The sequence below is a fragment of the Brevibacillus sp. BC25 genome, assembly GCF_000282075.1.
In the GTDB taxonomy this organism is placed as follows: domain Bacteria; phylum Bacillota; class Bacilli; order Brevibacillales; family Brevibacillaceae; genus Brevibacillus.
Genome location: NZ_AKIX01000078.1, coordinates 1 through 55,671, shown reverse-complemented (window position 1 = coordinate 55,671; position 55,671 = coordinate 1). Strand labels below are relative to the sequence as shown.

At 47.4% G+C, this 55,671-nt stretch carries 64 protein-coding genes, 1 pseudogene and 1 riboswitch (1 of these 66 only partly in view); of the genes and pseudogenes, 47 read left to right on the top strand and 18 right to left on the bottom strand.

What is annotated here, in order from left to right:
* A protein-coding gene (locus PMI05_RS20485; RefSeq protein ID WP_007725798.1) for a manganese catalase family protein crosses the window boundary here: on the top strand, positions 1-30 show its final stretch. The gene continues 540 nt to the left of window position 1, outside the view; 30 of the gene's 570 nt are visible here — the last part of the coding sequence; its start codon lies beyond the left edge, outside the window; it ends in the stop codon at positions 28-30.
* A gap of 53 nt (positions 31-83) precedes the next feature.
* On the opposite strand, the gene PMI05_RS20480 is transcribed toward PMI05_RS20485, so the two are convergent.
* The 3 genes from PMI05_RS20480 to PMI05_RS20470 all read right to left on the bottom strand — a co-directional run bounded on the left by PMI05_RS20480 (position 84) and on the right by PMI05_RS20470 (position 4,155).
* Positions 84-1,208, bottom strand: a complete 1,125-nt coding sequence (locus PMI05_RS20480) for a copper amine oxidase N-terminal domain-containing protein (protein ID WP_007725796.1) — start codon at positions 1,206-1,208, stop codon at positions 84-86.
* Between the two features lie 63 nt (positions 1,209-1,271).
* Positions 1,272-2,423 (bottom strand): copper amine oxidase N-terminal domain-containing protein, encoded by a 1,152-nt coding sequence (locus PMI05_RS20475; protein WP_007725794.1) that lies wholly within the window; start codon positions 2,421-2,423, stop codon positions 1,272-1,274.
* Between the two features lie 64 nt (positions 2,424-2,487).
* Positions 2,488-4,155, bottom strand: a complete 1,668-nt coding sequence (locus tag PMI05_RS20470) for a ribonuclease J (RefSeq protein WP_007725792.1) — start codon at positions 4,153-4,155, stop codon at positions 2,488-2,490.
* Positions 4,156-4,319: 164 nt separating this feature from the next.
* Here PMI05_RS20470 and PMI05_RS20465 point away from each other — a divergent pair, with 164 nt between their 5' ends.
* Complete coding sequence (locus PMI05_RS20465; RefSeq protein ID WP_007725790.1) at positions 4,320-4,739, top strand: hypothetical protein; 420 nt, start codon at positions 4,320-4,322, stop codon at positions 4,737-4,739.
* 88 nt (positions 4,740-4,827) lie between these two features.
* On the opposite strand, the gene PMI05_RS20460 is transcribed toward PMI05_RS20465, so the two are convergent.
* Entirely contained in the window at positions 4,828-5,268 is a 441-nt protein-coding gene (locus PMI05_RS20460) for a protease complex subunit PrcB family protein (protein WP_007725788.1), read from the bottom strand.
* A 61-nt stretch (positions 5,269-5,329) separates the two neighbouring features.
* Here PMI05_RS20460 and PMI05_RS20455 point away from each other — a divergent pair, with 61 nt between their 5' ends.
* The gene (locus PMI05_RS20455) at positions 5,330-7,225 is read left to right on the top strand and encodes a hypothetical protein (protein WP_007725786.1); all 1,896 of its coding nucleotides are present in this window, start codon (positions 5,330-5,332) and stop codon (positions 7,223-7,225) included.
* Between the two features lie 72 nt (positions 7,226-7,297).
* A complete protein-coding gene (locus PMI05_RS20450) occupies positions 7,298-7,753 on the top strand; it encodes a YlbF family regulator (RefSeq protein ID WP_007725784.1) in 456 nt (151 codons plus the stop codon).
* A 1-nt stretch (position 7,754) separates the two neighbouring features.
* On the opposite strand, the gene PMI05_RS20445 is transcribed toward PMI05_RS20450, so the two are convergent.
* Entirely contained in the window at positions 7,755-8,084 is a 330-nt protein-coding gene (locus PMI05_RS20445) for a hypothetical protein (protein WP_007725783.1), read from the bottom strand.
* 75 nt (positions 8,085-8,159) lie between these two features.
* Between PMI05_RS20445 and PMI05_RS20440 the strand changes: the two genes are divergently transcribed.
* Together PMI05_RS20440 and PMI05_RS20435 are read left to right on the top strand one after the other, a co-directional pair.
* Positions 8,160-8,504, top strand: coding sequence for a YlbG family protein (locus PMI05_RS20440; RefSeq protein WP_007725782.1), 345 nt, complete (start codon positions 8,160-8,162; stop codon positions 8,502-8,504).
* Between the two features lie 144 nt (positions 8,505-8,648).
* On the top strand, positions 8,649-9,413 hold the full coding sequence (locus PMI05_RS20435; protein ID WP_007725781.1) for a LamB/YcsF family protein: 765 nt from the start codon (positions 8,649-8,651) through the stop codon (positions 9,411-9,413).
* A gap of 29 nt (positions 9,414-9,442) precedes the next feature.
* On the opposite strand, the gene PMI05_RS20430 is transcribed toward PMI05_RS20435, so the two are convergent.
* From PMI05_RS20430 to modA, 3 genes are read right to left on the bottom strand one after another with little or no spacing between them, the layout of a single operon-like run.
* Positions 9,443-10,108: an ABC transporter ATP-binding protein gene (locus tag PMI05_RS20430; protein WP_007725780.1), complete on the bottom strand. Its 666-nt coding sequence runs from the start codon at positions 10,106-10,108 to the stop codon at positions 9,443-9,445.
* A gap of 16 nt (positions 10,109-10,124) precedes the next feature.
* Positions 10,125-10,811: a molybdate ABC transporter permease subunit gene (gene modB / locus PMI05_RS20425; protein ID WP_007725779.1), complete on the bottom strand. Its 687-nt coding sequence runs from the start codon at positions 10,809-10,811 to the stop codon at positions 10,125-10,127.
* A gap of 30 nt (positions 10,812-10,841) precedes the next feature.
* Positions 10,842-11,639, bottom strand: a complete 798-nt coding sequence (modA, locus tag PMI05_RS20420) for a molybdate ABC transporter substrate-binding protein (protein ID WP_007725777.1) — start codon at positions 11,637-11,639, stop codon at positions 10,842-10,844.
* 143 nt (positions 11,640-11,782) lie between these two features.
* Between modA and PMI05_RS20415 the strand changes: the two genes are divergently transcribed.
* The 5 genes from PMI05_RS20415 (at position 11,783) to PMI05_RS20400 (ending at position 15,839) form a co-directional block, all read left to right on the top strand.
* Positions 11,783-12,742, top strand: a complete 960-nt coding sequence (locus tag PMI05_RS20415; protein ID WP_007725776.1) for a helix-turn-helix transcriptional regulator — start codon at positions 11,783-11,785, stop codon at positions 12,740-12,742.
* A gap of 196 nt (positions 12,743-12,938) precedes the next feature.
* On the top strand, positions 12,939-14,777 hold the full coding sequence (locus PMI05_RS20410) for a stalk domain-containing protein (RefSeq protein ID WP_039961082.1): 1,839 nt from the start codon (positions 12,939-12,941) through the stop codon (positions 14,775-14,777).
* A 27-nt stretch (positions 14,778-14,804) separates the two neighbouring features.
* Complete coding sequence (locus PMI05_RS20405; protein ID WP_007725774.1) at positions 14,805-15,326, top strand: shikimate kinase; 522 nt, start codon at positions 14,805-14,807, stop codon at positions 15,324-15,326.
* Between the two features lie 57 nt (positions 15,327-15,383).
* Positions 15,384-15,545 (top strand): YqzE family protein, encoded by a 162-nt coding sequence (locus PMI05_RS30175; RefSeq protein WP_007725773.1) that lies wholly within the window; start codon positions 15,384-15,386, stop codon positions 15,543-15,545.
* Positions 15,546-15,584: 39 nt separating this feature from the next.
* Positions 15,585-15,839: a YkuS family protein gene (locus PMI05_RS20400; RefSeq protein WP_007725771.1), complete on the top strand. Its 255-nt coding sequence runs from the start codon at positions 15,585-15,587 to the stop codon at positions 15,837-15,839.
* Between the two features lie 33 nt (positions 15,840-15,872).
* Here PMI05_RS20400 and PMI05_RS20395 read toward each other — a convergent pair whose 3' ends face one another.
* From PMI05_RS20395 to PMI05_RS20385, 3 genes are all read right to left on the bottom strand, one after another.
* On the bottom strand, positions 15,873-16,730 hold the full coding sequence (locus PMI05_RS20395; RefSeq protein WP_007725770.1) for a hypothetical protein: 858 nt from the start codon (positions 16,728-16,730) through the stop codon (positions 15,873-15,875).
* Between the two features lie 110 nt (positions 16,731-16,840).
* The gene (locus tag PMI05_RS20390) at positions 16,841-17,965 is read right to left on the bottom strand and encodes a YqhG family protein (RefSeq protein WP_007725768.1); all 1,125 of its coding nucleotides are present in this window, start codon (positions 17,963-17,965) and stop codon (positions 16,841-16,843) included.
* Between the two features lie 36 nt (positions 17,966-18,001).
* Positions 18,002-19,702, bottom strand: coding sequence for a DEAD/DEAH box helicase (locus PMI05_RS20385; protein ID WP_007725765.1), 1,701 nt, complete (start codon positions 19,700-19,702; stop codon positions 18,002-18,004).
* A 221-nt stretch (positions 19,703-19,923) separates the two neighbouring features.
* A riboswitch (glycine riboswitch) is annotated at positions 19,924-20,019 on the top strand.
* Between the two features lie 267 nt (positions 20,020-20,286).
* On the opposite strand from PMI05_RS20385, the gene gcvT reads away from it, so the two are divergent.
* The 4 genes from gcvT to PMI05_RS20360 all read left to right on the top strand — a co-directional run bounded on the left by gcvT (position 20,287) and on the right by PMI05_RS20360 (position 25,209).
* Positions 20,287-21,390: a glycine cleavage system aminomethyltransferase GcvT gene (gene gcvT, locus PMI05_RS20375; protein WP_007725763.1), complete on the top strand. Its 1,104-nt coding sequence runs from the start codon at positions 20,287-20,289 to the stop codon at positions 21,388-21,390.
* Between the two features lie 41 nt (positions 21,391-21,431).
* Positions 21,432-22,784, top strand: coding sequence for an aminomethyl-transferring glycine dehydrogenase subunit GcvPA (gcvPA, locus tag PMI05_RS20370; protein WP_007725762.1), 1,353 nt, complete (start codon positions 21,432-21,434; stop codon positions 22,782-22,784).
* Positions 22,777-24,246, top strand: coding sequence for an aminomethyl-transferring glycine dehydrogenase subunit GcvPB (gene gcvPB, locus PMI05_RS20365; protein ID WP_007725761.1), 1,470 nt, complete (start codon positions 22,777-22,779; stop codon positions 24,244-24,246). Before gcvPA ends, gcvPB begins: the two co-directional genes overlap by 8 nt.
* A gap of 132 nt (positions 24,247-24,378) precedes the next feature.
* The gene (locus PMI05_RS20360) at positions 24,379-25,209 is read left to right on the top strand and encodes a biotin/lipoate A/B protein ligase family protein (protein ID WP_007725760.1); all 831 of its coding nucleotides are present in this window, start codon (positions 24,379-24,381) and stop codon (positions 25,207-25,209) included.
* A gap of 55 nt (positions 25,210-25,264) precedes the next feature.
* On the opposite strand, the gene dat is transcribed toward PMI05_RS20360, so the two are convergent.
* On the bottom strand, positions 25,265-26,116 hold the full coding sequence (gene dat, locus PMI05_RS20355) for a D-amino-acid transaminase (protein WP_007725759.1): 852 nt from the start codon (positions 26,114-26,116) through the stop codon (positions 25,265-25,267).
* Positions 26,117-26,431: 315 nt separating this feature from the next.
* On the opposite strand from dat, the gene PMI05_RS20350 reads away from it, so the two are divergent.
* Positions 26,432-27,769: a M28 family peptidase gene (locus PMI05_RS20350; protein ID WP_007725757.1), complete on the top strand. Its 1,338-nt coding sequence runs from the start codon at positions 26,432-26,434 to the stop codon at positions 27,767-27,769.
* Positions 27,770-27,981: 212 nt separating this feature from the next.
* Here the strand turns inward: PMI05_RS20350 and PMI05_RS20345 are convergent, their stop codons facing one another.
* A complete protein-coding gene (locus tag PMI05_RS20345; RefSeq protein WP_007725756.1) occupies positions 27,982-28,989 on the bottom strand; it encodes a hypothetical protein in 1,008 nt (335 codons plus the stop codon).
* A 156-nt stretch (positions 28,990-29,145) separates the two neighbouring features.
* On the opposite strand from PMI05_RS20345, the gene PMI05_RS20340 reads away from it, so the two are divergent.
* From PMI05_RS20340 to PMI05_RS20330, 3 genes are all read left to right on the top strand, one after another.
* Positions 29,146-29,709: an NADPH-dependent FMN reductase gene (locus tag PMI05_RS20340; protein WP_039961079.1), complete on the top strand. Its 564-nt coding sequence runs from the start codon at positions 29,146-29,148 to the stop codon at positions 29,707-29,709.
* Between the two features lie 99 nt (positions 29,710-29,808).
* On the top strand, positions 29,809-30,240 hold the full coding sequence (mntR, locus tag PMI05_RS20335) for a transcriptional regulator MntR (protein ID WP_007725751.1): 432 nt from the start codon (positions 29,809-29,811) through the stop codon (positions 30,238-30,240).
* A gap of 120 nt (positions 30,241-30,360) precedes the next feature.
* The gene (locus PMI05_RS20330) at positions 30,361-31,290 is read left to right on the top strand and encodes a patatin-like phospholipase family protein (protein WP_007725749.1); all 930 of its coding nucleotides are present in this window, start codon (positions 30,361-30,363) and stop codon (positions 31,288-31,290) included.
* A gap of 43 nt (positions 31,291-31,333) precedes the next feature.
* Here PMI05_RS20330 and PMI05_RS20325 read toward each other — a convergent pair whose 3' ends face one another.
* Together PMI05_RS20325 and PMI05_RS20320 are read right to left on the bottom strand one after the other, a co-directional pair.
* The gene (locus tag PMI05_RS20325) at positions 31,334-31,693 is read right to left on the bottom strand and encodes a hypothetical protein (protein ID WP_007725743.1); all 360 of its coding nucleotides are present in this window, start codon (positions 31,691-31,693) and stop codon (positions 31,334-31,336) included.
* Between the two features lie 36 nt (positions 31,694-31,729).
* Entirely contained in the window at positions 31,730-32,677 is a 948-nt protein-coding gene (locus PMI05_RS20320) for a DUF1385 domain-containing protein (protein WP_017247982.1), read from the bottom strand.
* A gap of 124 nt (positions 32,678-32,801) precedes the next feature.
* Between PMI05_RS20320 and PMI05_RS20315 the strand changes: the two genes are divergently transcribed.
* The 7 genes from PMI05_RS20315 (at position 32,802) to PMI05_RS20285 (ending at position 39,257) form a co-directional block, all read left to right on the top strand.
* On the top strand, positions 32,802-33,314 hold the full coding sequence (locus PMI05_RS20315; protein ID WP_007725741.1) for a YqhR family membrane protein: 513 nt from the start codon (positions 32,802-32,804) through the stop codon (positions 33,312-33,314).
* A 140-nt stretch (positions 33,315-33,454) separates the two neighbouring features.
* A complete protein-coding gene (aroQ, locus tag PMI05_RS20310) occupies positions 33,455-33,895 on the top strand; it encodes a type II 3-dehydroquinate dehydratase (protein WP_007725740.1) in 441 nt (146 codons plus the stop codon).
* Between the two features lie 28 nt (positions 33,896-33,923).
* Positions 33,924-34,994, top strand: coding sequence for a Xaa-Pro peptidase family protein (locus PMI05_RS20305; protein WP_007725739.1), 1,071 nt, complete (start codon positions 33,924-33,926; stop codon positions 34,992-34,994).
* A gap of 41 nt (positions 34,995-35,035) precedes the next feature.
* On the top strand, positions 35,036-35,593 hold the full coding sequence (gene efp, locus PMI05_RS20300; RefSeq protein WP_007725738.1) for an elongation factor P: 558 nt from the start codon (positions 35,036-35,038) through the stop codon (positions 35,591-35,593).
* A gap of 142 nt (positions 35,594-35,735) precedes the next feature.
* On the top strand, positions 35,736-36,590 hold the full coding sequence (gene ant(6), locus PMI05_RS20295) for an aminoglycoside 6-adenylyltransferase (protein WP_157230926.1): 855 nt from the start codon (positions 35,736-35,738) through the stop codon (positions 36,588-36,590).
* A 422-nt stretch (positions 36,591-37,012) separates the two neighbouring features.
* On the top strand, positions 37,013-37,582 hold the full coding sequence (locus PMI05_RS20290) for an RNA polymerase sigma factor (protein ID WP_007725736.1): 570 nt from the start codon (positions 37,013-37,015) through the stop codon (positions 37,580-37,582).
* A complete protein-coding gene (locus PMI05_RS20285; RefSeq protein WP_007725735.1) occupies positions 37,563-39,257 on the top strand; it encodes a DUF4179 domain-containing protein in 1,695 nt (564 codons plus the stop codon). The genes PMI05_RS20290 and PMI05_RS20285 overlap by 20 nt, the downstream gene beginning before the upstream one ends.
* Positions 39,258-39,309: 52 nt before the next feature.
* On the opposite strand, the gene PMI05_RS20280 is transcribed toward PMI05_RS20285, so the two are convergent.
* From PMI05_RS20280 to PMI05_RS20270, 3 genes are read right to left on the bottom strand one after another with little or no spacing between them, the layout of a single operon-like run.
* Complete coding sequence (locus PMI05_RS20280) at positions 39,310-39,771, bottom strand: DUF441 domain-containing protein (RefSeq protein ID WP_012686015.1); 462 nt, start codon at positions 39,769-39,771, stop codon at positions 39,310-39,312.
* 36 nt (positions 39,772-39,807) lie between these two features.
* Complete coding sequence (locus PMI05_RS20275; protein WP_007725732.1) at positions 39,808-40,524, bottom strand: 2-phosphosulfolactate phosphatase; 717 nt, start codon at positions 40,522-40,524, stop codon at positions 39,808-39,810.
* A complete protein-coding gene (locus PMI05_RS20270; protein ID WP_007725731.1) occupies positions 40,515-41,336 on the bottom strand; it encodes a phosphosulfolactate synthase in 822 nt (273 codons plus the stop codon). The genes PMI05_RS20275 and PMI05_RS20270 overlap by 10 nt, the downstream gene beginning before the upstream one ends.
* A gap of 149 nt (positions 41,337-41,485) precedes the next feature.
* On the opposite strand from PMI05_RS20270, the gene PMI05_RS20265 reads away from it, so the two are divergent.
* The 21 genes and pseudogenes from PMI05_RS20265 to PMI05_RS20165 form a co-directional block, all read left to right on the top strand.
* Positions 41,486-41,749 (top strand): YqhV family protein, encoded by a 264-nt coding sequence (locus PMI05_RS20265; RefSeq protein WP_007725730.1) that lies wholly within the window; start codon positions 41,486-41,488, stop codon positions 41,747-41,749.
* 79 nt (positions 41,750-41,828) lie between these two features.
* Complete coding sequence (locus PMI05_RS20260; RefSeq protein WP_007725729.1) at positions 41,829-42,308, top strand: CD1247 N-terminal domain-containing protein; 480 nt, start codon at positions 41,829-41,831, stop codon at positions 42,306-42,308.
* 138 nt (positions 42,309-42,446) lie between these two features.
* Positions 42,447-43,409, top strand: coding sequence for a stage III sporulation protein AA (gene spoIIIAA / locus PMI05_RS20255; protein ID WP_007725728.1), 963 nt, complete (start codon positions 42,447-42,449; stop codon positions 43,407-43,409).
* Positions 43,397-43,915 carry a stage III sporulation protein SpoIIIAB gene (spoIIIAB, locus tag PMI05_RS20250; RefSeq protein WP_007725727.1) on the top strand — a complete coding sequence of 173 codons (519 nt, stop codon included), beginning with the start codon at positions 43,397-43,399 and terminating at the stop codon, positions 43,913-43,915. Before spoIIIAA ends, spoIIIAB begins: the two co-directional genes overlap by 13 nt.
* Before the next feature lie 16 nt (positions 43,916-43,931).
* Positions 43,932-44,135, top strand: coding sequence for a stage III sporulation protein AC (gene spoIIIAC / locus PMI05_RS20245; RefSeq protein ID WP_007725726.1), 204 nt, complete (start codon positions 43,932-43,934; stop codon positions 44,133-44,135).
* A 13-nt stretch (positions 44,136-44,148) separates the two neighbouring features.
* Positions 44,149-44,538, top strand: a complete 390-nt coding sequence (spoIIIAD, locus tag PMI05_RS20240; RefSeq protein WP_007725724.1) for a stage III sporulation protein AD — start codon at positions 44,149-44,151, stop codon at positions 44,536-44,538.
* 16 nt (positions 44,539-44,554) lie between these two features.
* Entirely contained in the window at positions 44,555-45,751 is a 1,197-nt protein-coding gene (spoIIIAE, locus tag PMI05_RS20235; protein ID WP_007725722.1) for a stage III sporulation protein AE, read from the top strand.
* Between the two features lie 8 nt (positions 45,752-45,759).
* Positions 45,760-46,437 carry a stage III sporulation protein AF gene (spoIIIAF, locus tag PMI05_RS20230; RefSeq protein WP_007725720.1) on the top strand — a complete coding sequence of 226 codons (678 nt, stop codon included), beginning with the start codon at positions 45,760-45,762 and terminating at the stop codon, positions 46,435-46,437.
* 31 nt (positions 46,438-46,468) lie between these two features.
* Entirely contained in the window at positions 46,469-47,164 is a 696-nt protein-coding gene (spoIIIAG, locus tag PMI05_RS20225) for a stage III sporulation protein AG (protein ID WP_007725719.1), read from the top strand.
* A 13-nt stretch (positions 47,165-47,177) separates the two neighbouring features.
* Complete coding sequence (locus PMI05_RS20220; protein ID WP_007725717.1) at positions 47,178-47,852, top strand: SpoIIIAH-like family protein; 675 nt, start codon at positions 47,178-47,180, stop codon at positions 47,850-47,852.
* Positions 47,853-48,060: 208 nt separating this feature from the next.
* A complete protein-coding gene (accB, locus tag PMI05_RS20215) occupies positions 48,061-48,561 on the top strand; it encodes an acetyl-CoA carboxylase biotin carboxyl carrier protein (protein ID WP_039961086.1) in 501 nt (166 codons plus the stop codon).
* Positions 48,562-48,577: 16 nt separating this feature from the next.
* Complete coding sequence (gene accC / locus PMI05_RS20210) at positions 48,578-49,933, top strand: acetyl-CoA carboxylase biotin carboxylase subunit (protein WP_007725713.1); 1,356 nt, start codon at positions 48,578-48,580, stop codon at positions 49,931-49,933.
* A 69-nt stretch (positions 49,934-50,002) separates the two neighbouring features.
* Positions 50,003-50,419 carry an Asp23/Gls24 family envelope stress response protein gene (locus tag PMI05_RS20205; RefSeq protein WP_007725712.1) on the top strand — a complete coding sequence of 139 codons (417 nt, stop codon included), beginning with the start codon at positions 50,003-50,005 and terminating at the stop codon, positions 50,417-50,419.
* A 152-nt stretch (positions 50,420-50,571) separates the two neighbouring features.
* Positions 50,572-51,129, top strand: a complete 558-nt coding sequence (gene amaP, locus PMI05_RS20200; RefSeq protein ID WP_007725711.1) for an alkaline shock response membrane anchor protein AmaP — start codon at positions 50,572-50,574, stop codon at positions 51,127-51,129.
* Between the two features lie 12 nt (positions 51,130-51,141).
* Positions 51,142-51,354, top strand: coding sequence for a DUF2273 domain-containing protein (locus PMI05_RS20195; RefSeq protein ID WP_007725710.1), 213 nt, complete (start codon positions 51,142-51,144; stop codon positions 51,352-51,354).
* A 47-nt stretch (positions 51,355-51,401) separates the two neighbouring features.
* Positions 51,402-51,806 (top strand): transcription antitermination factor NusB, encoded by a 405-nt coding sequence (gene nusB, locus PMI05_RS20190; protein ID WP_007725709.1) that lies wholly within the window; start codon positions 51,402-51,404, stop codon positions 51,804-51,806.
* Positions 51,807-51,824: 18 nt separating this feature from the next.
* Complete coding sequence (locus PMI05_RS20185; RefSeq protein ID WP_007725708.1) at positions 51,825-52,787, top strand: O-sialoglycoprotein endopeptidase; 963 nt, start codon at positions 51,825-51,827, stop codon at positions 52,785-52,787.
* A gap of 88 nt (positions 52,788-52,875) precedes the next feature.
* Positions 52,876-53,730, top strand: coding sequence for a bifunctional methylenetetrahydrofolate dehydrogenase/methenyltetrahydrofolate cyclohydrolase FolD (gene folD, locus PMI05_RS20180; protein WP_007725707.1), 855 nt, complete (start codon positions 52,876-52,878; stop codon positions 53,728-53,730).
* 112 nt (positions 53,731-53,842) lie between these two features.
* Positions 53,843-55,225, top strand: coding sequence for an exodeoxyribonuclease VII large subunit (gene xseA, locus PMI05_RS20175; RefSeq protein WP_007725706.1), 1,383 nt, complete (start codon positions 53,843-53,845; stop codon positions 55,223-55,225).
* Positions 55,194-55,445 (top strand): exodeoxyribonuclease VII small subunit, encoded by a 252-nt coding sequence (xseB, locus tag PMI05_RS20170; RefSeq protein WP_007725705.1) that lies wholly within the window; start codon positions 55,194-55,196, stop codon positions 55,443-55,445. Before xseA ends, xseB begins: the two co-directional genes overlap by 32 nt.
* Positions 55,445-55,671, top strand: a pseudogene (locus tag PMI05_RS20165) (polyprenyl synthetase family protein); the annotation flags it as partial. The gene xseB and the pseudogene PMI05_RS20165, both read left to right, overlap by 1 nt.

Below are 55,671 nucleotides of genomic sequence, written 5' to 3'. Positions count from 1 at the left end.
GAAGAGCGGGATGCGAAGAAGATATTTTGAGAGGGAAAAAAGAGAGCTGGTGGGCTCTCTTTTTTCTAATTTAGCTGTGGGGTTCAAGTTAGTAATGGTACTGGTATGACGATAATGGACTTCTGTCCCCATTTATGATCGAAGTAAACATCGCAATTCAGCAATTCCGCGACATCCCGCAACGGTACAACCAGAATCGTATTATTGTAAAGTTTTGCATTTGCAGATGCAGTGAATTCGATACCATCACGCAAAAATTTATTGCTACCAACGGGTATGGTTATGTTGGAGGGGCCTCGTATTATTGTTGCAGTCTGAGTTGGATTGTCCCATTGGATAGTGCCATCGAGAGCTTCTACTAGTTCACGAAGGGATACATAGGTGATATCGTTTTCAGCAAAGGTTTGATTCAACAGTTTTTGATTATTTGCGGTCACGTTCAAGGCAGATTCTTGATAAGGAGCAGTTGCCTTATATTTAAAGCGAATATCAGCTCTTACTTGATACAAGTCAGTATACTTAGTTTTTAAATAGTTGATAGGTATCTTAAACGATGTTCTTGCATATTGTCCTGGCTCTAACCTGAATGACTCATTGATAACAGGGTGGCTATTCTCTGGATAGAATAATCCATCTTGTCTATAGTCTATTGCTTCGACTCCGGAGTAGATAAATTTCTCGGCTGTTGCCTCTCCCCGATTTACGAGGATCATATGCGCGATATAATGGGTGTCTGTAAATTCATAAGCAGTCATTTTTGTGTATATGTATGGACGGGGTTCTGCTTTTTTGCCAAGTGTATATGTATACGTTGGCTTTAAGTAAGCATCGGTTAAATCTGATGCCTTTGTAACAGAAGGAACAAGATCAAAGGTTAAGAGCTCTGTAATACCTAACTCGTTGTCTCCTGGGTGCATGACTGGGTAGGAAAAGTAATCAACATCGGAGTCAATATTTATTTTCTCCCCTTTGTTATTATATAGATCAAGTTTTCCGGAAAGGTCTAATAGTTCATAGGGACTGACATTTCCCCAACGCATGTAACCTGTTGCGTAGTGACTTCCATCTTGTCTTGTTGCGAACTTTAATTCCGTCAATTCAAACTGCAAAGGATTCTTCTCAAATGATGCCAAGGACACTGGAACCGAAGCAAAGAAAATAAAAAAGATTGCAAGAAGGCACGTGAAAAGTCTAACGATTTTCACCATTTCAAATCACCCCAAGATTGAAAATATCATGCTAGAAAAGCCTTCAGGAAAGAAGGCTTTTCTCTACTCATCGATAAGATTATACGGAATGACAATGATGGTTTTCTGACCCCATTTATGTTCAAAAACAACATTGCAATCCAGCATATTCGCAACATCTCGTACCGGAACGACCAGAATGGTGTTATTGTACAGCTTCGCTTTTCCCGACACAGTAGTCTCGAAACCATCATTAATGAAGCGATCACTTCCAACCGGAATGACTATTTGCCTATCATATTCCATGATTTTGTCTCTCTGTATGAGCGTTGCCGTTTGGGTTAGATCATTCCACTGGATAGTAGCACCAAGAACGTCGGCTAACTCGCGAAGGGAAACATAAGTGACATCATTTTCAACAAAGGTTTGTTGCACAAGCTTTTTATTATTTACGGTTACACTCACTGGTGAGTCGTCTTTATACGGGGCAGAATTATCGTGTGTATAGGATATGCTAATTTTTTTAATATCATTATAGTTTTTGAATTTAGAATCTATAAAATCTATCGGTACTTCAAAGGATAGTCTTACAAATTTGCCCGGTTCTAACCGTAAAGACGAATTGATAGTAGCGTGGCTAGTTTCGGGATAGATGTGAATCATTCCGTTTGTGTCTGTGAATGAAAGGCCAGCATATTTAAAATTTGTGGCTGTAGCCTCTCCCTGATTAAGAATGAGGGCATGAGCGACAAGTTTGTCCTCTGACATCCCATAAGTTAGTGTCTCCGTAATGAGGTTTGCGCTAAGTTCAGCTTTTTTTCCTAATGTAAATGTATACGTTGGCTTAATGTAAGCACCAGCTATATCTGATGCCTTTGTGACAGAAGGAACAAGATTAAAGATAACAAGCTCTGTAGTACCTAACTCGTTATCACCTGGATCCATGAACGTGCTGTAAAAGTAATCTATTTCAGAATCTATGTTTATTTTTTCCCCTTTGCTATTATACAGATCAAGTTTTCCATGAAGATCTAATAATTTATAGGGACTGACATTTCCCCAACGCACATAACCTGACGCGTAGAGACTTCCATTATGGTTTGTTTCGAGAGTTAATTCCGTAAACTCAAACTGCAAAGGATTCTTCTCAAATGATGCATAGGACACTGGAACCGAAGCAAAGAAAATAAAAAAGATTGCAAGAAGGCACGTAAAAAGTCTAACCATTTTCACCATTTCAAATCACCCCAAGATTGAAAATATCATGCTAGAAAAGCCCTCCAGAAAGAAGGCCTTTTCCTCATACATCCATAATAATCGGCAGGATCATGGGTCTGCGCTTTGTTTTGGCATATACGAATTTCCCAATCGATTCCCGCATTCCTTGCTTCAAGCGGTTCCACTGACTCACATTCGCTTCCTGCAAATTGGTGATCACCTCGGATGCAATGCGAGTCGCTTCTTCCAACAGGCCCTCAGATTCGGGGGCATGAATGAATCCGCGAGAAATAAGGTCGGGACCCGACAAAATCTTGCCGTCGGTTTTACTGCGTGTCACAACGATCACGAGAATACCATCTTCCGAAAGATGTTTGCGATCCCGTAATATTCCATTCCCTACATCACCGATTCCTAAACCATCCACCAAGGTATTTCCGGCAGGGATTTTTCTTTCCTGCACAGCTACACCATCCTGAATATCCACGACATCTCCGTTATTTACAATGAAAGTGGACTCGAAATCAACGCCGACGGATTCAGCCAACAGACGATGCTGATGGAGCATCCGATACTCCCCGTGAATGGGGATAAAGTATTGTGGCTTCATGAGAGTGAGCATGAGCTTCAACTCTTCTTGGAAGCCATGACCGGACACATGCAAGCCAGTCCCAGAGCCATAAATAACGTTGGCACCCATAATAAACAAGTTGTCGACGATTCGCGCCACATTCCGTTCGTTCCCTGGAATCGGGGAAGAAGAGAGGATGACGGTATCGCCGCGTTCTACTTTCACGTGCCGATACCCGGAGGTCGACAACCGGGATAAGGCTGCCATCGGTTCGCCTTGGCTTCCCGTGCATAGAACAGCGACACGGGCTGGATCGAGCTCGCTCACTTCCTCGATTTCAACCAGTATGTCTTCTGGGATACGTAAATAGCCTTGTTCCGATGCGATTTTGACCACATTGACCATACTTCGGCCCAGCAAAGCTAGCTTTCGATTCGTCGCTTCTACGGCATCAATGACTTGTTGCAGGCGGTATACATTGGAAGCAAACGTCGAGACAAATATTTTCTGCTGTGCCTTACTGAATGCTTCTAACAAACGATCACCCACGTTCTTTTCTGATGGAGTAAAGCCTGGGCGCTCCGCATTGGTACTCTCCGACAACAAGGCCAATACACCTTTCTGCCCGATTTCAGCCATTCTGTGCAAATCGGGGGATTGCTTATGCACCGGCGTTAAATCAAATTTAAAATCGCCCGTATGCACTATAGAGCCTGCTTTTGTCTCAAACACGACACCCAAGCAATCAGGAATACTATGGTTCGTTTGAAAAAAGCTGATCGTGAGCGAGCCTAATGAAATGGTAGAGTGACGATCGATGGAGATGAGGGTGGACTGATGAAGCAAATCATGCTCCTTCAGCTTTAATTCGATAAGACCTAACGTTAAACGGGTACCGTAAACAGGGACGTTTAATTGTCTTAAAAAATAGGGAATGCCCCCGATGTGATCCTCATGCCCATGCGTGACAATCAAGGCTCGGACTTTTTCCTGATTTTCCAGCAGATAACTAATGTCCGGTATGATCAGATCGATTCCTAAATAACTCTCATCCGGGAACTTCGCGCCACAATCGATGAGGACAATTTCATCCCCGCATTGAATCCCGTACATGTTTTTGCCGATTTCATATACTCCTCCTAAAGCAAAAATTGAAAGAGTTTCATTCCATGCATTCATACGCAGTCACTGACCTCCCCAAATCATCTTGTGGTTACTCTTACCTATTGGAAAGCTGAGTATGTATGGATAGCTGGTTAGATCATCAGGCAAAAATGGATGAATGAACCAATCAGGAGTCGGGCACACTGGGGTAAGACTCATTTTGGAAGGGAGCAGCTCCGGTGAAAACCAAACGATTTCTTTTCCGCTTGTTTCTATTGATTGCCATTGCGGCTGGTGTGGAATGGTTTGTGTACGCGAACCAACAAGCGCAAACCGAAGTGGTAGCAGACGAGTCGCACGCTCAACATGCAGCGCCGACACTCGCTGTGACGCATACCCTTGAGAAAGATGATTTGCAGCTCAAATTGGCCGTTACGAACTTCTCTTTTTCCCTCGAAAACATGGGGAAAGAAAACAAGCACGGGGAAGGTCATGTTCATCTGTACCTCGACGGCAAAAAGATCGCCAAAGTATTTGAGCCTAGCTATGTCATGAAGGATATCCCGGCTGGGAAGCATGAGGTCAAGGTGGAATTGGCCCATAATAACCACGAGTCGTATGGTGTTGCAGAGAGCTTTTCCATTGAGGTAAAGCCCTGATAAGCAAGGGTAACTGTTGGGAAAAGGAAAAAAGCCGACTTCGATACGCCTTGTGGCTTTCGAACTGTCGGCTTTTTTTATGGATAGACTAGCGCATATGCACACTGACTTTTGCTTGCTGATCTGGCAGGGCAATCACTAACGTCGGATAGCTGATGACTTGCGTTTTCATCGAACCAGGTGCTGGTGCTTGTACCCGAACGTGTACGGCAAAGCCATGAGGGCCTGTCCGCTTGACTTGGTCCGCCACTAAACGATATCCTCCTGTAGGGCGCTGTCCTGCACCCACGACTACATAGGATTTTCCATTGGCACGAACAATGGTGTGTCCGCCATTTTTTCGAACTTTCTTCAAAGCTTCCTGCACAGCCGGCGGATAGGGAGCAGCAACGGCCTCGTAAGCAGCATCTGCTTGTACAGCCTCTTTCGCGACAGGCTCAGATACGGTAGGATGTTGAGGTGACAAAACTTGTGTACCTGTTACTGCCAAGGTTGCTGTTAAGAGTAAGCTAGGAAATACATGCAACATCAAGATCCCTCCAATAGGTAAAAGTAATGAATCGAACATCATATAGACTGAGGTGACAGGCGTGCGTGTGAAGGATTCGCTGGAATACCTGTCCGAATCAACGCGACAAGCGATTCTACATGAACAGACCAAACGATATCAGATTGCCGAAGAGCATGATTTAACAGCTAGATTATTGGATCCCGTTTTTATTGGGCAAGTATGGGAACAGGCAGATGAGCTGGAACGAACCGTTATCCGGCTTTTCGTAACGAAAGCGACGAGAGGCTTTTTTAGCAAACGAACTTGGGAACGTGAAACGGCAAAAGAGCACAGACATCTGTCAGTCGGCTTGACGAAATTGCGACGGCTTGGACTGATCTTGACTGTACGGAAAATGTGGAGTGAGATCGGCTATTTGATGCCACAAGAGGTTCGAGAGCAGTTGACGAATCAAATGCTGCCGGAAGCCTCTCAGGCTTTTGTTTCTCTTTCAAAAACGCTCCCTTATTATATATCAGCAGGCAGAGGGATACAGCTGGATCTTTTTGGGCTTCTACTGTTTATTCGAGACAACCAAATTCCCATTACGCAAAAAGGAAGCATTCATCGCAGGATGTCGCAAAAAATGCTGCCGCTGCTCTCGTTTACAGACGAGCATGTAAAAGGAATCGTGATTCCGCCGCTCGATCAGGAACAAAGAGAGGGCTTATCCTTGACCGTTGTCCTTGATATTGCGCTCAGACTAAGCTTGGTGCGTAGGGAAGAGCGAGAACTCGTACTCGATCTCAAACGAACGAAGCAATGGCTGCATCAACCGCCGCTCGTACGTTGGGAAGAGATGTACCAACTCGTGATGGAACAATTTTTGCCGCATGGTGACTGGTGGGAATTTTTCATTCAATTGATGAGACAGGTTCCTGTCGAGCAGTGGTGTTCCATCCATGAGCAATTGCGCATGCTAAAAGAAGCAGGATTCCCTTTGCCCGACAATGCAGAGGAGATCATTGTGGAGCAATGGCTGCATTTGCTGTTAGGCTTGGGATGGATTCAGCTCGGGATGGACGAGGAGCGAGGGATTTTTTGGCGTTGGAGCAGCTTGCCGCGATTATCGTCGGAGGAAGGCTGGTTTGTGGACCCCACAGGTGCCATTACAATTCCTCCGCTTGTCCCATTGCTGGATGTATGGGAGATCAGCCGGTTTTGCCAGCTCCAATTTGACGGGCAATTGATTCGGGGTGAATTGCAAGCAAGGCTGTTGCAAACGTATTTGTCTCAAGGAGGGACGGAGGAACAAGTCATCGAAAAGCTCCGTGTCTCCTGTGTTCATCCGTTGCCTGAGGGCTTGATTGAGGTAGTGAGCCAATGGGCCAGAACAGCAAGGCAGATTCAAATGGAGCCGTATTTCCTCGTTCGGACAGCTCATGCTGGATTTCTGGAGGAATGGCACGAAATTCCTGACTTTCACCCATTTCTTACCCAAGTGATATCGCCGACTGCGTTTTTGATTCCATACTCGCAGGAAAAAGAACTGATCCGTTTACTTCGTCACTTCGGTTATGAGCCGCAAGTGCTGTCACATGTTGCTAGTGCAAGCAAAGAGCTCCAGCCGCACCAAAACAGTCAAGACGGGAATAAAGGCTTGCTTCTCATCGAACGGCCTTGGGATGGTTATGCTATAGAAAACACGTTCCCTGAGCAAAATGAGCAAATCGCAGCACTACCCAAAATGTGGACGAAGCATTTCCAATCGTATCATCCACAGTCCATGCGGCATTTGTTTAAGCGTGCAATAGAACTGAAGCTGGAAGTCGAGATCCAGCAAAGCGGAAAAGAAAAGCTGCGAGGGCTACCGACAGAAGTACGCCTGGAAATGGGGTATTGGATGGTTACGATTGCAGGACAGAGCAGCAAACAGTGTTACCGTCTCGACACCATTGAGCGAGTGCGCATTGTAGTGCCTGAATATCTGTACTAAGGGTGTGCATCATGATACAATCAGGAATGACGTAAAGTTTTCAAGCTTTACGGCGAAAGGAGGTCTCGCTTTATGGAAACATTGGAAGCTGTGGATATGTCACAGTTGATCATGGAGTCTCATGAGCTGTCCACGATGATTAACCAATCGCGCGAGGTCTCGGGGTATCTGGAGGCCAAACGCCAAATGGAAGCAGATGAGGAAGTGCAACGTCTGCTCGTCGTGTTCGAGGCTAAGAAGGAACAGTACGAAGATGTGCAACGGTTCGGGAAGTATCACCCGGATTACAATCATATATCCAAAGAAGTACGGGAACTGAAGCGCACCATTGAACTGAGGGATTCCGTACAGGCATTCAAACGAGCAGAGGATGCTCTGGATGAGCTCTTGTATCAGGTGAGTAGAACCATTGCTCATTCCGTATCGGAAACGATCAAGGTGCCGAGCAACAATCCATTCTTAGAGGCGCAGGGTAGTGGTTGCGGGACAGGCGGAAGCTGCGGCTGCAGTGTGAAAAAGCCATCGTAATTTACGCTGTTCCCGATTCATTTTGGCGCAGCAGAAAGCAGTCTTCACAAAGATTGCCACAGCAAAATTGCTTTTCGTCAGGTACGCGAAAGCGAAAGCGGTACACATGCTGCATGTCATCAGAACGCACGTAAATGCATTCTGGCTTTAATTTGGTATCAGTGGTCAGGCGCTCTCCTGTTTTCATGAGCTGCTTTGTCAGCAAAGGAGCAGAGAGCGTACTGCATACATAGAAAAAGAGCTGGCCTGCATATGTTCGCCAACTACTATGGGTCACGATTTTTTCGTGGTGAAGCGCTTCCTCGAATTGATGATAAAACGTAGCCAGCATAGACCACGATTCCTTTCTATAGTAAGCTTTCACCAATAAGTATACCACGATTGGGAAGGAGACCGACGGCAAAACATGAGAGAGCGACGGCTGGGGGTCGCCGTGTGGGTGAAAAACACGCGTGCCGCCAAAAATTTACGCAAATTTGGCACCATTCATTACATCTCCAAACGCTTAAATTACGTTTCGATGTATGTGGATGCAAATTTGTTGGATGAAACGATTCGCATTATGGAAAAGCTGCACTTCGTAACGAAAATTGAACGTTCCCATCGCCATGAGATCCCGGTAGAATACAACAATGCCAGACCGGATAAGGCAAAGGAATACGATTATAAACAAGAGAAGAACCAGGTAATGGCACTAGCAGAGACCTTACAGACAGAAGAAAGCAGCCAAGCAACCGTTGGTTCGACATAAGTTTGTCAGAAGCTGCCATTTTTCGGCAGCTTTTTTGCTTTTGTTAAACTGGCGTACATGGTATGCTAAAGTGGAAGAAAACGAGAAGCCACGCGAATGAATGCGTTTTCAAGAGATAGATTAGTGAAAGAAGGGTGAGCATACATGATTCATCTGGATATTAACTGCGATATGGCAGAGGGCTTCAGCAGAGGCCGACAATCAGAGGATTTGGGGATTATGAAATGGATCACCTCCGTTAATATTGCTTGCGGATTGCATGCAGGGGATCCCCATATTATTTGCAGAACAATCGAAGCTGCACTCAAGCATGATGTGAAAATCGGGGCACATCCCGGTTATGCAGATATTCAAGGCTTCGGACGTCGCTCGATGAACTTGTCTGTTAATGAAGTGTATGAGCTGGTGCTGTATCAAATTGCTGCCTTGGCTGGGACGACAAAAGCACTCGGCGGGGAGCTGCACCATGTGAAATTGCATGGCGCGCTGTATAACGAAGCGGCTGAACGCCCAGAGCTCGCCGAAGCGGTTGTCCAAGCCATTGCGGATATTGATGAAGAACTGGTCCTCTATGCACTGTCTGGCAGCAAGCTTGTAGAGGCAGGCTTGGAACACGGGCTTCAGGTGGCAGAGGAAGTGTTTGCAGAGCGGGCTTATTTGCCGAATGGTCGATTGGCCCCGCGTGAGTTGGAAGGAAGCGTGCTGATCAGCAAGGAAGAACGCATGGAACAGACACGTCAGCTCGTTTTAAAACAAAGAGTAATGACCGTCAATGGCGAGCACATTGACTTGGCGGCCGATACCCTTTGTGTTCATCACGAGAGCCATGACATACTGCAATTCCTTGGCGAAGTACATAAATGGGCAAAGCAAAACGATGTGAAAATTGAACCAATCACAGCTCGATAAGTAAAAAGCCATCCAGCAATGCCATCCCATTATCGGGAAATGGACGTTGCTGAATGGCTTTTTTCATTTTTCCGTTCTTTGATTGTGCCGTTATCGATCAGGAAAATGACATCTGCGAGCTTCTCGGCCTCTTCACGATCATGGGTGACCAGCAGAAACGGGATGTTCCACATGGCTTGAAGGCGAAGCAACTCATCCTGACATTGAATACGCGTATCTGCGTCGAGCGCCGATAAAGGCTCATCAAGGAGCAGGATGTCTGGTTCCGTAGCAAGTGCACGTACGAGTGCCACCCGTTGTTTTTGTCCTCCGGATAACTGGTGAGGATATTTTTGCAGCAGATGATCGATTCCCACCGTGGACAACAATGGAGCCAAATTCAACTCATGTCCTTTTTTTAAGCCGTATCGAACATTTTGCTCGACCGTCATGTGAGGGAACAACGCATAATCTTGAAATAAATACCCGATGTTGCGTTTTTGTACGGGAAGCGGCTTCTGTCCTTCGCGATAAAAAACGTTCTCGTTTAATTGGATCACGCCAGTATCAGGATGAATCAGACCAGCAATACTGTTCAATATCGTTGTTTTGCCAGAGCCGGATGGTCCGAACAGCACGACAATTTCCTCCTGCACGGAAAAGGACACATCCAAAATAAAATCAGGCAAACGCTTCTGTATCTGGACAAAGAGCATTTACCATTCACCTGCCTTACTTTTGATTGGCGTACCTGCGCACGTTACGACGACTCCACCAATTCAGCCAGAGAGTCGTACCCATACCCAAAGAAACAATAATAATGACCCAAAACAATGCCTTATCCATTTGACCAGCCTCAACAGCAAAATAAATGGCGACGGGAATCGTATCGGTTTTCCCAGGGATGTAGCCTGCGAGCATCAGCGTAGCACCAAACTCCCCTAAACCACGGGCAAAAGAAAGAACAAACCCAGCCAACAGGCCAGGCCAAGCCAACGGAAAGGTAACGGTCCAGAATAATCGCCATTCGGAAGCGCCCATCGTGCGTGCCGCATTCTCCAAACGTAGATCGACCCCTGTGAAGGCAGCGACTGCACTCTGATACATCAACGGAAAGGAAACGACAATCGAGGCAATAACGGCTCCTGTTAGCGTAAAGACGACGGTAATATTGAACCATTCATGCAGCAGCTGGCCGAGAAAGCCGTTTTTTCCGAAAAGCATCAACAAGCCGAAGCCAACAACAGTGGGAGGGAGAACAAGCGGAAGCAAAAAGAAGGACTCCAGCACATTCTTCCCCCAAAAATCCTTTTGTGTCATCCACCGTGCAGATATCATCCCAAGGACAAATACAAAGGAGGTGGAGAGCGCAGCTACTTTAAGGGAGAGCATCAAAGGAGTAAGATTGGTTTCGATCACGCTTGCCACCTCCAATTCGATTAGGTTGGATTATTGAAACCCATACTTCTGTAAGATCGCTTTTCCTTTGTCGCTTGTCAAGTAGGCAAGAAAAGCTTTTGCTGCATCTGGGTTCTTCGATGCGCTGACAACCGCACCTGGATAAACGATCGGCTTGTGCCATTCAGGCTTGGCTGTCGCCAATACCTTTACATTTTTCGAAGCTGCGGCATCACTGGAGTAGACAATACCGACTTCCGCGTTACCGGATTCTACGAAGGTCAAAACTTGGCGAACATCGCTGCCAAATACCATTTGTGCCGAAAGAGAATCCCACATTTTCAGCGTATCCAATGTTTCTTTCGCATATCGTCCAGCAGGGACTGTCTCAGGCTCACCGACGGCAATATGCTTGATCGCTGCGTTGCTCAGCTCTTCAAAAGAAGAGATTGCTACAGCACTTGTGTTACCTGCAATGAGAACAAGCGAGTTTTTCGTGAAGTCTTGACGTGTGTCTTTGGCGATCAGTTGCTGTTCCTCTAGACCGTCCATGTCTTTTTTACTAGCCGACAAAAATACATCAGACGGAGCGCCTTGCGTAATTTGTGTGGCGAGTTTGCCCGAGCCTCCGAAGTTAAAGGTGAGGGTCGTTCCTGGGTTTTCCGTTTCGTATTGGGTTTTCAACTCATTCAAGGCATCCGTCAAGCTAGCAGCAGCAGAAATCATCAGTTCTACCTTTGCTGTTTCGGTTTTGGTTGGCTCACTCGTTTGTGGTGCTGTTTGCGTTGTTGAGCAAGCAGTGAGCATCAAGCAAAATGCCATCAATAAGGCTAACCAGTGCTTCTTCATAAAAAAAGACCTCCATAATTATATTTAGTTATAATTAATTATAACTGGATATAACTAGATTATATGGATTCGTAATGAATAATCAATTGCGATTTTACGACACTTGTTTGACAATAGAGCAAAGGAGATAACGGAGGCGGAACATGAGTCAACAAAATTCTTATACCACCGAAGAAATAGCAAAAATTCTACGTATTTCTAAGCTGACGGTCTACGATCTGATTAAAAAAGGAGAGCTGCCCGCTTATCGCGTCGGTCGGCAAATGCGCGTAGATGAAAGCGATCTGGAAGCGTACAAGGCGAAGGCAAAGGGAGAGTACAGACAAGCCTCAGCCGTTAGCATCCCTCAGACAGGACAAGCTCAGCAATTGACACGACATGAGCAGGCTGGTACAGGCCGCAATATCATTATCAGCGGGCAGGATGTGAGCTTGGACCTACTGGCGGGGCATTTGGAGAAAAAGGATGAGGCATACCGACCGCTTCGCTCGTACGTGGGCTCTCTGAACAGCCTCGTAGCGATGTATACGGGTAAGGCTGATATCGTCAGCACGCACTTGTACGATGGGGATACCAATGAATACAATGTCCCGTATATTCGTCGCATTTTGTGTGGGCATCGATTTGTTGTCATCAATATGTTGTCACGTTGGGCCGGATTCTACGTTCAGGCAGGCAATCCGAAACAGATTAAAGCATGGAGCGATTTTACGAAGCCGGGCATTCGCATGGTCAATCGGGAAAAAGGGTCTGGTGCACGTACGCTGATTGAAGAGCAGTTTCGACTGGCAAAAATAGCGGGGAGTGACGTGATTGGCTATGAACGGGAAGAGTCCAATCACCTGGCAGTCGCAGGGGTAGTAGCTCGGCGCGAGGCAGACGTAGGGGTGGGCATTGAAAAGGCAGCTTCACTCGTCGGCGTAGAGTTTGTCCCAACTATGCGTGAGCGATATGACCTCGTTTTGTTGAAAAATAAGGACAATGAACCGCTCATTCAGGCTGTTCTTGATGTTCTCGGATCGCGTCCGTTTCAAAAGGAATTGGAAGCGGTCGGGGGCTATGATCTTAGCCAGACCGGAAAAATTATGTACGAAACCTGGTAAACGCTAAAGAAAGCTGCCAATCATTACGATACAATGAGTGGCGGCTTTTTTATTTCACCTAGGAAAGACCATTGTCAAATAAGGTGTTTTCTCTACAGAATCTCCTGAATTTCTACTCAGTTTGACATATATTTGCTACAATGAAACAAAAACATTTAGCGCCTGCCGCCGGGCGGTTTATTATATGGGGGCTGTCATGAAATCACTACATAAAACAAGCTTGCTAGTATGTGTGACGATCCTCGTTTTTTTTGGCTCAGTTGGGGTCGTCGCGTATTGGCCAGCCATTTCTCAAATCATTGCCATGAATCAATCACCTGAGGAGGAGCAAAAGTTCGTCGATCCATTTTCATATGATCCGCCTCTGCCGTCTTATGTAAAGGATTTGAACCCTGTATATAAGATTCAAGCTGAATTACATACGTCCGAAGCGAAAATAACCGGAAACATGACCTTGGAGTTCGACAACCCGAAAACTCCAGAAGTACGCCTGTATATTTACGACTACCTTTGGAACAAAATGACGGTGAAGTCGATTCGCTACAAGGACAAGCCACTTTCTTTTGAACGTGGTCAATCGCTGGTGAAGATGGCAAATCCTCTTGGTAAGGAGCTTCGAGGGGCACTAACCATTGAATTCGAGAACCCTGTTCCACGTAGGGGCACACGTTTTGGGGTCAAAGACGATATATGGACGTTGACGACATGGTACCCGATGCTCGGGGCACAAAATCAAAAAGGTGTATGGTATGACCCACCGCAACGCGTTGATTTTGGTGATCCATTCGTTTACCACTATGGAGATTACGATGTGTCGTTTACCTCACCACAAGGCTACAATTGGGTCAGTTCATGGGGCAGAGGACAAACGAAGTCAATCGGTGGCAGTAAGCAACAAGTCCATTATCAAGCAAAAAATCTGTTGAACTTTGGACTGGTGGGAAGTCCGCTTTATCACATCGAAACGATTCAATTTGCTCCGAATTTAACGGTTGATATTGCTTCCGTTGATAAAGGAAACATAGAAAGAATCAAGAACATTGCCCAATCGGTATTTCCTACTTTTATCGACATGTACGGTCCGTTGCCGTATCCGCACGTGGCGATTGCGGAAACAAGTTCAGGAACGACGTACGCCATGGAGTACGCGAATCTCGCCGTATTCAAAAGAGACATGCATTCCAACAATCTGATTGATCATTGGCTGCCGCATGAGGTAGGGCATCTTTGGTGGTATAACAGTGTGGCTACATTGGAGTCCTCGCATGGGTGGCTTGATGAGGGGCTGGTGGAGCTCGGTGTGTCTCATTACTTGCAGAAGCGTTATGGTGCCCAATCAGCTACGACTTTGTTAGATGAGTACAACCGGGATGTCAAACGTTTGCAAGAGCGTTATCCAAATGGAAAGCTGGACAAGCCATTGCAGAAGTTTGCCACCGAAGAAGAGTTTAAGCTGACCTGGTATTCCCGAGGGGCACTCCTGTTTGACAACCTGCGGCGCAAAATTGGTGACGATGCCTATAAGCGATTCTTGCAGCGCGTCCAGCAAAATTATCATGGTAGTGTCATTGGTGCAGAGCATCTCGATCAAGCGCTTGGGCAAACCTTGCAAGGGGAAGCGAAATATTTCACTCTGTATACCAACAGTGCAAATAAGAATGGCTTTGGTGCAGTGCAATTGGAGCCCTATATCACCACGATCATCAATAACATGAGCTTTTATCCATCGATTCCCGCTCGGGTCACACAAAATACGGTGTATATTCCGTTGCGTGAGCTCGGTGAGAAAATGGGATTAGCGATTAGCTGGGACGACAAGAAACAAATGATCCGTGTAAAAGGAAATGGGCGCGAAGTATTTATAAAGGAACGGGAGCGCTTTGCTGACGTAGATGGGAAACGAATGGATTTAGGCAGTCCGTTAATCGAAATTAAAGAACGTACGATGGTTCCACTGTCATTTTTTGAAAAAGCATTAGGATATGAGACAGCGTACAATCAACAACAAAAAACAGTGAAGATTAATACATACTGAACGATTTGGAAAGGCGGCAGAAACAAAATGATGAACCTGGTGTTGGTCGGATTTATGGGAACAGGAAAAACCACGGTTGGCGCCGCGCTCGCTGCCTCTTTGAGAATGAAGCATACGGACTTGGATGATGCGATTGTGGAAAGTGAAGGTCGCAGCATTCCAGAAATCTTCACGGATCAAGGAGAAGCGTATTTCCGAGACGTCGAGACGAAACGTCTAGCTCAATTACTGGCAGCAGGCCCTCAGGTACTAACAACTGGGGGAGGAGCTGTATTACGGAAGCAAAACGTAGAGATGATGATGGAGCATGGCATCGTAATCGCGCTGCATGCCACGGAAGAGGAACTCATCAAGCGTTTGGAAAAGGATACAGGCCGGCCCTTGTTGGCAGGAGGAGTAGCGACAAGGGTAAAAACCTTAATGGCGGAGCGCGCAGGTGTATACGATTTCGCGCCGATTCAGGTGGATACGACAGGAAAGAGCCTTTCCGATATTGTGATGGAAATTACGAGCCAAGTGGTTGAAAGAACGCAGGACGGGGAACAATAGAGGGGACAGCGCTTGCGCCGTGGTGTGAATCCGCGAGTAAGAAGGAGGTCAAGTGCGATGTCCTTTCAGGAATATTTAAAGTACCTGACGAAACTGTTTGTTCAGTACATGGATACTCCAAAAGATGAACGCCGTTTGCGTAAGACTCCACGCGAGTCCTGGTCGTCACGCTGGTTTGGTGCCATTCCCATGTCCATTCGACTGTTGTGGCGCAAATAAAATTCGTAAACCTATCATGAACGAAGACGGAGGGTGCATATGGCGAGAGTAGCGGTAGAAAATTCCCTGTCTGAAGTGTCCAAGATGCTGCGTCAAAATGGTTATGAAGTTGTTGATTTAGGCAACTGGCAGCAGGTGGTAGACGCGATTGTCATTACAGGCCAGGATATCAACGTACTGGGTGATCAAAACAAAACGATTACAGGAGCTCCCGTCATTAATGCAGAGGGAATGACGGTCAATGAAGTTTTTCATGCCGTTCATGAACGTCTCTCTCCTACGGAACATCGGTGAATAGAAAACGTAAAAAACAAGCTCTCCAACCGGTTATTCGGCAGGAGAGCTTGTTTCGTTTACAAAAAATCGTCCGACACGATGTGCATACGAATACGGGACAAAGCGCAGGCCCTCATCCCATACGCCAACATAAGCATTTTGGTCATTCCATATATGCAGGGACCCCACGACAAAGGGTGCCAAAACCTGTGACTGATGTATCGGGACGGCTAATGTTACCGGCGAGGTATAATCTTGCTGCCACAATTGGTTCCAGGACACGTCTGTGTCTGTTGTACTCATTTGGCTGACCCACCCGATATGATCAAAAGGATCAGCCTCGGCTGCGTTTAAAATTCTCATTTGAGTCAGGCGTTGTCCATTTTGTATGAGCTGCTCGCCTGCAAAAGCATCGACAGCTGGCTCACTAATTTGAAAGGAAGTGGGATACATTTCTCCCGTTTTTGCATTGACCATTTGTGTATCTGACTTCTGGGTGATCAGCCAGTAGGAAGCGAACCCGTCATAAACTGGCTCTGCCGCGATTTCTTTCGGAGCAAAAGCGTCATCGAACAAGATGTACTCCCCGACACCGTATTCCAGCAGAACAAATTTCTCATGGGAATTAGAATCAGGTGCTTCTCCTATCACCAAATACCCTACTTGCTTGTCCGCTTTTTTTATACTTACCAGCCATTGATGCTGCCCTGCACCTAGTGTTTGCACGTCCGTTTTTGCGTCCTGCCATTGCTTGAATTGAGGGTCTCGGCTTGCGATTGCATCCATCCATTCTCGAATTTGTGCTTGGAATTGCTGGTCCCAGCTTGCTTCGTCTTGCGCAAAAGCAGGTAAGGAGAGCAGCATCAGAGACAAAAGAGCAGCGATAAAAGGAAGAAATCGTCTGGTCACAACTATGCACCACCTTTTGTAAAGGCTTAACCTATTCCTATTGTAACCAGCTATGACAAAAAGATTTGTTGCAACGTGTCTTTTCTGTTTCACATTTTCTCGTTGATCTTTTACATGATTCGCCCTGATGCGGGGAGATGTCGCATGCTTTTTGCTTTCGATGACCGCATGAGCGGAGGAACGGAAGATAAATAGAACAAGCCGCCATTGATGAACGAAACCTCGATCCGCGGCTCGTATTGCCATGCCAGCTCGTCTTTTCGGCGTTGTCTTTCCTCATCTGGCGTGCTCTTTTTCCACTCTGCCTGATTAATCTCTTCGCGTGAAGTAGTTTGGATTCCATTTGCACGTAAAAAGTCGAGGATTCGTCCACCAGAAGCCCGGTATTCGTCAAAAGATATTGGCTGTTCGACAGGAGTTGGTCCAGCTGGATCAGGTTCGGAGTGAAGGGCTTCTTGCTCGGGTGATGACTGAGCCTCCGACTGCTCTGCTTCTTCTCCGCTTTCGTCTGCGTTTGTTTGCTCATTTTCTGGTTCGCGCCGTGCCAGCTCTTCATAGTACGCTTCCAAGATGGCCATTTCTTCGCTCAAACGTGTGCGAGCTTCCTCTGCCCATTGCTGATCTTCTTGTTCCAATGTATGTTCGACTTCCTGTTGTGCCATTTGGAGGGCGTCCTGTATGGTTACCTTTCGATCTAACGTGTAATAGTAGTCAGGGATCGCAGGGGTCAAGGAAAGTGAAAATAAAAACGAAGTGAAATCCGTCACCATCCGTGGCTGATGCAAATTAATCCCCAGGTACAATAAAATGTCACGTCGCTTGTCACAGAGCAGAGAAACCTTCAAGTTCATCCCGAGCCAAGGCACGAGAGGGGTTGAACGACGCTTGCCGGCATTACCTAAAAGGCCCCCTTGTTGCTCGTACATACAGACAAAGCTGCCATGCTTTTTGGTTGAAGCGAAAATTTGTTGCATGCGTGCAGCCCCTAGATGCAGATGCTCGGATCGCAAACCCTCAGGCGTGCAATCCGGATGAAAAGTAAAGGTGAGCACCAATGGCTGGTAAGCCAAATTCATTTTATCCACCCAGCTCCAGTAAAAAGGGCGATTGCCGATATCTTTGTCCACCTCGACAGGGAGTTTGACTGTGAAATAATCCGGGTGAGACTCAACGATATGGGCAGAAAAAGTCGCCAAATAGCGCTCGACAAATTGTCTGACCTGTTGTTGCTGCATCAGGAGACCTCATTTCTTTTTCGTTTCCAACAAGAGTTATTGGTCAGCCGCCTCAGAAAGCGGGACGGCTTTTATTTTGCTTGCCCGAATCGCGTGTCCAATGTTATCGAGCTTCAGCGCCATTTCTTTGGAGGAGCGGGAATCCATAATGATTTGAATCAGATTATCTTCCAAGGAATGATTTAAATTCAGGCGTTCCACAATATCATCGAGTTCACCGATGACCATTTCAAACAGGTCGATTTTTTCATAGAGCAGCTTGAGAATATGCTCCTCGATCGTTCCTGTTGTCGATAAATTGTAAATGTGCACATCCCTTTTTTGTCCGAGACGATGTACGCGACCGATTCGTTGCTCCACTCGCATGGGATTCCAAGGCATGTCGTAATTGATCACCTGATTGCAGAACTGCAAATTGATGCCTTCGCCGCCTGCTTCCGTCGCGATTAGGACTTGTGCACGATTTTGGAAAAGATCCGTCATCCAGTCCTTTTTGCTGCGTTTAAAGCCGCCGCGGAAGGGGACAGAAGTAATGCCGTGGTCGTGCAAATACTTTTGTAGATAGTTTTGTGTTGCGCGGTACTCTGTAAAAATGATCACCTTGTCGTTGATTTGTTGAATAAGCTCAACCGTTTTGGCAGCCTTGGAATGCGTCTCAATTTGTTTGATCATCTCGACTAGCTCAAGAATTTGTGCGCGCAGGGGAGAGTCCTCGCCGGTGCGCTGGTGCATGTTATACAACGTCATGAACGCAGCTTCCTTACTGGAGCAGACCTCGCGCTGCAAGGTAATCAGAGCGAGAGAGTTGAAGCCGCCAACCCCCAATCCTGTTCGGTATTGCTCGCGGACAAAGCGGGTCACACCTTCGTACAGGGTCAATTCCTCAGGGGTAAGGTCAATCGGAATCGACTGAACGCGGCGACTGGTGAATTGAATACCACCATCACTTCGTTTGTTGCGAATCATGACCTTTTCAATTTCTTCCCGCAATTTCTCGCTATTCTTGGATTGGCGCTTGCCCTCTACGTAATTGGTAGAGAAGGTGGAAGTATGACCGAGGTGACCTGGCTTTAATAGATTGATGAGGTTGTACAGCTCGTCCATCTCGTTTTGAATAGGAGTTGCGGTAAGGAGCAGGCAATATTTTTTGCGGATTTCTTTGACGAACTGATAGTTTCGTGTCCGTTTATTTTTGAGTTTATGGGCCTCGTCGATGATGAGCATGTCGTAATCGATGTCGAGGACGTGACGCCTGTGAGGATCTCGTTTTGCTGTGTCTATTGATGCGACAACGACTTCGTGCTGCCGCCACATATATTCTTTTTTTTGCGCGACGGCTGCAATGCCGAATTTTTGATGAAGCTCTTTTGTCCATTGAATGACGAGAGAGGCCGGAACCAGGACGAGAATTTTTTTAGCCAAGCCTCGGACCATATACTCCTTCATGATCAAACCTGCTTCGATGGTCTTTCCCAGACCGACCTCATCTGCGAGAATGGCTCGTCCGCGCATCTCTAGCAGGACACGTTTCGCCGTTTCCAACTGGTGTGGAAATGGCGACAAGAGTGGAAGGTATTTCAGACATTGCAGCTGATCAAATTCGTGAACAGCCATCGCTTCCTCGGCTTCCAATGAGAGCTTGAACAGCTCCCATTTATCCCAGGGGCCATCTTCTTGCATGCGTTCTGTAAGCGGATTGATCCAACTCGTATCAAATGAAATAGGAACATTCGGCATAAAAGATACTCCTTTACATAGCTCTGCCATAACTTTCATGGTTAATGTCAAAAAACTGAACATTTATCTATTGTCAATGTGTTTTGTTAAGTTTTTCTGAATCTGACTGTTAATTTGTATATTTTCAACTTTGGACTCTCATGGTAGGATAAGGAGGTAGTACATCCATTAGTATGGAAATGATAGCAAAAACTTATGTATGACCATGAAACAACCGCGAATGAAGGTAGTAGGGAGAGACTGCTTGAGCTTTTTGCAGCGCCGAAGGAGCAAACCGGTAACGGTGAATCTCTCAGGCAAAAGTACCTCTACTGGACGCAACTCTGGAGAGAGCTCACACGAGCCACCAAAGGGGAAACTTGCAAGTGGGGAAAGAAGTAATCCTCATGTGATTCGCAAGGTAACTCTCAGGTACCAAGGACAGAGGAGGAGAAATGGGCACCATTATTTTGGTGTACCCGTTTTTCCCCCTCTGTTTTGTTTTGGTCGATAAGACTCCTATCGACATAAGTGCAACTAAGGCCTCGCCAAAGGCTCAGCGAAGCCAAGTTTTCTAAGATCTTATTGTTCACAGGAGGTGCCACATGTCCAATTTGAAACGTACGCCACTATTTGATTCTTATGCAAAGTATGGCGCGAAGACCATCGACTTCGGTGGTTGGGATCTGCCGGTGCAGTTTACAAGCATTGGTCAAGAGCATGAAGCTGTTCGGACAAAAGCTGGTCTATTTGATGTTTCCCATATGGGAGAAGTGGACGTAAAAGGGGAAAACGCTCTTTCTTATCTCCAGCGTGTGACTACGAATGACGTGTCCAAGCTGGCAGTCGGACAGGCGCAGTACAGTGTGCTTTGCTACCCAGATGGGGGTACAGTAGACGATCTGCTTGTTTACAAATATGCAGATGATCATTACCTGCTCGTCATCAACGCGGGGAATATCGACAAAGACTTTGCGTGGCTAGAAGAACATCTGATTCCAGGCGTAACGATTGAGAATATTTCGCCACAAACTGCACAAATCGCGATTCAAGGTCCTTTGGCAGAATCCATTCTGCAAAAGCTGACGACTATAGACTTGTCTCAAATCGGCTTTTTCCGTTTTGAGCGTGATGTGCAAGTGAGCGGTATTCCGGCATTGGTCTCCCGCACTGGCTATACTGGCGAAGATGGCTTCGAGATTTATTTGGATGCCGATCGTGCAGCAGAGCTGTGGGACATTTTGCTGGATGCCGGAAAAGAAGAAGGTCTTTTGCCGTGCGGTCTCGGTGCGCGCGATACGCTTCGTTTTGAATCCAAGCTGCCACTGTACGGACAAGAGCTTAGCAAAGACATCACTCCGATCGAAGCGGGCATTGGCTTTGCTGTCAAGGTAGACAAAGATGTGCCGTTCATCGGTCAAGAAGTGCTGAAGGCCCAAAAAGAAAATGGTGCCCCACGCAAGTTGGTAGGGATCGAAATGATCGACCGTGGGATTCCGCGCACGCATTACCCTGTCTATGTGGGAGAAGAGCTCATTGGCGAAGTGACGACGGGAACACAATCTCCAACCTTGAAGAAGAACGTCGGTCTCGCTCTCGTAAAAACCGAGCATGCTGCGTTAGGTACACAAGTAGAAGTAGAAATTCGCGGAAAACGTCTGAAAGCAGAAATCGTTGCCGCTCCATTTTATAAACGTCCAAAAAACTAAGCGATACACCACATACATCCTTTTAGAGGAGGACAACGTCCGTGAAATACCGCTACCTGCCCCAAACTGATCAGGACAAGCGCGAAATGCTGGAAACCCTCGGCATTTCGAGTGTAGAAGAACTATTTGCTGATATTCCGGAAGAAGTGCGTTTCAAAGGTGCTTTGAATATTCCAGAAGCACTTTCCGAGCCAGATTTGGTGAAGTATTTTACAAACCTCGCAAACAAAAACGTAAATTTCAGCACGCATGTTAACTTTCTAGGTGCGGGTGTTTATCAACATTACACGCCGAGCACAGTCAATCACATGTTGCTCCGCGGTGAATTCTTTACCGCTTACACACCATACCAGCCAGAAATCAGCCAAGGTGAGCTACAAGCTATTTTTGAGTTTCAAACGATGGCATGTGAGCTGACTGGCATGGAGGTAGCTAACTCCTCGATGTATGACGGCGCGACTTCTTTGGCAGAGGCAGCGATGATGGCTGCGGGTCACACTGGCAAAAAGCGCGTAATCGTTTCTCGCGCTGTACATCCGGAAGCGCGTGGTGTTTTGAAGACATATGCGTATGGACAAAACGTTGAGCTGGTTGAAGTAGGTATCAACAGCGACGGCGTTACGGATACAGCGGCTCTGGAAGCGCTTGTTGATGAAAACACAGCAGCGATCATCGTGCAGTATCCGAACTTCTTCGGAAATGTAGAGGATTTGGGAGCGATTGAACCAATTGCGCACGGAAAAGGCGCACTGTTGATCACGTCCTCCAATCCGCTTGCTCTGGGTGTACTGGAGGCGCCGGGCAAATTGGGTGCAGATATCGTAGTGGGCGACATGCAGCCATTCGGTATCTCAGCATCCTTTGGCGGACCGCATTGCGGATATTTTGCTACAACATCCAAACTGATGCGCAAAATGCCAGGTCGTATCGTCGGTCAAACGAAGGACGAGAATGGCAAACGCGGCTTCGTATTGACGCTGCAAGCGCGTGAACAACATATTCGTCGTGAAAAAGCGACTTCCAATATCTGCTCGAACCAAGCGCTGCTCGCATTGGCTGCTTCCATTGCCATGACAGCACTCGGCAAGCAGGGTGTACAAGAAATGGCGATGATGAACCTGCAAAAAGCTCATTACGCCAAAAACGCCCTGCAAGCAAAAGGCTTGGAGATCGTATTCACTTCACCGTTCTTCAACGAGTTTGTGGTGAAGCTGAACAAACCAGTTGCAGAAGTGAACAAAGGGCTACTGGCTGCTGGAATGATCGGGGGCTATGATCTCGGTCTCGACTATCCAGAGTTTGCGAATCATACCTTGCTTGCAGTAACCGAGCTACGTACCAAAGAAGAAATCGACACATTGGCGGCTGAATTGGAGGCGATCACACGTGCGTAACGACCAGGAGAAAGCACTGATCTTTGAAATGAGCAAACCAGGCCGTGTGGGCTACAATTTGCCGGCATTGGATGTTCCAGAAGTAGAAGTAGCAAGTCTTTTGCCAAAGCACCTCATTCGCGAAACGCCGGCTGAGCTGCCAGAAGTATCTGAGCTGCAATTGGTTCGTCACTATACCGAACTGTCTCGTCGCAACCACGGGGTAGACAATGGCTTCTATCCACTTGGTTCTTGCACGATGAAATACAACCCGAAAATCAATGAAGACGTTGCCCGTTACGCAGGCTTCGCGCAGACACATCCGTACCAACCAGAAGAAACCGTACAGGGCGCTTTGGAGCTGTTGTACAACCTGCAAGAAGAACTGGGTGAAATTACAGGCATGGACGCAGTTACCCTGCAACCAGCTGCTGGTGCTGCGGGTGAGTGGACAGGTCTGATGATGATCCGCGCTTACCATGAGAGCCGTGGGGAAGCGCATCGTACCAAAGTAATCGTGCCGAACTCCGCACACGGTACGAACCCGGCATCTGCTGCTGTAGCTGGTTTGGATACCGTAACTATTGCATCTGACGAGCGTGGATTGGTTGACATTCAAGCGCTGCGTGATGCAGTAGGACCTGACACGGCTGCTTTGATGTTGACGAACCCGAACACACTCGGATTGTTTGAAGAAGATATTGTAGAAATGGCGAAAATCGTCCATGAAGCCGGCGGCCTCTTGTACTACGATGGTGCGAATGCAAACGCGATTTTGGGAATTGCCCGTCCGGGAGACATGGGCTTCGACGTGGTGCATCTGAACTTGCACAAAACGTTTACAGGGCCTCACGGCGGTGGTGGTCCAGGTGCAGGTCCGGTCGGCGTGAAAAAAATTCTCGAGCCATTCCTGCCTACACCAATCGTAGCGAAAAAGGAAGACGGCAGCTTCTACTGGGACAGCAATCGTCCGGCTTCCATCGGTCGCGTAAAAGGCTACAACGGAAACTTCGGTATTCTTGTTCGTGCGTACAGCTACATCCGTACCATGGGTCCAGAAGGCTTGCTGCAAGTTTCTCAAAATGCGGTGCTCTCGGCCAACTACATGATGCGTCGTCTGGCAACGGCTTATCATCTGCCATTTGATCGCGTCTGCAAGCATGAGTTCGTCCTGTCTGGTGTAATCCAGAAGAAGCTGGGCGTACGCACGCTCGATATCGCAAAACGCTTGCTCGACTTCGGCTATCACCCGCCAACGATCTACTTCCCATTGATCGTGGACGAGTGCCTCATGATCGAACCGACCGAAACCGAGACAAAAGAAACGCTCGATGAGTTCATCGACGTCATGCTCCAAATTGCCCGCGAGTGCGAGGAAACACCAGAAATCGTTCAGGAAGCTCCTCATACCACTGTGGTCAAACGTTTGGATGAAGCGACAGCGGCAAGAAAGCCAATTCTGCGTTATCAACCACAAGCATAATTCTAGATTCAAGGAAAAGTCGCCTGTTGTTACGGGCGGCTTTTCTTTCCGCTCAATTTAGCGCATCAGAGGCTTGCCGTCCTTCATGCCAGAAGCGTACAATGAAGGCGTTGTGAATGAGGAGGTACATAGATGGAACAGTGGCGTTATATCGTGACGGAATCAATGTCACCCGCGATGAATATGGCAGTAGATGAAGCAATTTTGCAGTTGCACAGTGAGGGCAAGGTTCCCCCGACCGTTCGTTTTTACACGTGGGACCCGGCGACACTGTCAATTGGTTATTTCCAGAAGGCTATCAAGGAAATCAACCTGGAGGAAGTTCAAAATAGAGGACTGGGCTTTGTTCGCAGAGCGACGGGAGGGCGTGCTGTTCTCCACGATCAGGAGCTGACATACAGTGTCATCGTATCCGAAGAGCATCCGAAAATGCCTTCGAGTGTGACAGAAGCTTACAAAATCATCAGCTTGGGAATTCTGCACGGATTCCAAAACCTTGGACTCTCGGCGGAAATGGTTTCCTTGGCAAGTGAAGAGGAGAAGGAAAAGTACAATTCTCCAGGGTCATCCGCCTGCTTCGATTCGCCCTCTTGGTATGAACTCGTAGTAGAGGGGAAAAAAGTAGCGGGAAGTGCTCAGACTCGACAAAAGGGCGTTATTCTTCAGCACGGCTCTATTCTGCTTGATATGGACGTAGATTTGCTATTCTCGCTCTTGCATTTCCCGTCAGAACGGGTAAAACAACGAATGATCGATAGTTTCCGACAAAAAGCAGTGACAATCAACGAAGTAAGCCCACGTCCAATCAGTCTCCAAGAATCTATCGAGGCGTTCTCGAAAGGCTTTGCATCCGGTTTGGAAGTGGAGCTGATCCCTTCAACGCTTACGGACGAAGAACTCGCTTTGGCAGAAGAACTCGTTAAAACGCGCTATGCCACTGACGAATGGAATCTGCGTCGTTAAACAATAAAGAAAAGCTCTCTCGGATGTATATGCATACCGGGAGAGCTTTTTTTCATTACACGAGTACACTTGTGTTGATATGTTGTTCGAACAAGTCTTGTAGCGTAAGAACGACAGGCCCTGGCTGTCCGTTGCCGACAGCGACGCCATCTACCGAGATGAGCGGCATGATTTCCGCGGTGGTGCTGGTGAGGAATACTTCATCGGCTTGCTTCAAGAAAGCAATGTCGAATGCTTTTTCATGTACAGTGATGCCATTGTCCCGAGCCAAATCAATGACCACTTGGCGGGTAATTCCGTGCAGGATCAGGTTGTCAGCCTGGTGCGTATACAGCTCGCCATTTTTCACGACGAACAAATTGGAAGAGCTGCACTCTGTGATGACGCCGTTACGGTGCAAAATCGATTCTTGGGCACCTGCATCCTTTGCGTATTGTTTGACCAGAACAGCCCCTAGCAGATTGAGCGTTTTGATATCGCAACGCAGCCAGCGGATATCTTCGACGAGCTGAGCGGACCAACCTTTTTTCATATCGGCGACAGGGCGGTCCTTGCGACGGACAAAGCCCATGATCACAGGCTTGATACCAGACGGAATATCGTGAACACGTGGAGAGGCGCCACGAGATACTTGCAGGTAAAGGCTGGCGTCATCATTCTCCGTGATGTTGTTCTTGGCGATCAGCTGATTCGCTAAGTCTGTCAGCTCTTCTGCGCTCCAAGGAAGCTCCATTTTTATTTCTTTGGCACTTCGAAACAGGCGGGTAAGATGTCCATCCCATTGATACATGCGCCCCTTATAAATGCGTACTACTTCATATATGCCATCCCCAAAGTTATATCCGCGGTCTTCTGGATGAACTGCGACTTGCCCGTCTTCTACCCATTTGCCATCTACATACAGCATGGTACTTCCCCCTCAGGATTCCAATCCGTTTCTTTCAAACGGTTTTTTGTTGATTCCACCTTAGCAAAAGGGAAGGACATAGGTCAATTTGAAAGTCGGCTTTTCTTTATCAATAATTTTACGGAGTAAAGCACCATTCTATTAAGAATTCATATGGTGGGAAGTCACTCGAAAAATCGACGTTTTGGGCAGAAGAAAGCGAAAGCTGTCCAGGGATGGCGCAGGATGAAGTTATTTGACTAACTATTCTGACTAGACTCAGTTTGTCGTAACCGCCCATAATAAATGCAAAGAGCGAAGGAAAGGGAGAATGCCATGCGATCTGTCCGTCATTATACGCTATGTGCCTTGCTTGTTTGTGGAACGATATTGCCGATACCTTTCCTTTCAAATCGTGCTCATGCAGAGGAAACGCAAGATTGGATCGATAGTGAACGCTTGTACAGCCATGTCGAGCAATTGGCAAGAACAGCCCGTCCACCAGCTACTGAAACGGAATTTGCGGCAGCTGTCTATGTAGAAAATACACTTCGATCTTATGGGTACAAGACCAAGCTCGATCCCTTTTCTTATTATACGTACCGAAAGCCTACTACTCTATCACTGACGATAGAAGAATGGCAGGGTCAAAAATGGACAGTAAGTGGATTTGCTTTTGGAATCAATGGAACCGCGACAGCAGAAGTGGTGGATGCAGGCTTGGGAAGAGCGGTTGATTTTGCGAATGAGGCATCACGGGGAAAGATAGCTTTGGTCAAGCGAGGCGAGATTCCGTTCGGAGAAAAAGTACGTCAAGCAGCCGCTGCCGGAGCCGTTGCTCTTATCATCTGGAATGATCGAGAGGGAGGATGGAATGCTTCACTGGGTGAACCCTTGGATATCGCTGTTCCTGTTATAGCTTTGTCCAAGGCGGATGGTACGATGCTCCTAAAACGCATCATGGACAAGCGGCCCGTAAAGGGAACCATTAAGGTAGAAGGAGCCGCAACGACCAAGCAAACCTCGTATAATATCGTGGCAAGCCGAAAGCCCAATCAAAACGACACCGGGCAGGTCGTGATGGTATCTGCTCACCATGATTCCGCTGGGTTATCGGTTGGGGCAAATCACAATGGCTCCGGTGTAGCGGCCTTGCTGGAGATAGCGCGTAGTATGGCTGACAAGCCGATTGATACGGAAGTGAGGTTTGTAAGCTTTGGCGCGGTTACATCGGGAAGCAGAGGCCCGATTGCTTATGCGAATGCCTTATCAGCCAAAGAGCGACAAGCCATGATAGCTGCCTTCTATGTCGAGGGGGTGGGCAGTCAAAAGGCTGAGCTCATTGCAACGAATTCGCTGGGCAACGAAAATCTGCCAATCCAACTCTTGAGAGCAGCGGGGGTGTCTCCTTCCAACAAGGATGGGACGCGTGAACGAAACGGTGCAGCAGGCTATTTAGCCGCCGCAGGTATTCCTACAGCACTTGTGACGAGTGCAGATACCGGACAAGCAACAGATGACTCCTTGGTGCAAATGGATTGGGAACAAATCGCAACGGCGACAAAGGCGGTCCTTTCAGCGATTCACAAAATTACGGAACAAACAACGCCAGCTTATCCGATGGGTTCTCCAAATGGGGGACAGCTAAGAGCGGAGAGTGAGGCTTTGCAGTAAACGTCTCCTTCGGGGGACGTTTTTCATATGTGATAAAATGAGAGAGAGTAACCATGTATTGAGGAGGCTTACGTGATGACGAGTCCGTTGAATATTTTGGTGTTTATCCTTGTTTTCTTGGTCGTGGTCGGAATATTGAATTGGCTCCTATAATGCGAAAAAAGTGGCCAAGATTTTGTCTTGACCACAGGAGCTACGAGTAAACAATCAGGTCAATTCTGATGCTTCCAAACGTACCAGCCCATTACGAACATGCCGCAATAGGTCGCTGCACTGGCGATAGCAGACATACTCCACGGAACAACGAGTGTGAGGAGAGCGAATACAAATACGGTAAGCAGCATGACGACAATCAGTGGCAGCATTTGTAGATGTTGACGTGTCGCAATGGGACGTGTCAGCGAGTAGAGTAGGGCTGCGGCAATGACTCCACCATGTACAAGTGAGAGGATAGCGAGAAGCCAATCGCCACCCGTCATCATTTGAACCAAAATTTGTTTGATAGGCAGTACAGAGGCGTGGGCATCATGCCAGTGGGCAAGAAGGATAGCTTGACCTAACATTGTGAACAGAAGGAAGATTCCAGCTCCGATGATTGCCCCCATTCGAACAGATCGCTCATGCGACGCACGTACTGCCAGAGGTAGAGTCGTGGCCAAGCTGATAAGAAAATGCAAGGCAAGGAAAAATACGGCGTGAATCAGCCAGTTCACATTCATTTGATAACCCAGGCTCGGTATTGGCACATGGGTTTGTGCGCTGAAAATCAATCCGAATAATAATAAACCGATGGATATAGATATGGCTGTTGCAGTGACAATCCATCTCCAACGATTTATGATAAAGAAGATGACTGCAATGCTCAGAAGGATGAACCATAGAGGAGAGAGCTCCTCCAAGAGGAAATCTGCCTGTTGGCCAAGCATGACTCCTGTATAGCCCAATAGCAGAATGTGGGTGATGACAGATAGGCTAGAAGCGAATGCTTCGCCACACAATACGTAGTACAGCTCGTACAGGGAGCGAATTTGCTTGCGATGGCAAAAGGTCAACAGCTGGACGCCGAACCAACCGAGGCCAAGAGCCGCAAGTGCAATGCCTATTGTCCCCCAGGAACCGAAATAAGTAAAAAAGCGTAACCACTCATATCCACCCAAGTAGAATCCACCTAACGCAGACCCTGCAAAAAGCACGGCGATATGCCAAGCGACTTTGTCCATAGGCATCATCCTCACTTGCAACTTGGTACAAGTGTATGAGACAAACAGGTCTGTTCAGAACAGACGATATTAAATAAACATAAATGTTTACAAATTATACTTAATGGAATATAATGATGATCATACCAGTATTTAGATTATCGATGGGGTGAAACCATGAAAATTGTAGGAATAGCCGGAAGCATGAATGCCAATTCTACGACAAAACAAGCGATTCATATTGTACTCGAAGCAGCGAAGGATGCAGGTGCCGATGTTGAAATGATTCATCTCGCGGACTGGAAGCTGCCGCTGTATGATGATCGTGATGATACTAGTACGTACCCTGAAATTGTCCATCAATTTGTCAAAGCGGTTTCTGAAGCGGATGGACTTGTGATCGGTTCGCCTGAATACCATGGCACAATGACAGGTGCTTTGAAAAACGCCATTGACTTCCTGGAAGGGCGCATTTTGCGTGACAAGCAGGTTGCCATCATTGGCGTCGCTGGGGGAAGCATGGGTGCTACGAACACGGTTAACACTTTGCAGTTAATCATGCGCAATCTGCATGCATGGCCGTTGCCAACTAGCCCTTCCATCCCAAGTGCTTACAATGCCTTTACACCAGAAGGCAAGCTGAAGGATGAGCGTCTCCAGGCACGCATGGAGCAGTTGGGTCAACAACTCGTACAATATGTCCAAATGATGAATCCAACACCAGAAAAACAGCTGCGATAGGTACTTTTCTCTTGCAAATGCTTCTCATTACGCGGTATCATATTTCTACGTGCCTTTTTTGGCTAGATGAAATAACGGTTTGGAAATGAGGGGTTCACAATGCCGCCGACGCCGAGTATGGAAGACTATTTGGAACGCATTTACAACTTAATTGAAGAAAAGGGCTATGCTCGTGTCTCCGATATTGCTGAAGCGTTGGAAGTACATCCCTCTTCGGTCACGAAAATGGTTCAGAAGCTAGATAAAGACAAGTATCTCGTTTATGAAAAATACCGTGGGCTTGTCTTGACACCAAAAGGGAAGAAAATAGGAAAACGCCTAGTGGACCGTCACAGTCTTTTGGAAGAATTTATGCGGGTCATTGGCTTGGATGAAGAGCATATTTATCAGGATGTGGAAGGAATCGAGCACCACCTGAGCTGGGAATCGATTACATGCCTGGAGTATCTGGTTCAGTACTTCGAGGCAGATCCAAAACGTATAGAAGAGCTTCGTAACATTCGTTTGTTAGATGAGCAAAAAGAGGAATAGTCTATATCGTTATCGTATTATAGCGCAAGCCGATCAGGCTTGCGTTTTTCTTTGTGGTAAGGGAAAAGCTGTCGTCTTATACATGGAAAATGGGGAGGAATTTTAGGGAGGGGAAACAAGGTGAAAGCGGATGCGGTCTTTGAAGGTGGTGGCGTAAAAGGAATCGCTTTTATTGGTGCCTTGCGAGTCATGGAGGAGAATGGATACACCTGGGAAAGGCTCGCTGGTACCTCGGCAGGCTCCATTGTTGCAGCTTTGCTCGGCGCAGGCTATTCCAGTCATGAGTTGAAACCGATCTTTGAAGAGCTGGATTACCTTCACTTTCTCAAACGCTCAGGGCTGGGCAGACTCCCTCTCATCGGACCAATCTATGAACTAGTCGTGCGGGAAGGGATTTATCGAGCAGATCGAATAGAGTTGTTCATAGAGGAGTTGTTACTACGAAAAGGAGTGCGAACATTCGGAGATCTTCCGCCTGGTAAGCTGAAAGTTGTCGCATCTGATGTCACTGACGGAAAAATGCTTATATTACCCGACGATTTGGCACGGTATGGTGTAGAACCCGATCATTTTCCTGTGGCACGAGCCGTTCGTATGTCTTCCTCGATTCCGTTCTTTTTTCAGCCTGCAAAGCTGACAAGTGCTGGACATGTGCACTACATCGTCGATGGCGCATTATTGAGCAACTACCCCGTGTGGTTATTTGATGTACCGGGGACTCCCCGGTGGCCGACGATTGGTTTTCGCCTGAGTGATGATCAAGACAAGAGAGAAGCGACTAGCATCACCGGTCTTTTTTCCTTCTCTCGGGGATTGCTGGCGACCATGCTCGATGCCCATGACCGTCTGTTTGTGGAAAAGGCAAAAGCCGTTCGGACGATTTTCATTCATACATTAGGGGTGAGGACTACCCAATTTCAGCTGTCAAAAGAAATGCGGCAACAATTGTTTGAGTCAGGGGAGGCAGCGGCTCACAAATTTTTGGCGCAATGGGATTTTGAAGATTACGTCAAAGTGTTTCGCAATAGCTCTCCGAAAATGCTGGTCTAATAAACAAAAACAGGTCGCCAATTCAGGCAACCTGTTCTTGTTTTTAGTGGGAGATATTATTTTGCGATTTTTCGTCTTGTTTCTCTTTTTGCTTCCCTTTGCTGCCTTCGATCACACGAAACGGATGATCTTTTCTCGGGGTAGTCGACTGCTTTTTCACAGCTTGCCGAGCAATGGATGGCTTTGGTTTCACCTTGACCTTTGACTGTCTAGGTTTGCCTACGCCTGCGCCTTGTGAAAAGAAGGAACCGGTTTGTAAATAGTTGCGCACGACCAAGAAAAGTACAACGGATAATCCCAAGATGATAATCGTACTGACAGGATCATTGATGAGTGTTATCAAAAATCCGTAAATCGCTAATACGATCACTATCAGAATCACTGGTGGAATACGGCGTAACATAGGGCTTCACCTCTATGGGAATAAAAATGCCTCACGTTATCCGGTCGTAACCATTCTTTCCTGCACGTGCTTCTGATCAAGCTCCCGCATCTTTTGGAAGGAAGCGATGGCTACCTCGACTTGGCTGTCATCTGGTTCACGAGTTGTGATCTTTTGCAACCACAATCCTGGATAACCAAGGTAACGTAGGACTGGTACATCTCGGAGCTTGTTTGTCCACTGCAAAACCTCATAAGAGACGCCGATTACCAGTGGCAAAAGAACAATGCGTTGTACGACCCTCTCCGTCAGGGAGTCATAACTGAACAGTGAGTAAATCACTACACCGACGAACACTGAGAAAATGAGAAAACTGCTCCCGCAACGATAATGCAGAGCGGAAAATTTTTGTACATTGGCTACTGTTAATTCTACCCCGGATTCGAAAGCGTTAATCACTTTATGCTCGGCTCCGTGGTATTGAAAAAGCCTTTTAATCAACGGAGCTTGTGCAATTGCAGTAATGTAACCGAGGAGGAGCAAGATTTTAAATCCGCCTTCAGCCAACGTTTGAGGAACGCCATCCGGTACCCATTTTCCGAGTAAAAAGTCGGCCAGGAAAACGGGAACGAGTGTAAATACGAATTTCCCGAACAGGAAGGAAAGTACCCCGACGACAGCAACACCTAAAATCATGGTGAGCTTCGATGGGCTTTCAGATACTTCTTCTCCAGACTCCATACTGTATTGTTCAGAGGCGAAGTTGAGATGTTTGGCCCCATTGGCGCTGGCTTCGACCAAACCAACAATCCCACGCACAAACGGAATCTTTTTCAGCGTAGTAATCCATTTATATTCCGAGCGGGGGGATTCAAAATACTCAATTTCATGATTTTTTTTGCGAACAGCCGTAACAGTCATGGTTTTGCCACCGAACATAACTCCTTCGATGACGGCCTGACCGCCGTAGCTAGGTACGTTTTGTTGCGCCAATACAATCACCATCCTTACCACTATATTAACGGAAATGGCGACTTGAAGCTACAAGGAGTTCGCACTTTTCCAACAAATGTAAAGCGAAAGTGAAAATCTTAGAGGAAGAGCATACTAGAGATCAGAGGTGATGGAAATGGAAATAAGCAAAACAGGACGGAAGCACAAGCAAGCACGCGTATCCCATACCGAAGAAGGTAGGCAAAGGAGTAAAAGAATCTCCACTTCGAAGATTTTGGAGGTCGCATTCTGGGGAACTATCATTTGGGGGCTCGTTCGTTTGATGGCTCACTTTTTAAGCATGACCCCGTACGGAGTCGGAGCCTTTGCACGTCCCTTTATCAGCATCGAGGACGAAAATACGTTTGCGAGCGTGTGCCTTGGTGGTATCGTATTGTTCGTTGAAACAGCCGCTGCTTCATTTGTGTTCAGCTTGCTTTTTAGCCGGATCCGTGCGTGGTGGCTGGGACTCGTCTACGGGGCGGTCATGTTAGGGATAGCGGGTTTCTTCTTTCATATCGGAAATTGGGAGGTTGCCACTTTAAGTACGGAAGGCGCTTGGTATTTGACGTTTGGCTTGTTCATTGGGATGACAATCATACTCGAGCAATCAGACGAGAATCATACATGGAATGAGTCCACAAGGTAGGAGGATTTCTCCGTTCCTTGTCAAAATGGATGTAACAATGTTCGAAATGTTGCTTGAGCGATTGTCTACTTTGGAATCAGAACGGCTTGTGGTAAAATGTTTCATTAGTAAAAAAACTTTTATAGGGAGAGGGATGGTCGATGACTTCCGTCTTGTTGCTGAACGGTCCCAACCTGAATTTATTGGGGACAAGGGAGCCGGATGTTTACGGAAGGGAAACGCTGGAGGATGTGGTGACAATCCTGACGGGTGTCATGGATGAGTTGGGCGGAAAGCTTGAGCATCTCCAATCGAATCACGAAGGTGTCCTCATCGACGCGATTCATCAGGCGAGAGGTGTCCATGACGGTATCTTGATCAATCCAGGAGCATTCACACATTACAGCTATGCGATCCGAGACGCACTGGCCAGTGTGGCTCTGCCAACAATTGAAGTACATATTTCCAATATTCATGCACGGGAACCATTTCGCCATCACTCAGTCATCGCTCCTATCGCGATTGGACAAGTTGTCGGATTGGGGATCGATGGATATGAGTGGGCACTAAGAGCGCTCGTCCGTAAAATCGAAAAAAAATAATAGCATTCAAAAAGGGGAAAAGGCTGCCATGAAACAACGTCTGCATAAATTGCGCGAGGCACTAACACAAGTTGGAGCAGAGGCGTTTATTACCGAAAAAACAGAGAATCGCTTCTACTTGAGTGGTTTCACCGGATCAACGGGTTGGGTAATTGTCACCGAAACAGAGGCGTTTTTGGTCACAGACTTCCGCTATGTGGAACAAGCGCAAGAACAAGCACCTGATTTTACAGTGGTAAATAACGAGAGAAAAGCTGTTGAAGCGATGGCAAAGCTCCTGCAAGAAAAAGGGATTAAGCGCTTGGCATTCGAGAGCAGCGTGTCCTTTAGCACCTATCAGGAATGGAACAAAGGATTTGACGGAGTAGAGTTGGTGTCAACAAGCGGTCTGCTTGAAAAAATCCGCATGTTTAAAGACGAATCCGAGATGGTTATTATTCGTGAAGCGGTTCGTATCGCAGAAGCAGCATTTACGCATATTCAAGGCTACATCAAGCCAGGCGTGCGTGAATCCGATGTTGCTTTGGAACTGGAATTCTTCATGCGCAAACAAGGAGCGACAGGCTCTTCCTTTGATATGATCGTAGCGTCAGGTGTGCGTGGTGCTCTGCCACATGGACGAGCTTCCGAGAAAGTGATTCAGGCAGGGGAAATGGTTACGCTTGACTTCGGAGCTGCTTATCAGGGCTACAATTCCGATATCACACGCACGTTGTCTGTGGGAGAGCCAGACCCGAAAATGCGTGAAATCTACGAAATTGTTTTGCGTGCTCAGCTCGCAGGCTTAGAAGCGCTGAAGCCAGGTGTATCCGCAAAAGACGCTGACGCAGCAACGAGAGATATCATCACAGCAGCAGGCTATGGCGATGCCTATGGACATAGCGCAGGTCACGGTCTCGGACTGGAAGTTCACGAGCAGCCAGGGCTGTCGACTGTAAGTACCTTCGTATTGGAGCCAGGTATGCTCGTAACGATGGAGCCAGGCATTTACGTAACAGGCCTTGGTGGCGTTCGGATCGAAGACGATGTGTGGATTACAGCTGATGGTCATGAGAACCTGAACAAGTCCACGAAAGAGTTGCTCATTTTGCCTGTGTAATTTATACTTATTCTGTTATTGATTGATTTGGGAGGACTACCATGATCTCTGTAAACGATTTTCGTACCGGTTTGACAATCGAAGTGGATGGCAATATTTTTACCGTGCTAGAATTCCAACACGTAAAACCAGGTAAAGGTGCGGCATTCGTTCGCTCCAAACTGCGCAATCTGCGTAGTGGCAACACGACAGAAATGACCTTCCGCGGCGGCGAAAAAGTAAACCCTGCTCGGATTGAATCCAGCACGATGCAGTACCTGTATGCTAGTGGTGATGAATACACTTTCATGAATACTGAAACATACGAGCAAATGACGTTCACTCAAAAGCAAATCGAGCGTGAACTGCGTTTCCTCAAGGAAAACATGAATGTGCAAATCATGCAGTACAACGGAGAAACAATCGGTATTCAATTGCCGAATACGGTTGAACTCGTTGTAACAGAATGTGAGCCAGGTGTAAAAGGTGACACTGCTTCCAACGTAACAAAGAAAGCGACCTTGGAAACTGGTTTCGTAGTAAACGTTCCTCTCTTCGTAGAAGAAGGAGAGCGTCTGATCATCGATACTCGTACGGAAGCTTACGTTTCCCGCGCGTAAAAGTACGGATTGCAAGAAAAAGCTGTGCCCAAATGGGTGCAGTTTTTTTATTTGCTTCTCCTATTGATGTAGTATTGTAAAAATTATGTAATTGCACTAAATTAAGTAGTACGGAGTAATAGTAGGGTGGAGGGGTATGGCTTTGAGAACGGAACAAGAAATGATGAGCATGCTGATCGATTTCGCCAGGAAGGATGATCGAATCCGCTTGGTAACCTTGGAAGGGTCACGTACGAACAAAAATATACCCGCTGATCCATTCCAAGATTATGATATTTCGTATTTTGTGACAGAGATGGATTCTTTTAAGGAAAATGATCAATGGCTCGATGTTTTTGGGAATCGGATCATGATGCAAAAACCGGAGGATATGGAGCTTTTTCCGTCCGAGCTAGGGAATTGGTTTTCCTATCTCATGCTATTTGACGATGGAAATAAAGTGGATCTGACGCTGATTCCGATAGACGAGACAGAGCCGTATTTTGCAGATAGCGACGGCCTAGTTGAGGTTTTGCTGGATAAGGACGAGCTTATCAAACACGAGGTGCTTCCTTCCGATCATCAATATTGGCTCAAGAAGCCAACTGCTAGAGAGTTTGATGACTGCTGCAATGAATTTTGGATGGTCTCTACTTACGTTGTTAAAGGACTTGCGAGAAAAGAAATCCTGTTTGCGATTGACCATCTCAACGAAATTGCCCGACCAAATTTGCTCCGCATGATGGCTTGGCAAATCGGATGTGAGAAAGGATTTACCTTTAGTGTCGGGAAAAACTACAAATTTATTGATCACTATCTTCCAAAAGAAGATTGGGAAACGCTACTATCCACTTATCGTCAAAATGGCTACGTAGACATGTGGGAATCGTTATTCACTTGCTATGAGCTATTTCGAAAGTACTCCAAAGCGGTGGCAGATAGTCTCGAATATCCGTATCCAGATTACGATGAAGCCATTACCAAGTACGCGGAACATATCTACCATTCATGGAAATGATGGATGGAACCCAACCGCCTTTTATCAAGGGCGGTTTTCTTATGTTGTCGATCACAGGACCAATAAAGCTGCCGAGAAGAAAAAGCACAGAGCTCGTAGACCTTGACAACGCCTACCCAGTCGGAACTTAAAAAAGGGGACCACGCTTGTCGAACACTTCTTCTGGGAGAAACATCCGCCCGTAGGGTGGCTTTGGCTCGACGGTCCCCTTTTTGAAGTGGAGACGGCCAGTGAATCCCCCCTGCTGGCGTGTCAGAGTCGAAGAGAACTGTGCTTTTTCTTCTCCTCCACCATGTTGACTCAAACTTTTTTAAAAAATGCATTCATTTCTGGAAAGAAAATACAAAATGATCCGTTAATCCATATGAGCCTGCCAAAACGAACGCTGCGCAGCGAACTTTTTTGAAATGGGAGGATTTCCTTTGCAGGATGATTGGTTGCTCATACAACAGGTACAAAAAGGGAATCGGGATGCCTACGCGCACCTGGTCGACAAGTACAAAGAACGATTATACAGCTATCTTTATCGAATGACGGGGCAGCAGCAGGATGCCCAAGACCTGACACAAGAGGCTTTCATCAAAGCGTACTGTCAACTGGATAAATATAAGCCGACAGATGCTTTTTTGGCCTGGCTGTATCGGATTGCGTCCAACCTGTGTATAGACGCGTGGCGTAAGAACAAGCATTACGCCAAAACACCTTTGGAAGAGACAAGATTGATTGAATCCGATACACCCGAAAAAGCTTATTTGGAAAAAGAAAAGCAAGATACCTTGCAGCAGCAAATCATGGCGTTGGGTGAAGAATACCGGGTTGTGTTTTTGCTGAAATACTTGGAACAGATGAGCTACAAAGAAATTAGCGAGATTTTGCATGTTCCGGTCACAACTGTACAAATGCGTATCCATCACGCCAAGAAAAAGCTCCGGGCTAGTATCGCGCAAGAAATGTCAGGAGGTGCTGCTATCTATGAATTGCTCCAAAACTGAAGAGTTGCGCAAGTATTTGACTGGTGAGCTATATGCAGATGAAGCTAGACTGCTGGAACGACATGTCGAAGAGTGCCTGCTCTGTCAGAGTCGATTGATGGAGGAAGAGGATAGCAGCGAGGAGTTCCCGAGCCTGCACGTTCCAAGTGCGTTGCCCGCAGATTTTACTTCCCAGGTGATGACAGCGTTAGAGCAAGTGAAATTGCCAAAATCAAAGCCAAACTGGAAAAAAAGGAGTGTAAACATTTTGAAGAAAACAGCGTTAGCAGTAGCGAGTGTCACGGCAATCATTACGTTTGGGTCCATGGTGTCTCCGACTTTTGCAAGCTACGTAAACAGTGTCATACAATCTATACAAGGCATCGACCAAGGAATGAAGCAGGCAGCAGAGAAGGGTTATGTCCAAGAAATCAATAAAAAGGTGACGGATCAAGGAATTACACTGGTTGTAAAAGAAGTGGTTGCGGATCCAGTGCGGATGGCGATCATTGCAAATATCGTGGATCAAAATGGCAAGCGTATCCCGTTTGATATGGAAAAAGACGGATTGTCCCTTACTTACAAAACCAAGTCAGGAGAAGACCTGAATCCAATGGGAGGGGGCTATTCCTACGGTGAAGAAGGAGAGTATCTTGTCGTCAGCCATGATGTTTTCCAATTCCTGAAAGATAGCAAGACATTGCCGGATGAGATCATCGTCGGTGTCGAAGCAACGATACTGGGTGGGAAAGAAGGAAGCTGGAAGGTCGAGTTTCCAATTGATATGAAAAAGACAAGGGAAGTGGCAAACCATACAGAGATCGGACAAAAGTACACGACACCGCAAGGAATAAAAATCATATTACAAAACATAATGACGGTTCCAAGTGCAAGTTTGCTAGAGTTGGAAACAGTATGGACAAAAGAAAGAGAAGAACAAATCCAAAAATGGAAAGAGCAAAACGGCTGGATTGTAAAAGAGCCAAAAAGAGGTACATTCACAGAAGCGGAGAGGATGGAAAGGTATTTCATCGACATGGGAGTAGCGTTCCAAATATTCGATGAAAAAGGGAACGTAGTAGCAGGATGGGACGATGCTATGCATGAAGAGCTTAACCAAATTCGAAAGAACAACGTAAAGCATTCGTACCGTGGAAAAGTGCATGATGACGGGAAAGGAGTTACGAAATGGAATGGGATAACTCCACTAGCAAAGGATCAAACGTACAAATTAAAAATGCATTCCCTGTACCTGTATGAGCCAGCGAAATTTCAGGCAACCATCCCGGTGGATACCTTGTTAAAGGATAAGGTGGCCGTGACGAACAGTGACAGTACCTATACCTTAACGGGCTTTACCTTAAAAACAACGGAGGACGAAGAAAAAATCGGGGATGAGACCTATTTTGGAAAAGGTGCACTGATTTCGTTCTCGGCTATATTGCCAGAAGGGATCGTTTACACGACTGAATGGTCGGCACAGGATGAGTCCAAACAAACATACAATGTAAAGCTTCAAGGCACAGCATATACAAGAGGCAAGGATGGAAGAGTACATGTTACAGGAACATTCTTCATCCGCGACCTTGAAAAACAGCCGAAAGAGTTAAAGCTGTCGCACGCTATTCAACAACGCCAATACCAAGACCTCAACTGGGAAGTTCCGTTTGACACGTCCAATAACACCAAACGTTAAAACAACATAGACAAATCCCCCTCCTGCATGTAAAAGAGGGGGATTTTCGTTTTTATCTGCTTCCAAACCATTCCCACAGCTTCAACACAAAAGCAGTAATGCCCGCAGCCATCAAAGGTCCGACGGGAATGCCCCGAAAAAACACAATGCCGATAATCGAGCCAATCACTAGACCGACAATCATATGGGGCTCCGACCGCAGCAGATCGAGTCCTTTTCCATTCATCCAGGTGGCAATGGCCCCACCAGCCAGTGCGGTTAAGCCGACAACCGTAGTGAAGAGTGGTGTGACGTCTTTCCACGATATTTTTTCGCTGGCGAATGGAACCAGTACGGAAATGGTCAAAAAGAGCAGGCCGAGCTCCAATCCGCGACGCTCTACCGTTGGGAAAAAACGCTCCAGCGCTGTTAGCTTCAACACCAACAATATACTCGCCGCAGTAGCAATAATCGGTGAGCGCCCAATAAGACCGATAACGATCAGGATGACGAGCATCACTTCTCCAGACATCATTGGCATCATAACCCCTGTCCCTGTTCTCCTTTCACATTATGAGACAAGGTGGGGGAGTATGCGTTTCTCCTTGATATAAGGAACGATTTGATACTGATCCACTTGAGCACAGTACCGTATATCGCTTGCGTGATGATGCTGGACGAGCCTTTTTCCTGTTGTTGTGTGGGGTAACAGCTCGCTCAGTTTTCCTGCGTAGTAAAGGTAGCTCGCTTTTAGAACTTCACCCAGATCACAAATTTGGATGCTCGGCAACGATTGTTGTGTCTGGGCAATCATCAAGCCAGCAGCCAGACCGTCTTCCAGAGCGAATTCCGACCGGGTACCTGCACAGTACAGCGTAATATCGAGATGATACGAAAGAGCGTGCCGCACGCATGCACTGGCATTCAAGAAGCAGCCGATTAAGAGGGCGGAGGCACGTTCTGCTTTTTGGATCGCGCGAGTCCCGTTTGTCGTGGTGAGAATAAGCTGGCTCCCCGTTTTCCCCAGAGCTGCGATTTCGGTTGGTGAGTTGTTGCAGTCGAATTCCGGTATTTTCTTACAGTGGCGTTCACCAGCTAAAACACAGTCGTTGGCGCGGAGCGAGTTGGCTTGCCCAATGGTTTCGACCGGGATGACGCTACGAAATCCATTGCCTAATGCGGTGACAATCGTACTGGAGGCACGAAGCACATCGATGACGATGACAACATGATTGCTGATCTGTTCAAAACGAATTTCTTCCACGGTCGGCACCACTTCTATTCGCACGGATAAAACCTCCCTCTATCCATGAGTAGGGCTGTATCGCCGCGCAATCCTCGCCGTAGCGTCTCCACAGAGAATACATCCGTATAGGCAATGTTTCCAAGATTAACGTCGCTGCCAATGGCTTTGATGAAGCAGACCTGTTGATCTTTTTGTGGGGCTTCCCAGATCAGGCGGGAGGCTTTTTCTTTGGCCGCCGCGACAATGTCTAAAACGAAGGAATCGTCTATATTGCCGTCCCCGTCACAAACGCCGACGGTGCCACTCTCTCTCGCTTCCACAATAACGTGACTGGCACCATTGTGCAGGTCGAAGCTAAGCGTCTCCAGCAATTCCTCTCGACAAGTGCGATAATCGGCAGTTTTTTTCCCGACTTCCGTGTAGACCACCAGATCATTGTCTAACGCGTAATTGATGGCTTCCTGACGTTGTGCAAAGGATAAAGGGAACGTTCCATCGGATATTTCGACCGCCGTAAAACCGAGAGAGCGAATCAGCTTCATATAATCTGCAATCGTATTATGACGGATGGCAATTTCAAAAAAAGTTCCTCCTGGCATGATGTGTACGCCATTTTGTTTTGCGAGGGTCAATTTTTGGTTGAGTATTTCGAGGGGATACAGAGCGATGGTGCCAAAACCGAGTTTGTATAGATCGATATAGGGAGCAGCCAGCGCTAACAAGTCGGAATAAGCGGTAAGTCCAAGGCCTTTGTCAATGACCATGGTTAAGCCCTTCGCACGGGGCTTCTCTCGGATTTGCCCGGACGGGTTTGCCCAGCTGTCAGGCAAAAACGATTGATCACACTCTACCATCGGCAAGTTCCTCATTTCTTCTAGGCGTATGGTTCAGTGTATGCCCAGTGGAGGGGAGGAGTGAGGGCAAAAGCCTATAGAGGTCATGCAAAAAGTGCTGAAATGATGTGGTACAGGCATAGAGTGAAAGGAGGGGAGGACGAGACGGTATGTTGGAAAAAGCAATTATGGGTATGGCGGCGCTTAGGGTTTTCTCAGGCAGTATCGAGATCATTGCAGCTTTGCTCATTTTGAAAGTGAACCAGGTCGAAAAAGCTCTGCTCATTAATTCGGGTCTTGCGATTGTCGGGCCAATCATCTTGATCACCACTACAACAATCGGTTTATTAGGCATGTCGGATCGGGTTAGCTTTGCCAAAATTGCATGGATTCTGGTGGGGATCTCCTGCATCTTGATTGGGGTCCGCAAGTAGTTACCCATTTCCTTCCATTTGTAAATGCAATCATGATGGGGAACGATAGGTGGGAGAGATTGGATGGGAGGGAATGTGGATGCCAGAAGCATTGGCGAATCGAATCGCATACTTGCAAGGGTTGGCAGATGGGTTGGAAGTGGGGGAGAAGAGCCCCGAAGGAAAAATTTTGGTAGAGATGATTGAGATTCTAAATGAGGTGCAGGGTGAGCTACGAGAGCTTCACGCTCGAGTGGAAGAGACAGAGGATTATGTGGAGGCCTTGGATGAAGACTTAGAGGACATTGAGCTCTACCTTTTTGAAGATGATGATGACTTGTACGAAACCGTTGTCGATTGTGAGGATGATGACGACGAGTACGCGGCTTTCTACGATTTAGATGATGATGAAGACGCACAACTGTACGAAGGACAAGTAGATCCCCATCTCGATACGACCTACGAATTCGCATGCCCTAGCTGCCAGAAAGAAATCTATCTGCACGAGGGCAAGGATGAGGAAGGTTTCAGACACTATGTAATAGAGCCGGTGGATAACAAGAAAACGGATAATCGCTGATCCCTATAGGAAAAGCTTGCACTCGCGTTCTAGCACGAGGGCAAGCTATTTTTTTTGCATAAATCTCGTCCACCTCTGCATAGGATGGAGGTAAGTCAAAGTGGACAAAGGCAGAATGCTGCAAAAGGAGGGTACCTGATGAATGAGATCTTGACGATATTGCCAGCAACTTTACGCACGATTTTGACGGCCCTTCCTATCGCGGTCAGAGAAAATCTAGAAGAGATTCGGCTTCGGCAAAACCAGCCGCTAGAAGTCAGGTTTGGCCAACAATCTAGCTATGTGACACCGTCGGGGCAAATCACCTCGATACCCGCGCAAGGTTGGCTGTTTTCAGCAGAAGAGGCTGCAAAGCTCTTAAACCAGGTCAGCCAGCATTCTCTCTATGCCTTGGAAGAAGAGTTGAAAAGGGGTTACATCACGGTGGTTGGCGGTCATCGCATTGGCATTGCGGGGAAAGTGGTGCTGGACAAAGGTGAAGTGAAGGGAATCAGAGATGTGACCAGCTTCAACATCCGGATTGCCCGCGAGAAAAAAGGCGCGGCCAGGAAGGTCATGCCGTATTTGTTTGAGGATGGCAAATTGCTGAACACGCTGCTCATCTCCCCACCTCAGTGCGGGAAGACTACCTTGTTGCGTGATATGGCGCGAACCATCAGCTACGGGAGCGAGTGGTCTTCAAGTCGCAAGGTAGGAATTGTGGACGAGCGTTCTGAGTTGGCAGGATGCTTACAAGGAGTTCCTCAACGAGACGTCGGTCCGCGAACGGATGTGCTGGACGCTTGCCCAAAAGCTGCAGGGATGATGATGATGATTCGCTCCATGTCGCCTGATGTTCTGATTGTGGACGAGGTGGGAAGAACGGAGGATGGCGACGCAGTCTGGGAAGCGATTCATGCAGGTGTAGCCGTCATTTGCTCGGCGCATGGAGCGAGTGTCAAGGAAGTAGCAGAACGCCCCATGCTGGGCAAGCTGATTCGATATGGAGCCTTTTCCCGCTATATCGTACTCAGCCGCGAAAAAGGTGTTGGAACAATCCAGGCCATCTACGATCAAAGCATGAACCTGGTTGAAAGGGAGAAAATTGCATGGTCAAGCTGATGGGAGCCGTACTCATCCTATTTTCAGCGTCGATGGTTGGTTGGCAGATCGGCAAGTATTACGCGACTCGTCCCGTTCAGCTTCGGGCACTGCTCGTTGCTCTGCAAATGCTTGAAACGGAAATCGTGTTCGGGATGACTCCATTACAGCGGGCGTTTGTGAAGGTTGGTCATCGCGTCTCCGAAGAGGTAGGGAAAGTATTTCTTCTGGCGGCTGAATTTCTGCAAACAGAAAAGGCGCATTCGGCTGAGGAAGCATTGCAACAAGCTATGAATAGACTCTGGACCCAAACCGCCTTGCGCAGACAAGAGCGAGAGGTGCTTGAGAGTCTAGGTCAGGTACTCGGATCATCCGATCGGGAAGACCAGCAAAAGCATTTGCGCCTAGCTGTCACCCACCTGCGAGGGCTGGAAGAGGAAGCTCGTGCAGAACAGGAAAAGTACGAAAAAATGTACAAGAGTTTGGGCTTTTTAGGAGGACTCTTGGTCGTCATCCTGATGTTCTAAAGGCGAGGTGTTCACAGTGGATTTTGATTTGACACCTGTTTTCCAGATAGGAGCAGTAGGGTTCATAACAGCCATCCTGCATACAGTCCTGAAGCAGGCGGGCAAGGAAGATATTGCGCATTGGGCAACTCTGGTCGGATTCATCATTGTCCTGTACATGGTGTCCCATTACATCGGCGATCTGTTCTCCGAGGTAAAACGCGTCTTCCTGTTCAACTGAGGAGGGGCTCCAGATGGAGATTGTACAAATTGTCGGACTAGGACTGGTGGCTACGATTCTCGCGCTAGTCATTAAGGAACAGAAGCCGATGTTCGCCTTTTTGCTGGCGATCGCGAGCGGAGTCATCATCTTTTACTTTCTCGTCGGAAAAATAGCTGATGTCATTCGAGTTTTGGAAAGATTGGCGGTTCAAGCAGATTTGAACCTTGTGTTTCTGGAAACGATTCTGAAAATCATCGGAATTGCCTACATTGCTGAATTCGGTGCACAGATGACCCGAGATGCTGGACAAGGTGCGATTGCTTCGAAAATCGAGCTCGCTGGAAAAGTCCTCATACTAGTTATGGCTGTACCGATCATCCAAATCATTATCGAAACAGTGATCGACTTGTTGCCGGCATGAGGGAGGTGGGATGTCCATGGCACACACTTGCAAGCTGATCCTGTTCTTGTACCTGCTTCTTGCCTTGTTTCCAGTTGCCGTGTCTGCTGCTATGACACCCGCTGTTGCACCCGCAGCCGGTCCGATCAATCAAATCGTGCAGCAACAGGTCGATCACTTGCAGCTAGACCGAGTCGAAAAGTATTGGCATCAGTTGCAGCGCGACTATAAAGGGTACTTGCCCGACTTGAAATCGGAAGGCTTTATCCAAATCCTCATGCAGCAAGGTGACTTCAGTATTTCAGGAGTCCTGCAAGGAATGGGCAAATTCATCTTTCATGAGATTTTGATGAATGGCAAGCTGCTTAGCTCCATCATTATCATTACGGTCTTCGCGATGATTCTCGAAACGATGCAGAACGCCTTTGAACGCAATGCGGTATCGACAGTGGCGTACTCGATTACTTATCTCGTCTTGATGGTACTTGCGATCAACAGCTTTCATGTCGCCATTACCTATGCCAAAGATGCAATCGCGAACATGTCTGATTTCATGCTGGCCATGATCCCACTCGTCATCGCGCTGCTTGCTTCGGTAGGAAATCTGGCATCCGCCACTATGTTTCATCCGCTGATTATCTTCATGATCAACACCAGTGGCATGATGATCTCTTACGTCGTGTTTCCGCTACTGTTTCTCTCTGCGATGCTCTCTATCGTCAGCCTGTTTTCAGAGAGGTACAAAGTCACACAGTTAGCGACCTTGCTTCGCAATATTGCAATGGGTGTCCTTGGCTCATTTCTGACGATCTTTCTCGCCATCATTTCCATACAGGGAGCGACTTCAGCCGTTGCGGACGGGGTCACGCTCCGAACAGCGAAATACATCACGGGCAATTTCATCCCGATAGTAGGTCGTGTGTTCTCCGATGCGGCAGATACCGTACTCAATGCCTCGCTACTGGTCAAAAATGCCGTCGGCTTGGCAGGAGTTTTGATCCTGATCATGCTATGCGCGTTTCCGGCTTTGAAGATACTGGTACTGGCTCTGATCTACAATCTGTCATCTGCCGTACTCCAACCGCTTGGAAACAGCCCAATCATCAGTGCGTTAGGTACGATTGGGAAAAGTCTTTTGTTCGTCTTCGCTGCTTTGGCGACAGTCGGCTTGATGTTCTTTTTGGCGATTACGATCATTATTGCGGCGGGCAACATCTCCATGATGGTTCGGTAGGTGATGAGATGACTTGGTTAACACTGTGGTTGAAAAAAATTATCCTGCTCGTCCTTTTGGCTGCCTTCCTCGATCTGATCCTGCCCAATACGACACTGCAACGCTACGTAAAAATGGTGATGGGCTTGATTCTCTTGTTGACGATCATTTCTCCCGTGTTTAGTCTGTTTAGCCTCTCGCAGGAAGATTTGGCCTTTCGTCTGGACCGCTACCAACAAGAGCTAAACAAGCCTGCTTCGGCAGAGTGGAAACGCATCACTGACAAGCTGCTCGGTCAACAAAACCAACAGATGACTGCTTACGTCCAGTCACAGGTAGCGTCCTCAGTAAAAGCCAGTGTCAAAGAGCAGTACGGCGTAACTGTCGAAGATGTCACGATAACTGTTAATCAGCAAAATCCAGAACAGCCAACCCTTGAGCGAATCGAGCTGGTAGTCGGTGACGCGAACAAGGAAGAGCAAAAAGGGCAGAGCACGATTGAACCGATTAAACCTGTCCAGCCTGTTGAGATTACGATTGGCGAACCCATTGAAATACAACCTGATCCCAAATCAGATATTGCAGCAACAGCTCATCTTGACAACCCACTTTACGCGCAAATTACAAACGATGTCGCCAAAGAGTGGGGGCTTTCGAAGAGTCAGGTCGTTATCAAAGACGAATCGAGAGAAAGAGAGAAACAGTAGCGGATACAGTCAGTGAAGCGAGGTGAAAACAATGAACCAATTGTGGGAAAAGTTGAAAAGTCTGTTTATGAAGCAACAAGGCGAGACGATGCAGGAAGAAAAGAAAATCGTAGTGGGGAGCAAGGGCAAAAACCAAAAACTGAAGCCGCTGCATTATTTCATCGTCATATTGGGAATAGGCGTAGCCATAATGATTTTGACGGATTTCCTCAGAGTGGAAAAAGATCAGCCACTCGGATTTGGAGATATAGGGAGTGAGGCGCCAGGTCCTCCTGGAGGCGATTCAACTTCCCAGGTGCTAGGGGGGTCACCGACTACCGACATTATTGCCGAATATGAAAACATTTACGAGACACAGCTGCGCGATATCCTCGCTTCTGTTGTCGGCGTCGGCGAAGTAGAGGTCATGGTCAATCTGGAATCAACACCAGAGCTGGTTGTGGAAAAAAATCGCAACATTCGTTCCTCAACCAATCAGGAAATGGACAAAGAAAAGGCAACCCGCAATCAAAATGACCAGTCACGAGATGAGCAGGTCGTCATCGTGCAAGGTGGCAAGCAAGATGCCCCCGTTATTGTGAAGACGCTGAAGCCGAAAGTCCGCGGGGTCCTGGTAGTGGCTAAAGGGGCCGATAACATCCAGGTTAAAGCGTGGATCACTGAAGCCGTTCAAAAGGTTTTGGATGTTCCCGCTTATAAAATATCCATTTTGCCCAAAAAAGGGTAGGAGGTAATGGCGAATGATTCTGCGAAAGCAAACGGTATGGTTGTTGACAATGCTTGCTGTCATGGTTGTGCTCTCCGGCTATTACTTGGTGAAGGGGCCGCAAGAACAGATCCCAACATCAGGACAAGAGCAAGCTGTCCAGAAGCAAGAGCAAATTTCTGGCGTGGTTGTTGAATCCAAGCAAGTAGATCACGCCCCACAAGCAACTCCTGTCGATCAAGCTCCAAAGACAGCTCCGGTAGACGAAAAAACTGGCACGAAGGAAGTCAAAACTCCTGCTGCACCAGAAGCGAAGCCAGCGGCAACGAACACGGTCGTTCCAGTAGCAGAAACGGCGAGTGAAATTTTCCAAGGCTACAAAATGAAACGCGAAGCCATGTTGCAACAACAAAAAGACGAACAGCTCGCAATTGTAAACAGCACGGATTCCTCTCCGCAGGCAGTAGCAGAAGCGATGGCCAAGTTTGAAGAACTGTCCAACATGGAAAGCGCTACGATGACTGCAGAAGAAATGCTCAAGGCGAGTGGCTATCAGGATGCGGTCGTTACTGTCCAAAATGACAAGGCGACAGTCATTGTACAAAAAGATAAATTGAGCGCAAACGAGGTCGTGGAAATCATTGCAAACGTGAAGCAGCACTTGAATATCCCGGCGACTAACATTAACGTACAATACAAGTCATCCTAATAAAAGCTGCGGTACTTTCTCGTTATAAGGGATAGGAGAAACGGGCATGATGGTAAGGATTTTCTCGCTTCTGTTAGAAAAGAAGCGGGGAAATCCTTTCTTGACGTGGTATAGGCAACAGGCTACCATGGATTTATGGTTTGCCAAAAGGATACATAATGGACTCCACGAACCTCTATTGAAAGAAAAGAAGGAGTGCTTGTTCGTAATGAAAATGCATGAAATCCGCGAAATCATTAAGCTAATTGATCAATCTTCCATTCAAGAATTTAACTTGGAAACAGAAGGTGCCAAGGTGTCTCTGAAAAAATCCAATGGTACGGAAACGATTGTCGTAACGCAACCAGCGGTTCAAGCTCCTGTTGCAGCACCAGTTGCACATATCCCGGCTCAGCCAGTTGTTGCGGCAGCGCCAGTCGCAGTAGAAGCTTCGAAAGCAGCAGCTGTACAAGCATCGGATGATGCAAATCTCCACAAGATTGTATCTCCAATGGTAGGGACTTTCTATAGCGCATCAGAACCAGGCAAGCCGCCTTACGTACAAGCTGGTGACAAAGTGAATGCGAGCAAAGTTGTTTGCATCGTAGAAGCTATGAAACTCTTTAACGAAATCGAAGCAGAAGTAAGCGGCGAGATCGTGAAAGTCCTCGTAGAAGACGGTCAATTGGTTGAGTATGGCCAAGCATTGTTTTTGGTGAAGCCAGAATAAGGTGGGGGAGAGCGGAATGTTTCAAAAAGTATTGATTGCCAATCGCGGGGAGATTGCCGTGCGTATTATCCGGGCATGCCGCGAGTTGGGCATTCGTACGGTCGCCGTATACTCCGAAGCGGATCGTGAAGCGCTTCATGTGAAGCTGGCCGACGAAGCTTACTGTATTGGTCCAAAGGCATCCAAGGAAAGCTATTTGAATATAGCAAACATCATGAGTGTAGCGACCAAGGTAGGGGCAGACGCCATCCATCCTGGTTATGGCTTCTTGGCGGAAAACGCCGACTTTGCCGAGATCTGTACCGCCTGCAACATTACCTTTATCGGTCCAGACCCAGAAGCAATTGTGAAGATGGGTGACAAGTCCACAGCTAAGGATACGATGAAAACGGCAGGTGTACCTACTGTACCAGGTACGGAAGGACTGATCGAAGATGTGGCTGACGCTGTAGTCACCGCAAATGAGATTGGCTATCCTGTCATGGTCAAAGCGACAGCGGGTGGCGGCGGACGCGGTATGCGCGTAGCCGTTGATGACGAAGATTTGGAAAAAGCGATCCGTCAGGCTCAAAACGAGGCGAAAACGGCTTTTGGCAATCCAGGGGTTTACTTGGAGAAGTTCGTAGAAGGCCCACGACATGTGGAAATTCAAATCATGGCAGACAAGCATGGCAATGCCGTATACCTGGGTGAGCGCGACTGCTCCATCCAACGTCGTCACCAAAAGCTGATCGAGGAAGCTCCATCTCCAGCATTGAGTGAAGAGCTGCGCCGACAAATGGGTGAAGCTGCTGTTGCGGCGGCAAAATCCGTTTCCTATCACGGTGCGGGCACTGTCGAGTTTTTGCTGGACAAACACGGACAGTTCTACTTCATGGAAATGAATACACGTATTCAGGTTGAGCATCCGGTAACCGAGCTGGTGACTGGTATTGATCTGATCAAGGAGCAGCTGACCGTAGCGGCAGGCCAACCTTTGTCCTTTACGCAAGAGGATATCCAAATGGATGGCTGGGCTATTGAATGCCGCATTAATGCTGAGAACCCTGCGAAAAACTTCATGCCTTCGCCAGGTCGTATCACGGAATATTTGGCGCCAGGCGGCTTTGGTGTGCGCGTAGACAGTGCAGCGTATGCGGGATATTCCATTCCGCCATACTACGACTCTATGATTGCCAAACTAATTGTGTGGGGCAAGGATCGTAACGAAGCGATTGACCGTATGAAACGTGCCTTGAGCGAATTCGTCGTCGAGGGAATTACGACAACAATTCCATTCCATTTGAAGGTATTGGAGCACGAAGTATTTGTCGGCGGGAATTTCGATACGAAATTCTTGGAAACCTACGACTTGAACCTGGATGAAGTGTAAGTAGGGCTGATTTGTAAAAATACGGTGTGCTTGGTATAATGAATTACAAATTAGAGGGAGGTGCGAAGCATGGAAGAGTTTACTCCAGATTTAGATAGAACAGAGCTTGGTAAGGTCCAGATCGCTCCCGAAGTGTTGGAAGTGATCGCCGGCATGGCAGCGTCCGAAGTAGAAGGTGTGGCGCAAATGAGCGGCGGTTTCGTAGGAGAAATAGCTGAACGTTTAGGCCGTAAAAATATAGCACGTGGTGTGCGTGTAGAGGTTGGCTCCCGTGAAGCAGCGGTGGATGTTTCGATCATTGTCAAATACGGACATCGCATCCCGGAAGTCGCTCGAAATATTCAAGATAGTGTACGCAATACGATTGAGAGCATGACAGGTCTTTCGGTAGTTGAAGTAAACGTACATATCGTTGATGTTGAGTTGAAAGCTGAAGAAAAAGCACCGGCACCTGTACCAGTTGAAGAACACCAGCGCGTGCGCTAACAAGCAGCGGATGGATGCCCCCTACGAACAGGGGGCATTTTCCTCATTTGAAAACGTGATTTTGTTTAGGCTTTCAGCGTAAATTCATGGAGTTTTCCGGAACGTGCCGTGTTTGTCTCCTTTTTCAAACATGGCTGAAAGGAGAGGTGCTTGTGAACTTGTTTGACCGCTTTATCTTGACGATTTATAGCTTTGCGCTCATTATTTTGTCTTGCATCGCGATAGCAGCGACCAGCGGATTGATCTCGCAAGATTTTTTCCGTCCATACGTGGATCAGATGCTGGCGGGTACGAACATCACCTATCTCATTGTCGCGATCATTTTCCTCGTAGTCAGCCTTCGCTTCTTTTTCAGTTCTTTCCGCTCTAACAAGCCTAAAGTAGAACGGGGAATCCGTCAGCGCAGTGATTTGGGTGAGGTCAACATTACGATTCAAACGATCCAGACCATTGCAGAGCGTGCCGCCCGCCGAGTTAAAGGAGTGCGCGATATGAAAACGACAGTTAAAGCACTCGAAAGCGGCAATATTATCACCCTTCGTGTTTCGGTAGATGGAGAAACGCCATTGCCTGAACTGACACAGAAGCTACAGGCTGACGTGAAGGAGCAAGTTGAGGGGATTGCTGGTGTTGTCATTTCTGAGGTGACCATTGTCGTGACGGAAGTAGCTCAGCAGGAAAACTACTCGGCTCGTAAACGGGTGGAATAGAAGGTGAAGTAAATGGTGCGGGAGTTAATGTGGGAACACAAGGGGAAGCTAATGGGGGTTTTTGCCGGACTTTTTTTAGGCATCATCTACCTTCTCGTGGGATTTTGGGATACACTGGTTTTTGTTGTGTTTGTCGGGACCGGTTATTATATTGGTCGCAAGCTCGATCATAAAGAAGACTTGCGTGAAATACTCGACAAGATTTTGCCAGGCAAGTTTCGGTGACATAAGAAAAGTCCGAGCTCATTTTAATTAGTAGGTGAATGAATGGTATGAAACGAAGAACAGCACGAGAAAAAGCAGTCCAATGTCTTTTCCAAATTGATATGGCTGAGGTTCCGCTAACGGATGCGGTTGCCCTCGTCATGGAAGAATCCGAGGAAAATGCACAGTATTTGCGTTATCTCCTCGATGGTGTATTGAATAACTTGACTGAGATTGATTCGGAAATCAAGAAGTATCTGCGTGGATGGCAATTGGAACGCATCGCCAATGTAGATCGCGCTATTCTTCGTCTGGCTTTTTACGAGATCATGTTTGAGCAAGACACTCCTGACAAAGTCGTGATGAACGAAGCGATTGAGATCGCGAAGCTCTTTAGCGACGAGACGTCCCACCGATACATTAACGGTGTGTTGTCGAGCTTCTTGCAATCGCGTGAAACTAAGCAGGCGTAATAGGTAGGAGATACAAGCATGAGTAAGGTAATGTTGGGAATCGACACGAGCAATTACCGGACATCACTGTGCTTGGCTGAGGAAGACGGCCGAATTGTCGCAGAAGCAAAACGCCTTCTGAAAGTAAAGGAGGGCAAGCGCGGACTGCAACAATCCGAAGCCGTCTTTCAGCATGTGATGAACCTGCCGGAATTAAGTGAAGAAATGAAGTGGAAGGATTACGAGATTGCAGCGATTTGCGTGAGCGAGAAGCCGCGTCCGCAAGACGGATCGTATATGCCTGTATTTAAGGTAGGAGAGGGCTTGGCGAAATCGTTGGCGACTTATTTGCGGGTTCCCCTTCACTTGACGACTCATCAAGAGGGACATATAGCGGCGGGGGAATATACCGCTGAGGTGCGTCCGACAGAGGATCGCTTTTTGGCTGTGCATTTGTCTGGAGGCACCAGCGAGTTATTGTTGTGCGAGCGTCATGCAGCCGGTTACGTCATTGAGAAAATCGGTGGGACAATCGATCTGCACGCTGGGCAACTAGTTGATCGGATTGGTGTAGCACTCGGTATGTCCTTTCCAGCAGGTCCTGCGTTGGAGCAGTTAGCCAAGGACGCAACAGGTGCGTTTCGGATTTCTTCGGCGGTTGACGGGCTTTCCTTTAGTTTTTCTGGTCCAGAAGCTTCGCTTTTACGTGAAGTGGAGAGGGGAAGTACGAGCCCTGCTGAGATTGCTCGGGCGACAGAGCAATGTATTGCCAATACACTAGAGAAGTCCTTACGTCATGCAGTAGAGCAAGGTTACCCGAAGGACATCTTGATTGTTGGAGGAGTAGCTGCTAATTATTACATACGTGAGAGGCTAATCAAACGCCTGGAACACCCTGCGGTGAAGGCAAAGCTGTACTTCTGTGACCCCGTTTACTCTGGTGATAATGCCTATGGAGTCGCTATGTTGGGGTGGATGAAGCAAAAGACGAACATTAAATAAATATGAACTTTTTATAATTCGGCTTTACAGTTAAGGGGGAAATCGGTACACTTAACGTATCGACGTTGATAAAGGAGGCATTTTCTCCATGGCTGCAACCATTCTCCAGGGAAAAGAAGTAGCACAGAGTATTCGGGCCGAATTGGCGAACGAAGTAGCTGAATTGAAAAAGCAAGGGATCGTACCGGGATTGACCGTTGTCATTGTGGGAGACGACCCGGCTTCTCACTCCTATGTGCGTGGTAAAGCAAAAGGCTGCGAGGAAGTCGGTATTTCATCCGAGATCATCATGAAGGACGCTGACATCACAGAGGAAGAGTTGTTGGTGATCATTCAACAGTTGAACGAAAATCCGAACGTTAATGGGATTTTGGTTCAGCTTCCTCTTCCTGCTCATATTTCAGAGCATGCGGTAATTGAAGCCATTGCTCCTGAAAAAGATGTGGATGGTTTCCATCCGATTAGCGTAGGAAACATGGTATTGGGAAATGAGACGATGCTTCCTTGCACGCCGCACGGGGTTATTGAATTGATCAAGCGCACAGGAGCCCCAATGGCAGGCAAACATGCAGTGGTGATCGGTCGCAGCAACATCGTTGGTAAGCCGGTCTCATTGCTACTGCAACAGGAAAATGCTACGGTAACCATGTGTCATTCGCGCACGCAAAATCTCGAGGAATACACCCAAAAGGCAGACATCCTCGTCGTTGCAACCGGTAGGGCTCATATGATCGGCAAGGAGCATGTCAAACCGGGCGCTGTCGTCATTGACGTTGGTGTGAACCGCATCGAAACGGGTAAGCTGGTTGGAGATGTCAAGTTCGACGAGGTCAAAGAAGTGGCTAGCTTTTTAACCCCAGTTCCAGGCGGTGTTGGCCCGATGACGATTACCATGCTGCTGAAAAATACCGTTGCAGCAGCGAAAAAGCAAGTAAAACAATAGAAGAAAATTGGCAACTTATTATAGAATGGATAAGGCATAAGCTTTATCCATTCTTTTGCATAGTCCTTGTTACATGCACGGCAAAGCCAAGTTTTTGTAAAGGAGGGGCCGCATGGCATTACAAGATATCTTATCCGTCAGTGATCTCAATCGTTATATTAAGATGGTGCTGGAAAAGGAACCCCACCTGCAAGATATATGGGTGAGAGGGGAAATTTCCAATTTTACCCACCATTCCAGTGGTCATATGTATTTCACGCTAAAGGACAAGCAGTCACGCATCAAAGTTGTCATGTTTGCTAGTTATAATCGCTTCCTGCGTTTCTTGCCCAAAGATGGAGCAAAAGCGATTGTACGAGGGTCCATTTCTGCATACGAACGGGACGGCGCGTATCAGTTTTACGCCAAAGAGATGCAGCCAGATGGTCTCGGCTCGCTTTATTTAGCATTTGAGCAGCTAAAAGAAAAATTAGCTCAAGAAGGGTTGTTTGCAGCAGAGAGGAAGCGAATGCTCCCGCGTTTTCCGAAACGTGTCGGTGTCGTCACTTCTCCGACTGGAGCAGCCATCCGAGATATTTGCACGACGATTCGCAGACGGTATCCGCAAGCAGAGATCGTACTTTCACCAGCCGTTGTCCAAGGTGTGGATGCACCTGCATCGATTGTCTCCGCTATTCGGATTCTGAACAATCAGCCTGACATTGATGTTCTTATCGTAGGGCGCGGTGGTGGTTCCATTGAGGAACTGTGGGCGTTTAATGATGAAAACGTAGCGAGGGCAATAGCTGCATCACTCATCCCTGTCATCTCCGCTGTTGGGCACGAGACGGATGTGACGATCGCCGATTTCGTAGCAGATGTCCGGGCAGCTACGCCGACAGCCGCAGCTGAATTGGCTGTGCCGCATTATTTGGAATGGGTCGAGAGAGTGCGGCAGCTCGAGATACGGATGCATCGAGCAGTGCGAGGTACCATGACAGAGCAGAGAAACCGTTTGACACGCATGAGCAATTCGTATGCGATGCGCCAACCGGAGCGGAGGCTGGAGGAAGCCGCAGAACGCTTGGATCGGGCACATTTGCGGATGCGTCAATCGATGAAGCATTTGCTAGAAAGAAGACGCGAGCGCTATACGCGATTAGACGAACAAATCAAGCGCTATCGCCTCGCCGATCAAATCGGGGATAGTAGAAAAAATCTGTCTAAACTCCGCGCCACCCTGGACGAACGGATGCTGGGCCGTCTCAACCAAAAAAGAATGGCATTCGCAGCTCGCATAGCTACTTTGGAAGCGCTGAGTCCGTTGAAGGTCATGCAGCGTGGATTCTCACTCGTATACACCAATGACAGACTCGTAAAATCAGTGGAACAGTTTGCCCCTGGCGACGAGATCATGGTACGATTAAGTGATGGCAGTGCGACTGCGCGTGTGGAAAAAGTGAATCGGGAGGAGGAGAAGAAGAGTGGCTCGCAAGAAAACAGAACAAGAGACTGATATGCAGTTCGAGGACGCGATGAAGCGTCTGGAAGAAGTCGTCAATCGACTCGAGGAAGGAGATATACCCCTCGAAGAAGCGATTACGCTATATCAGGAAGGAGTAACTCTTTCCAGAATTTGTGGTCAAAAGCTGGATGCAATCGAAGCGAAGATTACCCAGTTGGTAGAAGAAGACGGACAGGTAAAGCAGAAGGCTTTTCGCGTGGAAGGAGAATAATGATCGGCGTGCATACATTCGAGAGCTATTTGGTGGAAAAGACTGCCTATATAGAACAAAGACTCCTGCCAGCCCTTGAGCAGCAAGGAGTTCCGGAAAACTTGTACGAATCCATGAAGTATTCGCTCATGGCAGGCGGAAAAAGGTTGCGTCCCATGCTGGTGTTGGCGGTCCTCGAAGCACTGGACAAGCCGATTGAACGGGGTGTAGCTTTTGCGGCTGGCTT

What these genes read in the sequence shown, in the direction of transcription:
- PMI05_RS20480 (WP_007725796.1), bottom strand. Translation starts at nt 1,208, where the DNA reads ATGGTGAAAATCGTTAGACTTTTCACGTGCCTTCTTGCAATCTTTTTT.
- PMI05_RS20475 (WP_007725794.1), bottom strand. Translation starts at nt 2,423, where the DNA reads ATGGTGAAAATGGTTAGACTTTTTACGTGCCTTCTTGCAATCTTTTTT.
- PMI05_RS20470 (WP_007725792.1), bottom strand. Translation starts at nt 4,155, where the DNA reads ATGAATGCATGGAATGAAACTCTTTCAATTTTTGCTTTAGGAGGAGTA.
- PMI05_RS20460 (WP_007725788.1), bottom strand. Translation starts at nt 5,268, where the DNA reads ATGTTGCATGTATTTCCTAGCTTACTCTTAACAGCAACCTTGGCAGTA.
- PMI05_RS20450 (WP_007725784.1), top strand. Translation starts at nt 7,298, where the DNA reads ATGGAAACATTGGAAGCTGTGGATATGTCACAGTTGATCATGGAGTCT.
- PMI05_RS20445 (WP_007725783.1), bottom strand. Translation starts at nt 8,084, where the DNA reads ATGCTGGCTACGTTTTATCATCAATTCGAGGAAGCGCTTCACCACGAA.
- PMI05_RS20440 (WP_007725782.1), top strand. Translation starts at nt 8,160, where the DNA reads ATGAGAGAGCGACGGCTGGGGGTCGCCGTGTGGGTGAAAAACACGCGT.
- PMI05_RS20435 (WP_007725781.1), top strand. Translation starts at nt 8,649, where the DNA reads ATGATTCATCTGGATATTAACTGCGATATGGCAGAGGGCTTCAGCAGA.
- PMI05_RS20430 (WP_007725780.1), bottom strand. Translation starts at nt 10,108, where the DNA reads ATGCTCTTTGTCCAGATACAGAAGCGTTTGCCTGATTTTATTTTGGAT.
- modA (WP_007725777.1), bottom strand. Translation starts at nt 11,639, where the DNA reads ATGAAGAAGCACTGGTTAGCCTTATTGATGGCATTTTGCTTGATGCTC.
- PMI05_RS20415 (WP_007725776.1), top strand. Translation starts at nt 11,783, where the DNA reads ATGAGTCAACAAAATTCTTATACCACCGAAGAAATAGCAAAAATTCTA.
- PMI05_RS20410 (WP_039961082.1), top strand. Translation starts at nt 12,939, where the DNA reads ATGAAATCACTACATAAAACAAGCTTGCTAGTATGTGTGACGATCCTC.
- PMI05_RS20405 (WP_007725774.1), top strand. Translation starts at nt 14,805, where the DNA reads ATGATGAACCTGGTGTTGGTCGGATTTATGGGAACAGGAAAAACCACG.
- PMI05_RS30175 (WP_007725773.1), top strand. Translation starts at nt 15,384, where the DNA reads ATGTCCTTTCAGGAATATTTAAAGTACCTGACGAAACTGTTTGTTCAG.
- PMI05_RS20400 (WP_007725771.1), top strand. Translation starts at nt 15,585, where the DNA reads ATGGCGAGAGTAGCGGTAGAAAATTCCCTGTCTGAAGTGTCCAAGATG.
- PMI05_RS20390 (WP_007725768.1), bottom strand. Translation starts at nt 17,965, where the DNA reads ATGCAGCAACAACAGGTCAGACAATTTGTCGAGCGCTATTTGGCGACT.
- PMI05_RS20385 (WP_007725765.1), bottom strand. Translation starts at nt 19,702, where the DNA reads ATGCCGAATGTTCCTATTTCATTTGATACGAGTTGGATCAATCCGCTT.
- gcvT (WP_007725763.1), top strand. Translation starts at nt 20,287, where the DNA reads ATGTCCAATTTGAAACGTACGCCACTATTTGATTCTTATGCAAAGTAT.
- PMI05_RS20360 (WP_007725760.1), top strand. Translation starts at nt 24,379, where the DNA reads ATGGAACAGTGGCGTTATATCGTGACGGAATCAATGTCACCCGCGATG.
- dat (WP_007725759.1), bottom strand. Translation starts at nt 26,116, where the DNA reads ATGCTGTATGTAGATGGCAAATGGGTAGAAGACGGGCAAGTCGCAGTT.
- PMI05_RS20350 (WP_007725757.1), top strand. Translation starts at nt 26,432, where the DNA reads ATGCGATCTGTCCGTCATTATACGCTATGTGCCTTGCTTGTTTGTGGA.
- PMI05_RS20345 (WP_007725756.1), bottom strand. Translation starts at nt 28,989, where the DNA reads ATGGACAAAGTCGCTTGGCATATCGCCGTGCTTTTTGCAGGGTCTGCG.
- PMI05_RS20340 (WP_039961079.1), top strand. Translation starts at nt 29,146, where the DNA reads ATGAAAATTGTAGGAATAGCCGGAAGCATGAATGCCAATTCTACGACA.
- mntR (WP_007725751.1), top strand. Translation starts at nt 29,809, where the DNA reads ATGCCGCCGACGCCGAGTATGGAAGACTATTTGGAACGCATTTACAAC.
- PMI05_RS20325 (WP_007725743.1), bottom strand. Translation starts at nt 31,693, where the DNA reads ATGTTACGCCGTATTCCACCAGTGATTCTGATAGTGATCGTATTAGCG.
- PMI05_RS20320 (WP_017247982.1), bottom strand. Translation starts at nt 32,677, where the DNA reads ATGGTGATTGTATTGGCGCAACAAAACGTACCTAGCTACGGCGGTCAG.
- PMI05_RS20315 (WP_007725741.1), top strand. Translation starts at nt 32,802, where the DNA reads ATGGAAATAAGCAAAACAGGACGGAAGCACAAGCAAGCACGCGTATCC.
- aroQ (WP_007725740.1), top strand. Translation starts at nt 33,455, where the DNA reads ATGACTTCCGTCTTGTTGCTGAACGGTCCCAACCTGAATTTATTGGGG.
- PMI05_RS20305 (WP_007725739.1), top strand. Translation starts at nt 33,924, where the DNA reads ATGAAACAACGTCTGCATAAATTGCGCGAGGCACTAACACAAGTTGGA.
- efp (WP_007725738.1), top strand. Translation starts at nt 35,036, where the DNA reads ATGATCTCTGTAAACGATTTTCGTACCGGTTTGACAATCGAAGTGGAT.
- PMI05_RS20285 (WP_007725735.1), top strand. Translation starts at nt 37,563, where the DNA reads ATGAATTGCTCCAAAACTGAAGAGTTGCGCAAGTATTTGACTGGTGAG.
- PMI05_RS20280 (WP_012686015.1), bottom strand. Translation starts at nt 39,771, where the DNA reads ATGATGTCTGGAGAAGTGATGCTCGTCATCCTGATCGTTATCGGTCTT.
- PMI05_RS20270 (WP_007725731.1), bottom strand. Translation starts at nt 41,336, where the DNA reads ATGGTAGAGTGTGATCAATCGTTTTTGCCTGACAGCTGGGCAAACCCG.
- PMI05_RS20265 (WP_007725730.1), top strand. Translation starts at nt 41,486, where the DNA reads ATGTTGGAAAAAGCAATTATGGGTATGGCGGCGCTTAGGGTTTTCTCA.
- PMI05_RS20260 (WP_007725729.1), top strand. Translation starts at nt 41,829, where the DNA reads ATGCCAGAAGCATTGGCGAATCGAATCGCATACTTGCAAGGGTTGGCA.
- spoIIIAA (WP_007725728.1), top strand. Translation starts at nt 42,447, where the DNA reads ATGAATGAGATCTTGACGATATTGCCAGCAACTTTACGCACGATTTTG.
- spoIIIAB (WP_007725727.1), top strand. Translation starts at nt 43,397, where the DNA reads ATGGTCAAGCTGATGGGAGCCGTACTCATCCTATTTTCAGCGTCGATG.
- spoIIIAD (WP_007725724.1), top strand. Translation starts at nt 44,149, where the DNA reads ATGGAGATTGTACAAATTGTCGGACTAGGACTGGTGGCTACGATTCTC.
- spoIIIAE (WP_007725722.1), top strand. Translation starts at nt 44,555, where the DNA reads ATGGCACACACTTGCAAGCTGATCCTGTTCTTGTACCTGCTTCTTGCC.
- spoIIIAF (WP_007725720.1), top strand. Translation starts at nt 45,760, where the DNA reads ATGACTTGGTTAACACTGTGGTTGAAAAAAATTATCCTGCTCGTCCTT.
- spoIIIAG (WP_007725719.1), top strand. Translation starts at nt 46,469, where the DNA reads ATGAACCAATTGTGGGAAAAGTTGAAAAGTCTGTTTATGAAGCAACAA.
- PMI05_RS20220 (WP_007725717.1), top strand. Translation starts at nt 47,178, where the DNA reads ATGATTCTGCGAAAGCAAACGGTATGGTTGTTGACAATGCTTGCTGTC.
- accB (WP_039961086.1), top strand. Translation starts at nt 48,061, where the DNA reads ATGAAAATGCATGAAATCCGCGAAATCATTAAGCTAATTGATCAATCT.
- accC (WP_007725713.1), top strand. Translation starts at nt 48,578, where the DNA reads ATGTTTCAAAAAGTATTGATTGCCAATCGCGGGGAGATTGCCGTGCGT.
- PMI05_RS20205 (WP_007725712.1), top strand. Translation starts at nt 50,003, where the DNA reads ATGGAAGAGTTTACTCCAGATTTAGATAGAACAGAGCTTGGTAAGGTC.
- PMI05_RS20195 (WP_007725710.1), top strand. Translation starts at nt 51,142, where the DNA reads ATGGTGCGGGAGTTAATGTGGGAACACAAGGGGAAGCTAATGGGGGTT.
- nusB (WP_007725709.1), top strand. Translation starts at nt 51,402, where the DNA reads ATGAAACGAAGAACAGCACGAGAAAAAGCAGTCCAATGTCTTTTCCAA.
- PMI05_RS20185 (WP_007725708.1), top strand. Translation starts at nt 51,825, where the DNA reads ATGAGTAAGGTAATGTTGGGAATCGACACGAGCAATTACCGGACATCA.
- folD (WP_007725707.1), top strand. Translation starts at nt 52,876, where the DNA reads ATGGCTGCAACCATTCTCCAGGGAAAAGAAGTAGCACAGAGTATTCGG.
- xseA (WP_007725706.1), top strand. Translation starts at nt 53,843, where the DNA reads ATGGCATTACAAGATATCTTATCCGTCAGTGATCTCAATCGTTATATT.